This window comes from Nocardioides lentus (assembly GCF_039529515.1).
Taxonomy (GTDB): domain Bacteria; phylum Actinomycetota; class Actinomycetes; order Propionibacteriales; family Nocardioidaceae; genus Nocardioides; species Nocardioides lentus.
In genome coordinates, this window is the sequence record NZ_BAAAMY010000009.1 from 1 (window position 1) to 57,671 (window position 57,671).

46 protein-coding genes (1 of these 46 running past the window's edge) are annotated in these 57,671 nt (G+C 74.8%); 30 read left to right on the plus strand and 16 right to left on the minus strand.

Features of this window, described 5'->3' with window-relative positions:
- A partial coding sequence (locus ABD158_RS16070; RefSeq protein ID WP_344008609.1) for a M17 family peptidase N-terminal domain-containing protein occupies positions 1–357 on the minus strand: 357 nt, incomplete at its 3' end.
- 55 nt (positions 358–412) lie between these two features.
- On the opposite strand from ABD158_RS16070, the gene gcvT reads away from it, so the two are divergent.
- The 7 genes from gcvT to ABD158_RS16105 all read left to right on the plus strand — a co-directional run bounded on the left by gcvT (position 413) and on the right by ABD158_RS16105 (position 6,816).
- Positions 413–1,540, plus strand: coding sequence for a glycine cleavage system aminomethyltransferase GcvT (gene gcvT, locus ABD158_RS16075; protein WP_344008610.1), 1,128 nt, complete (start codon positions 413–415; stop codon positions 1,538–1,540).
- A gap of 46 nt (positions 1,541–1,586) precedes the next feature.
- On the plus strand, positions 1,587–1,844 hold the full coding sequence (locus ABD158_RS16080; protein ID WP_344008611.1) for a hypothetical protein: 258 nt from the start codon (positions 1,587–1,589) through the stop codon (positions 1,842–1,844).
- 41 nt (positions 1,845–1,885) lie between these two features.
- A complete protein-coding gene (locus ABD158_RS16085; RefSeq protein ID WP_344008612.1) occupies positions 1,886–2,680 on the plus strand; it encodes a thymidylate synthase in 795 nt (264 codons plus the stop codon).
- Between the two features lie 16 nt (positions 2,681–2,696).
- A complete protein-coding gene (locus tag ABD158_RS16090) occupies positions 2,697–3,200 on the plus strand; it encodes a dihydrofolate reductase (RefSeq protein WP_344008613.1) in 504 nt (167 codons plus the stop codon).
- Positions 3,197–4,132: an LLM class F420-dependent oxidoreductase gene (locus tag ABD158_RS16095; protein WP_344008614.1), complete on the plus strand. Its 936-nt coding sequence runs from the start codon at positions 3,197–3,199 to the stop codon at positions 4,130–4,132. The genes ABD158_RS16090 and ABD158_RS16095 overlap by 4 nt, the downstream gene beginning before the upstream one ends.
- A 23-nt stretch (positions 4,133–4,155) precedes the next feature.
- Positions 4,156–5,064, plus strand: a complete 909-nt coding sequence (gene dapA, locus ABD158_RS16100; protein ID WP_344008615.1) for a 4-hydroxy-tetrahydrodipicolinate synthase — start codon at positions 4,156–4,158, stop codon at positions 5,062–5,064.
- Between the two features lie 66 nt (positions 5,065–5,130).
- On the plus strand, positions 5,131–6,816 hold the full coding sequence (locus ABD158_RS16105; RefSeq protein WP_344008616.1) for a ribonuclease J: 1,686 nt from the start codon (positions 5,131–5,133) through the stop codon (positions 6,814–6,816).
- Positions 6,817–6,974: 158 nt separating this feature from the next.
- Here the strand turns inward: ABD158_RS16105 and ABD158_RS16110 are convergent, their stop codons facing one another.
- From ABD158_RS16110 to ABD158_RS16125, 4 genes are all read right to left on the minus strand, one after another.
- Positions 6,975–7,949, minus strand: a complete 975-nt coding sequence (locus tag ABD158_RS16110; protein WP_344008617.1) for an NAD-dependent epimerase/dehydratase family protein — start codon at positions 7,947–7,949, stop codon at positions 6,975–6,977.
- A gap of 10 nt (positions 7,950–7,959) precedes the next feature.
- Positions 7,960–10,599, minus strand: coding sequence for an alpha/beta fold hydrolase (locus ABD158_RS16115; RefSeq protein ID WP_344008618.1), 2,640 nt, complete (start codon positions 10,597–10,599; stop codon positions 7,960–7,962).
- Positions 10,596–11,627 (minus strand): 3-oxoacyl-ACP synthase III, encoded by a 1,032-nt coding sequence (locus ABD158_RS16120; RefSeq protein ID WP_344008619.1) that lies wholly within the window; start codon positions 11,625–11,627, stop codon positions 10,596–10,598. Before ABD158_RS16120 ends, ABD158_RS16115 begins: the two co-directional genes overlap by 4 nt.
- A 349-nt stretch (positions 11,628–11,976) precedes the next feature.
- On the minus strand, positions 11,977–15,435 hold the full coding sequence (locus ABD158_RS16125; RefSeq protein ID WP_344008620.1) for a M4 family metallopeptidase: 3,459 nt from the start codon (positions 15,433–15,435) through the stop codon (positions 11,977–11,979).
- A gap of 198 nt (positions 15,436–15,633) precedes the next feature.
- On the opposite strand from ABD158_RS16125, the gene ABD158_RS16130 reads away from it, so the two are divergent.
- From ABD158_RS16130 to ABD158_RS16155, 6 genes are all read left to right on the plus strand, one after another.
- Positions 15,634–18,354 carry a DNA translocase FtsK gene (locus ABD158_RS16130; protein ID WP_344008621.1) on the plus strand — a complete coding sequence of 907 codons (2,721 nt, stop codon included), beginning with the start codon at positions 15,634–15,636 and terminating at the stop codon, positions 18,352–18,354.
- Positions 18,354–20,387, plus strand: coding sequence for a RodZ domain-containing protein (locus tag ABD158_RS16135; RefSeq protein ID WP_344008622.1), 2,034 nt, complete (start codon positions 18,354–18,356; stop codon positions 20,385–20,387). The genes ABD158_RS16130 and ABD158_RS16135 overlap by 1 nt, the downstream gene beginning before the upstream one ends.
- 115 nt (positions 20,388–20,502) lie before the next feature.
- Complete coding sequence (locus ABD158_RS16140; RefSeq protein ID WP_344008623.1) at positions 20,503–22,020, plus strand: MiaB/RimO family radical SAM methylthiotransferase; 1,518 nt, start codon at positions 20,503–20,505, stop codon at positions 22,018–22,020.
- Positions 22,017–22,634, plus strand: coding sequence for a CDP-diacylglycerol--glycerol-3-phosphate 3-phosphatidyltransferase (pgsA, locus tag ABD158_RS16145; protein ID WP_344008624.1), 618 nt, complete (start codon positions 22,017–22,019; stop codon positions 22,632–22,634). Before ABD158_RS16140 ends, pgsA begins: the two co-directional genes overlap by 4 nt.
- Before the next feature lie 157 nt (positions 22,635–22,791).
- A complete protein-coding gene (locus ABD158_RS16150; RefSeq protein ID WP_344008625.1) occupies positions 22,792–27,648 on the plus strand; it encodes an ExeM/NucH family extracellular endonuclease in 4,857 nt (1,618 codons plus the stop codon).
- A gap of 163 nt (positions 27,649–27,811) precedes the next feature.
- Entirely contained in the window at positions 27,812–28,123 is a 312-nt protein-coding gene (locus tag ABD158_RS16155) for a helix-turn-helix domain-containing protein (RefSeq protein ID WP_344008626.1), read from the plus strand.
- A 317-nt stretch (positions 28,124–28,440) separates the two neighbouring features.
- On the opposite strand, the gene ABD158_RS16160 is transcribed toward ABD158_RS16155, so the two are convergent.
- Positions 28,441–33,249 (minus strand): Lhr family helicase, encoded by a 4,809-nt coding sequence (locus ABD158_RS16160; RefSeq protein ID WP_425573219.1) that lies wholly within the window; start codon positions 33,247–33,249, stop codon positions 28,441–28,443.
- 90 nt (positions 33,250–33,339) lie between these two features.
- Positions 33,340–33,849, minus strand: a complete 510-nt coding sequence (locus tag ABD158_RS16165; RefSeq protein WP_344008628.1) for a GNAT family N-acetyltransferase — start codon at positions 33,847–33,849, stop codon at positions 33,340–33,342.
- Positions 33,850–33,918: 69 nt separating this feature from the next.
- On the opposite strand from ABD158_RS16165, the gene ABD158_RS16170 reads away from it, so the two are divergent.
- Genes ABD158_RS16170 through ABD158_RS16180 form a run of 3 tightly spaced genes read left to right on the plus strand, consistent with a single transcriptional unit; the run spans position 33,919 to position 36,032 of the window.
- Positions 33,919–34,113 (plus strand): DUF3046 domain-containing protein, encoded by a 195-nt coding sequence (locus ABD158_RS16170; RefSeq protein WP_344008629.1) that lies wholly within the window; start codon positions 33,919–33,921, stop codon positions 34,111–34,113.
- 60 nt (positions 34,114–34,173) lie between these two features.
- A complete protein-coding gene (locus ABD158_RS16175) occupies positions 34,174–34,983 on the plus strand; it encodes an S-methyl-5'-thioadenosine phosphorylase (RefSeq protein ID WP_344008630.1) in 810 nt (269 codons plus the stop codon).
- Positions 34,983–36,032, plus strand: a complete 1,050-nt coding sequence (locus ABD158_RS16180; RefSeq protein ID WP_344008631.1) for an NAD-dependent epimerase/dehydratase family protein — start codon at positions 34,983–34,985, stop codon at positions 36,030–36,032. The genes ABD158_RS16175 and ABD158_RS16180 overlap by 1 nt, the downstream gene beginning before the upstream one ends.
- A gap of 129 nt (positions 36,033–36,161) precedes the next feature.
- On the opposite strand, the gene ABD158_RS16185 is transcribed toward ABD158_RS16180, so the two are convergent.
- Positions 36,162–37,571, minus strand: a complete 1,410-nt coding sequence (locus tag ABD158_RS16185) for a hypothetical protein (protein WP_344008632.1) — start codon at positions 37,569–37,571, stop codon at positions 36,162–36,164.
- Positions 37,572–37,621: 50 nt separating this feature from the next.
- Between ABD158_RS16185 and ABD158_RS16190 the strand changes: the two genes are divergently transcribed.
- The 10 genes from ABD158_RS16190 to ABD158_RS16235 all read left to right on the plus strand — a co-directional run bounded on the left by ABD158_RS16190 (position 37,622) and on the right by ABD158_RS16235 (position 45,291).
- Positions 37,622–38,293, plus strand: a complete 672-nt coding sequence (locus tag ABD158_RS16190) for a glycosyltransferase family 2 protein (protein WP_344008633.1) — start codon at positions 37,622–37,624, stop codon at positions 38,291–38,293.
- Positions 38,290–39,054 carry a TIGR04282 family arsenosugar biosynthesis glycosyltransferase gene (locus ABD158_RS16195; RefSeq protein ID WP_344008634.1) on the plus strand — a complete coding sequence of 255 codons (765 nt, stop codon included), beginning with the start codon at positions 38,290–38,292 and terminating at the stop codon, positions 39,052–39,054. Before ABD158_RS16190 ends, ABD158_RS16195 begins: the two co-directional genes overlap by 4 nt.
- Positions 39,051–39,731 carry a methyltransferase domain-containing protein gene (locus ABD158_RS16200; RefSeq protein WP_344008635.1) on the plus strand — a complete coding sequence of 227 codons (681 nt, stop codon included), beginning with the start codon at positions 39,051–39,053 and terminating at the stop codon, positions 39,729–39,731. Before ABD158_RS16195 ends, ABD158_RS16200 begins: the two co-directional genes overlap by 4 nt.
- A 19-nt stretch (positions 39,732–39,750) precedes the next feature.
- Positions 39,751–40,920, plus strand: coding sequence for a molybdopterin-dependent oxidoreductase (locus ABD158_RS16205; RefSeq protein WP_344008636.1), 1,170 nt, complete (start codon positions 39,751–39,753; stop codon positions 40,918–40,920).
- The gene (locus ABD158_RS16210; protein WP_344008637.1) at positions 40,917–41,330 is read left to right on the plus strand and encodes a hypothetical protein; all 414 of its coding nucleotides are present in this window, start codon (positions 40,917–40,919) and stop codon (positions 41,328–41,330) included. The genes ABD158_RS16205 and ABD158_RS16210 overlap by 4 nt, the downstream gene beginning before the upstream one ends.
- 188 nt (positions 41,331–41,518) lie before the next feature.
- Positions 41,519–42,571, plus strand: a complete 1,053-nt coding sequence (gene recA, locus ABD158_RS16215; protein WP_425573220.1) for a recombinase RecA — start codon at positions 41,519–41,521, stop codon at positions 42,569–42,571.
- Positions 42,501–43,229: a regulatory protein RecX gene (locus ABD158_RS16220; RefSeq protein WP_344008639.1), complete on the plus strand. Its 729-nt coding sequence runs from the start codon at positions 42,501–42,503 to the stop codon at positions 43,227–43,229. Before recA ends, ABD158_RS16220 begins: the two co-directional genes overlap by 71 nt.
- 9 nt (positions 43,230–43,238) lie before the next feature.
- On the plus strand, positions 43,239–44,078 hold the full coding sequence (locus tag ABD158_RS16225; protein ID WP_344008640.1) for a PPK2 family polyphosphate kinase: 840 nt from the start codon (positions 43,239–43,241) through the stop codon (positions 44,076–44,078).
- Positions 44,075–44,845 (plus strand): HipA family kinase, encoded by a 771-nt coding sequence (locus tag ABD158_RS16230; RefSeq protein ID WP_344008641.1) that lies wholly within the window; start codon positions 44,075–44,077, stop codon positions 44,843–44,845. The genes ABD158_RS16225 and ABD158_RS16230 overlap by 4 nt, the downstream gene beginning before the upstream one ends.
- Entirely contained in the window at positions 44,842–45,291 is a 450-nt protein-coding gene (locus ABD158_RS16235) for a DUF3037 domain-containing protein (RefSeq protein ID WP_344008643.1), read from the plus strand. Before ABD158_RS16230 ends, ABD158_RS16235 begins: the two co-directional genes overlap by 4 nt.
- On the opposite strand, the gene ABD158_RS16240 is transcribed toward ABD158_RS16235, so the two are convergent.
- From ABD158_RS16240 to ABD158_RS16260, 5 genes are all read right to left on the minus strand, one after another.
- Positions 45,255–45,998, minus strand: a complete 744-nt coding sequence (locus ABD158_RS16240; RefSeq protein WP_344008644.1) for a sirohydrochlorin chelatase — start codon at positions 45,996–45,998, stop codon at positions 45,255–45,257. The genes ABD158_RS16235 and ABD158_RS16240 overlap by 37 nt on opposite strands.
- A gap of 46 nt (positions 45,999–46,044) precedes the next feature.
- Positions 46,045–46,791: a phosphoadenylyl-sulfate reductase gene (locus tag ABD158_RS16245; RefSeq protein WP_344008645.1), complete on the minus strand. Its 747-nt coding sequence runs from the start codon at positions 46,789–46,791 to the stop codon at positions 46,045–46,047.
- Positions 46,788–46,949, minus strand: a complete 162-nt coding sequence (locus tag ABD158_RS16250; protein ID WP_344008646.1) for a hypothetical protein — start codon at positions 46,947–46,949, stop codon at positions 46,788–46,790. The genes ABD158_RS16245 and ABD158_RS16250 overlap by 4 nt, the downstream gene beginning before the upstream one ends.
- Positions 46,946–48,661 carry a nitrite/sulfite reductase gene (locus ABD158_RS16255; protein WP_344008648.1) on the minus strand — a complete coding sequence of 572 codons (1,716 nt, stop codon included), beginning with the start codon at positions 48,659–48,661 and terminating at the stop codon, positions 46,946–46,948. Before ABD158_RS16255 ends, ABD158_RS16250 begins: the two co-directional genes overlap by 4 nt.
- Before the next feature lie 248 nt (positions 48,662–48,909).
- Entirely contained in the window at positions 48,910–49,377 is a 468-nt protein-coding gene (locus ABD158_RS16260; protein WP_344008649.1) for a hypothetical protein, read from the minus strand.
- A 70-nt stretch (positions 49,378–49,447) separates the two neighbouring features.
- Between ABD158_RS16260 and ABD158_RS16265 the strand changes: the two genes are divergently transcribed.
- Together ABD158_RS16265 and ABD158_RS16270 are read left to right on the plus strand one after the other, a co-directional pair.
- On the plus strand, positions 49,448–50,890 hold the full coding sequence (locus ABD158_RS16265) for a glycine hydroxymethyltransferase (RefSeq protein WP_344008650.1): 1,443 nt from the start codon (positions 49,448–49,450) through the stop codon (positions 50,888–50,890).
- Between the two features lies 1 nt (position 50,891).
- Positions 50,892–51,518, plus strand: coding sequence for a DUF3558 family protein (locus ABD158_RS16270; protein WP_344008652.1), 627 nt, complete (start codon positions 50,892–50,894; stop codon positions 51,516–51,518).
- 14 nt (positions 51,519–51,532) lie between these two features.
- On the opposite strand, the gene ABD158_RS16275 is transcribed toward ABD158_RS16270, so the two are convergent.
- Together ABD158_RS16275 and ABD158_RS16280 are read right to left on the minus strand one after the other, a co-directional pair.
- The gene (locus tag ABD158_RS16275; protein ID WP_344008653.1) at positions 51,533–52,222 is read right to left on the minus strand and encodes a response regulator; all 690 of its coding nucleotides are present in this window, start codon (positions 52,220–52,222) and stop codon (positions 51,533–51,535) included.
- Positions 52,219–53,832 carry a sensor histidine kinase gene (locus ABD158_RS16280; RefSeq protein WP_344008655.1) on the minus strand — a complete coding sequence of 538 codons (1,614 nt, stop codon included), beginning with the start codon at positions 53,830–53,832 and terminating at the stop codon, positions 52,219–52,221. Before ABD158_RS16280 ends, ABD158_RS16275 begins: the two co-directional genes overlap by 4 nt.
- Positions 53,833–53,968: 136 nt before the next feature.
- Between ABD158_RS16280 and ABD158_RS16285 the strand changes: the two genes are divergently transcribed.
- On the plus strand, positions 53,969–55,390 hold the full coding sequence (locus tag ABD158_RS16285; protein ID WP_344008656.1) for a cation:dicarboxylate symporter family transporter: 1,422 nt from the start codon (positions 53,969–53,971) through the stop codon (positions 55,388–55,390).
- A gap of 51 nt (positions 55,391–55,441) precedes the next feature.
- On the opposite strand, the gene ABD158_RS16290 is transcribed toward ABD158_RS16285, so the two are convergent.
- Positions 55,442–57,109: an acyl-CoA dehydrogenase family protein gene (locus tag ABD158_RS16290; RefSeq protein WP_344008657.1), complete on the minus strand. Its 1,668-nt coding sequence runs from the start codon at positions 57,107–57,109 to the stop codon at positions 55,442–55,444.
- 18 nt (positions 57,110–57,127) lie between these two features.
- Between ABD158_RS16290 and ABD158_RS16295 the strand changes: the two genes are divergently transcribed.
- Positions 57,128–57,671, plus strand: the 5' end (the start) of a protein-coding gene (locus ABD158_RS16295; protein WP_344008658.1) for a YihY/virulence factor BrkB family protein. Its footprint extends 545 nt past the window's final position; the window shows 544 of its 1,089 coding nt (coding positions 1–544); its start codon is at positions 57,128–57,130; its stop codon lies off the right edge, out of view.

The window sequence follows — 57,671 nt, forward strand, 5'->3', positions numbered from 1 at the left end:
TTCGCGCGCTGGGTCGAGGCGCTCGAGCTGACCCTCGCCGTGGGCGCCGACGGTGGTGGACGCGGCGCGGCCGGCGCGGCGCCGGGCCCCGGGCGCGGGCACGGCGTCGCCGAGGCCGACGAGCACCAGCAGCGGGGACGTGATCGTGCCGGCGGTGGGCACGTGGTGCACCTCGCCGGGCTCCCCGGTCACGCCGAGGGTGGCGAGCAGCGGCTGCCAGCGGCGGCCCCAGGCCTCCGCCACCTCCTCGCCGGCGGGGTGCAGGAGCGGACCCGACGCCGTGCGGAGCACACCGACGACGACGGCGTCGGCGCGGGTCTTGGCGGGGTTGGCCTTGCGGAGGGCGTAGCTGCTCATCCGGACGAGCCTAGTCACCCGCCGGGGCGGGGCCGATCTTCGATACCGTCCGGCCATGTCCACCCCCGACCCGACCGACGGCCTGCAGCTCTCCCCGCTCCACGAGCGGCACCTCGCGCTGGGGGCCAGGCTCGGCGAGTTCGGGGGGTGGTCGATGCCGCTGGAGTACGCCACCGGCGTGGTCGCCGAGCACACCGCGGTGCGCGAGAAGGTCGGCCTCTTCGACGTCTCCCACCTCGGCACGGTGCTGGTCACCGGCGCCGGCGCGGCCGACCTCGTCGACGCCACGCTGAGCAACGACCTGGGCCGCATCCAGCACGGCCAGGCGCAGTACACCCTGTGCTGCGACGACTCCGGCGGGGTCGTCGACGACCTCATCGTCTACTTCTTCGACGAGGACAAGCTGCTGCTCGTCCCCAACGCCGCCAACGCCGCCGAGGTCGTACGACGCCTCGCCGAGGCCGCGCCCGCGGACGTCCGCGTCTCCGACGAGCACGCCGACCACGCCGTGCTCGCCGTCCAGGGCCCGGCCGCGGAGGCGGTTCTGCGCGACGTCGGGCTGCCCACCGGGCACGACTACATGAGCTTCCGCGAGGCCGAGGGCTTCGCCGCGCTCGGCGCCCCCGTCGTGGTCTGCCGCACCGGCTACACCGGCGAGCGCGGCTACGAGCTGATCACCCCCGCCGTCGCCGCCGGCGACCTGTGGGACGCCCTCGTGGAGGCCGGTGGGCCCCACGGCCTCACCCCGGCCGGTCTCGGCGCCCGCGACACGCTGCGCACCGAGATGGGCTATCCCCTCCACGGCCAGGACCTCTCCACCGACACCACCCCGGTGCAGGCGCGGATGCGGTGGGCCGTGGGCTGGGACAAGCCGACGTTCTGGGGTGCCGAGGCCCTGCGCGCCGAGCGCGAGGCGGGCCCGTCCCGCACCCTGCGCGGCCTGCGGGCCGTCGGCCGCGGGATCCCGCGCCCGGGCATGACGGTCTCGCACGACGGCGTCGCCATCGGCACCCTGACCTCGGGCACCTTCTCCCCGACGCTGCGCACCGGGATCGGCCTGGCCTACCTCGCCACCGACCCCGCGCTGCCCGACGGCACCGAGGTCAGCGTCGACGTGCGCGGCCGGGCGCACGCGTTCACGCTGGTGCGGCCGCCGTTCGTCGACACCTCCGTGCGGTCCTGATCCGACCCGCCCGCGGGCGTCGGCGCCCGCGTCTAGCCTTGCGGCCATGAACCTCCCCGACCAGCCGTCGACCTTCCGCCCGCCCACCCCGGCGGAGCGCCCGTGGTGGTGGCGGCTGGAGGACGCGCAGGGTGGCGAGGTCGCCGTCGACGAGGAGCACACCGGCCAGCGCTTCCCCTCCCAGGGCGACGCCGAGTCGTGGGTGGGGGAGACCTGGCGCGAGCTCGCCGGGCAGGGCGTCGACGCGGTCGTGCTGTTCGAGCTCGAGCGACGGGTCTACGGACCCATGTCGCTGCACGCCTGAGACGGCGCGGACCCGGGCCGGGCGGGCACTAGCCTGGACCCGTGCGGACCTACCTCGACCTGCTGCAGCGCGTGCTCGACGAGGGCGTGGAGAAGTCCGACCGCACCGGGGTCGGCACGCGCAGCGTGTTCGGCCACCAGATGCGCTTCGACCTGAGCGCCGGGTTCCCGCTGGTCACGACGAAGAAGGTGCACACCCGGTCGGTGTTCGGGGAGCTGCTGTGGTTCCTGCGCGGCGACACCAACGTGCGCTGGCTGCAGGAGCGCGGCATCTCGATCTGGGACGAGTGGGCCGACGAGAACGGCGACCTCGGTCCCGTCTACGGCGCGCAGTGGCGCTCCTGGCCGACCCCCGACGGGCGCCACGTCGACCAGCTCGCCGCGGTGGTGCAGCAGATCCGCGACGACCCCGACTCGCGCCGCCACGTCGTCTCGGCGTGGAACGTCGCCGACCTCGGGGCGATGGCGCTCGCCCCCTGCCACACGATGTTCCAGTTCTACGTCGCCGAGGGCCGGCTGAGCTGCCAGCTGTACCAGCGCAGCGCCGACGTCTTCCTCGGCGTCCCGTTCAACATCGCGTCGTACGCGCTGCTGACCCACATGGTCGCCCAGGTCACCGGGCTCGAGGTGGGCGACTTCGTGCACACGATGGGCGACGCGCACCTCTACGCCAACCACCTCGACCAGGCCCGCCTTCAGCTGGGCCGGGAGCCCCGGCCGCTGCCGACGCTGAAGCTCGCCGCCGGCGTCACCGAGCTCGACGCCTTCGAGCTCGAGGACATCGCCGTCGAGGGCTACGACCCCCACCCGGGCATCAAGGCCCCGATCGCCGTCTGAGCGCCCCGCCGATCCCGTGACCACCCCCACCGGCGCCCGCGTCGTCCTGGTCGCCGCCGTCGCCCGCAACGGCGTCATCGGCGCCGACGGCGGCATCCCGTGGCACCTGCCCGCCGACTTCGCCCACTTCAAGGCCACCACCACCGGCCACACCCTGCTGATGGGCCGGGCCACCTACGAGTCCATCGGGCGGCCGCTGCCGCGCCGGACGACCGTCGTGCTGACCCGCGACCCCGCCTGGAGCGCCGGGGAGCACGCGGCCTCGGTGCGGGTCGCCCACACGCTCGACGAGGCCCTCGCGCTCGTGGAGCCCGGCACCGACCTCTACGTCGCGGGCGGGGCCGGGGTCTACGCCGCAGTCCTCGCGCAGCCCCACCTCGCCGACGAGCAGCTGATCAGCGAGGTCCCGCTCAGCCCGGACGGCGACGTCCGCTACCCGGCCTACGACGAGGACGCGTGGCGGGAGGCGTCACGCGAGGAGCGCGACGGCTTCACCCTGGTCCGCAGGGTGCGAGCATGAGCGCCATGGAGCTGCGCATCTTCACCGAGCCCCAGCAGGGCGCGACGTACGACGACCTGCTCGCGGTCGCCCGCACCGCCGAGACCGAGGGGTACGGCGCGTTCTTCCGCTCCGACCACTACCTCGCGATGGGCGACGGCAGCGGCCTGCCCGGACCCACCGACGCCTGGACCACCCTCGCCGGCCTCGCCCGGGACACCACGACGATCCGGCTCGGCACCCTCGTGACCAGCGCGACCTTCCGCCACCCCGGCCCGCTCGCGGTCACCGTCGCCGGGGTCGACCAGATGAGCGGCGGCCGGGTCGAGCTCGGGCTGGGCGCCGGCTGGTTCGAGGCCGAGCACCGTGCCTACGGCATCCCGTTCCCCGCCACCGGCGAGCGCTTCGACCGGCTGACCGACCAGCTCGCGATCCTGACCGGGATGTGGGCCACGCCCGTCGGGGAGACGTTCTCCTACGCCGGTCGGGCCCACGAGGTCGTCGACTCCCCGGCGCTGCCGAAGCCCGTCCAGCAGCCGCTGCCGGTGATCGTCGGCGGGCGCGGCAAGAAGCGGACGCCCGCCCTGGCCGCGGCGTACGCGACCGAGTTCAACCTCCCGTTCGGCGATGTCGGGGCGACCGCGGAGCAGTTCGCGCGGGTGCGCGCCGCCTGCGAGGACGCCGGGCGCGACCCGGCCACGATGTCGTGGTCGGCCGCCCAGGTGCTGTGCGTCGGCGCGGACGACGCCGAGGTCGGGCGCCGCGCCGCCGCCATCGGCCGCGAGCCCGCCGAGCTGCGCGAGAACGGCGTCGCCGGCACCCCCGCCGAGGCCCTCGAGCGGCTGGCCCGCTTCGCCGAGGCCGGCTGCGACCGGGTCTACCTCCAGGTGCTCGACCCGGCCGACCTCGACCACCTGCGGCTCGTCGCCGCCGAGGTGATGCCGCACCTGTGACGAGCGGCGATAGCCTGGGGCCCATGAGTGCCTCCGGGAGAAGCCAGGACGTCCCGTTCGGCCGCGTGCTCACCGCGATGGCCACGGCGTTCGCCCCGGACGGCTCGGTCGACCTCGACGGCACCGCCGCCATCGCGGCGCACCTCGTCGCCACCGGTCACGACGGCGTGGTCGTCTCCGGCACGACGGGGGAGTCGCCGACCACCAGCGTGAGCGAGGACGGCGACATCCTCGCCGCCGTGCGCGAGGCCGTCGGCGCCGACGCGGTCGTCGTCGCGGGTGTCGGCACGAACTCGACGGCCCACAGCGTCGAGCTCGCCGAGCAGGCCGCCAAGCTCGGCGCCGACGGGCTGCTGCTCGTCGCGCCGTACTACTCCAAGCCCGGCCAGGCCGGCGTGCTGCAGCACTTCCGCGCCGTCGTCGGCGCCACCGACGTCCCGGTGATGCTGTACGACGTGCCGGGCCGCACCGCCACCCAGATCGCGCTCGAGACCTACGAGGCCGCGATCGAGCTCGAGCCCGTCGTCGCCGTCAAGGACGCGGTCGGCGACCTCGCCCGCGGCGTCCGGCTCACGCAGATGGGCTACGCCGTCTATTCCGGCGACGACGAGGCCAACCTCGGCTGGCTCGCCCACGGCGCCGTCGGGATGGTCAGCGTCGTCGGCCACGTCGCCGGCCCCCGCCTGCGGACCATGGTCGACGCGTGGCTGGCCGGCGACACCGCGGCCGCGCTGGCGGCCTACACCGCGACGATGCCGGCCGTCGACGCCGTCATGGGCGCCGCCAACTACGGCGCCACCACCGCCAAGGCCGGGCTGCAGCTGCTCGGCGTGCTCGACAACCGCCGCGTCCGCGGCCCCCTGGTCGAGCTGGACGACGACGAGGTCGCCGCGCTCCGCGCGGGCCTGGTCGCGGCCGGCCTCCTCGACTGACGCCCCTCCCGGCGCCGCGCCTCCCGCCACCGAGGGAGCCGCGCCCGGGCTACTCGGAAGGACCCGATGACCCACACCCACCCCGAGCTGTCCGCCCCCGGACCGCTCGCCACCGGCGCCCTGCGCGTCATCCCGCTCGGCGGCCTCGGCGACGTCGGGCGCAACATGACCGCGTTCGAGTACGGCGGCCGGATCCTGCTCGTCGACTGCGGCGTGCTGTTCCCCGAGGACCACCACCCCGGCGTCGACCTGATCCTCCCGGACTTCGAGCCCATCCGGGACCGCCTGGACGCCGTCGAGGCGCTCGTGCTGACCCACGGCCACGAGGACCACATCGGCGCCACGCCGTACCTGCTGCGCGAGCGGGGCGACATCCCGCTGGTCGGCTCCCACCTGACGCTGTCGCTGGTGCGGCCCAAGTTGCGCGAGCACCGGCTCAAGGAGACCGTCCACCACGTGGTGCGGGAGGGCGACGCCATCACCTTCGGGCCCTTCGAGCTCGAGTTCGTGGCCGTGAACCACTCGATCCCCGACGCGCTCGCGGTCGCGATCCACACCCCCGCCGGCACCGTCCTCCACACGGGCGACTTCAAGATGGACCAGCTGCCGCTGGACCGCCGGATCACCGACCTGAACACCTTCGCCCGCCTCGGCGACGACGGCGTCGACCTGTTCATGACCGACTCCACCAACGCGGAGGTGCCGGGCTTCACCACCTCCGAGCAGGAGATCACCCCGGTCCTGGACCGTGTCTTCTCGCGCAGCAAGCAGCGGATCATCGTGGCCTGCTTCGCCTCCCACATCCACCGCGTGCAGCAGATCCTCGACACCGCGGTCGCCCACGGCCGCAAGGTCGCCTACGTCGGCCGGTCGATGGTGCGCAACATGGGCATCGCGCAGGACCTGGGCTACCTCACGGTGCCGCCCGGCGTCATGGTCGACGCCAAGGAGCTCGCCAAGCTGCCGCCGGAGAAGCAGGTGCTCATCTCCACCGGCTCCCAGGGCGAGCCGCTCTCGGCGCTGTCGCGGATCGCGCAGCGCAACCACCACTTCGTGCACATCGAGGAGGGCGACACCGTCGTCCTCGCGAGCTCGCTGATCCCCGGCAACGAGAACGCGGTCTACCGCGTCATCAACGGCCTGTCCCGCTGGGGCGCCGACGTCGTCCACAAGGGCAACGCCCTCGTCCACGTCTCCGGCCACGCCAGCGCCGGCGAGCTGCTGTACTGCTACAACATCGTCAAGCCGAAGAACGTCATGCCCATCCACGGCGAGATCCGGCACATGCGCGCCAACGCCGACCTGGCCCGCCGCACGGGCGTGGAGAACGTGGTCGTCGCCGAGGACGGGGTCGTCGTCGACCTCGTCGACGGCGTCGCGAAGATCGTCGGCAAGGTGGACTGCGGCTACGTCTTCGTCGACGGCTCGTCGGTCGGCGACCTCACGGAGTCGCTGCTCAAGGACCGCCGGGTGCTCGGCGAGGAGGGCTTCGTCTCGGTGATCGTCGTCGTCGACTCCGTCACCGGCAAGGTCGCCTCCGGCCCGACGATCCAGGCCCGCGGCCTGGCCGAGGACGACGCCCGCTTCAACGACATCCGCCAGCCGATCATCGACGCGATCGACGCGGCCGTGGCCGAGGGCGTCCGCGACTCCTACCAGCTGCAGCAGATCGTGCGCCGCGTCGTCGGTCGCTGGGTCAACAAGGCCCTGCAGCGCCGCCCCATGATCATCCCGGTCGTCATCGAGAGCTGAGCCGACCCGGCCCGGCGCCCCTCGGCGCCGGGCCGGCCACCCGGCCCTCGGTCCCGCCGTGGGGGGTCGAACCGGCGCGGGCTCCCGTCGTTCGGGCGGCCGCCGCGCACGCACCTGCCGACTCGGTGCTGCCGGGGTGCACGCGAGCGCCGAGCCGGCTACGGGGCGGCGTACCAGGCGGTGAGGCGGGCGAAGCCCTCGTCGAGGCCGACGGCGGGCGACCAGCGCAGCAGCTCGCGGGTGCGGCGCTGGTCGAACCAGTGCGCGGTGGTGAGCTGCTCGACGAGGAAGCGGGTCAACGGCGGCGTGTCCGTACGACGGGTGGCCGCCCAGAGCGCGTCGACCGCCGTCCCCGCGGCGCGGGCGAGGGGCACGGGCAGGCGCAGGCGCGGCGGCGGGGCCCCGGCGGCGGCGCAGACCCGCTCGAGGATCTCGGCGACGGTCCGCGGCTCGCCGCCGCTGACGACGAGCGCCTCGCCGTGCGCGCCGTCGGGCGCGCAGGCGTCCGCGGCGGCGACGATCGCGTCGGCGGCGTCGTCGACGTAGGTGGTGTCGATCAGCGCCGAGCCCGACCCGATGACGGGCAGCCGACCGGCGCGGGCGCGGGCGACGAGCCGCCCGACGAGCTGGGTGTCGCCGGGCCCCCACACCAGGTGGGGCCGCACGGCCAGGACGGCCAGGTCCGTGCAGTCCGCGGCGAGCGCGAGGAGCTCGGAGGCCGCCTTGGTGCGGGCGTAGTGCCCGCGGGCCCGGCCGGGGTCGGCCGGCCCCGCGCCGACGCCGACCAGGGCGTGCCCGGCGTGGGCCACCGACGGCGACGACACCTGCACCAGCCGGGGCACGCCGAGCGCCCGGCAGGCCTCGACGACGCTGCGGGTGCCGAGGACGTTGGCGCGCTCGAAGTCCGCCGCCGGTCCCACGACGTCGACCTTCGCGGCCAGGTGCACCACGGCGTCCTGGCCCTCCGCGGCCCGCAGCGCCGCGGCCGGGTCGGCGACGTCGCCGCGGACCTCGCGCAGCCCCAGGCCCGAGGCCCGGCGCTGCATCACGGTGACCTCGTCGCCGCGGGCGGCCAGCGTCCGTGCGACGGTCGCGCCCAGCAGCCCCGAGGCGCCGGTGACCAGGACCCTCACGCGCCGCCCCTCACCGGGAGCCGGCGAGCAGGCGGTCGGCCTGGCGGGCGACCTCGGCCCGGTCGACCTTCGAGGCGTGCCGGATGTCCAGCGGCAGCCGGTCGGCGCGCAGCACCGCGGCCACCGGCACCCCGGCCGCGTCCCGGACGGCGGCCGTCAGGTCCCCGTCGGCGCGTCGCAGGCCGAGGGGCCCGCGCGGTCCGGTGCGGCGCGAGCTCGCGCCCCGCGGCACCACCACGACCACGAGCTGCTGGGTGCCGGCGGGACCGACCCCGACCGCCGCGGCGGCGTCGACGAGCCCCAGGCCCTCGACGCGCTGCTCCACCCCGACCGGGGTGACGACCCCGTCGGCGGTGCGCACGACGTGGGCCAGGCGGCCCTCGACCCACAGCCGACCGGCGTCGTCGAGGTGTCCGACGTCGCCGGTGCGGTGCCAGCCGGGGTGCCGCGCGGAGCGGTGCTGGGTCAGCCACAGGTCGTCGTAGCGGTCCTTGACGTGCGCCGAGCGCACGCAGATCTCACCGGTCGACCCGGCGGTCTCGTCGGGGTCGGTGCCGGCGAGCGCCTCCTCGGCGCCGAACGGGACGACCCCGATCCGCACGCCCTCCAGCGGCCGACCGACGCAGACGCCCTCGCCCGGGCCGGCGGCGAGGATCTCCTCCAGCGACACGTCGGTGGCGGGCAGCGCCTCGGTCATCCCGTACGGCGTGTGCAGCGCCGCGCGGGGCACGACCCCGGCGACCGCCTGCAGCACCGCGACCGGCACGGGCGCGCCGGCCGACATCAGCAGCCGCACCCCGGCGAGGGCGGCGCGGTGGTCGTCGGTGAGCTCCTCGCGGGTCGCCACGACCCGGCGCAGCGCGGCGGGGGAGGCGAAGACCACGGTCGCGTCCACGGCCGCCACGGCCTCGGCGAGCAGCGGCGCGGTCAGGGTGTGCGGGGCGGTCACGTCGATCGCGGGCACCGACGAGCCCAGCCCGAGCGCGGGCCCGAGCAGGGAGAACGGCGCGAAGGCCGCGACGTAGGAGTCCTCGGGCGTGAGGCCGTAGGTGGCGCGCACCAGGTCGACCTCGGCGCGCGCCTGCCGGTGGGTGTAGGCGACGCCCTTGGCGGGGCCGGTCGCGCCGGAGGTGAACATGACGACGCAGTCGGCGTCGAGGTCCGCCGCCGGCGGCAGCGCGGCGCCGTCGCGGGCGCGGGCCTCCGCGCCGCGCCGCTCGAGGCCGGGCAGGTCGTGGTCGGCGCCGACGAGCCGGCGGGCCGCGCCGTCGACGGGCTCGACCGAGATCCGCGAGCCGGGCAGGCCCATGGCCCGGGCGGCGAGCAGGCCCTGGCGGCGGCCGACGACGTGGTCCAGGGTGGCCCCGCGCAGGGCGCGCCGCATGCCGGTGAAGCCCAGGCCCTTGTCGGCCACGACGATGACCGCGCCGGCGCGCCACGCGGCGTACACGACGGCGGTGAGGTCCACCGACGGCTCGACCAGCAGCCCGACCCGGTCTCCCGGGCGGACGCCGGCGGCGTGGAGGCCGGCCGCGAGGTCGGCGACGCGACGGGCCAGGTCGGCCCAGGAGGTCGTGACGCCGCCCGCGGCGACGACGGGGGAGGGGTCGTCGGCGCGGCGCTCGAGCGCCGACCACAGCCGCTCGGCGTCGGCGTCGTCGCCGGCGGTGGCCGTCGGGGTGCCGGGCCGCGCGACCTCGGCCGTGGGGGTGTCGAGGTCGCGCAGAAAGGTCGCGACCGCGTCGACGTGCTCGGGGGCGTCCTCGGTGACGAGGTGGGAGGCGCCCTCGAAGCGGTGGACCTGCGCCTGCGGCAGCCGCTCGCGCAGGTCGCGCAGGTAGCGCTCCCCGAAGACCGGGTCGCGGGGCCCCCAGAGGAGCAGCGCCGGCACGTCGAGGGTCCGGACCCCCTCGGCGATCGCCGCCACCGTCGGGTACGACGGGTGGCCGGGCGAGAACGGGATGTCGGCCACGAAGTCGCCGACGGCGCGGCGGCGCGCGGGCGTGTCGTAGGGCAGGGCCAGCGCGTCGCGGACGTCCTTCGGCAGCGCGGGCGAGGACAGCGCCGAGGTCGCGCGCACGAACGTCGGGGTGGCGACGCAGCCGAACGGACGGACGCCCGGCAGGTGCGCGAGGCGGATCAGCGGCGGACCGAAGTCGCCGGGCGGCTGGGCGACGGCGGTGTTGCCGACGACGACGCCCCGGACCCGGTCGCGGTGGGCGACGGCCCAGCCGAGCGAGATCGCACCGCCCCAGTCGTGGCCGAGGGTGACGACGGGGCCGTCGACGCCGAGGGCGTCGGTGAGCCGGCCCAGGTCGTCGACCCGCTCGGCGAGGGTCCACGGCGCCTCGTCGGCGCCGGCCCGCTCGGAGAAGCCCATGCCCAGCTGGTCGGGCGCGACGACGCGCCAGCCGTCGGGCGCCCCCGCGAGCACGTGACGCCACAGGTACGACCACGTGGGGTTGCCGTGCACGCACAGGACGGTGCCGTGGACCGGCTCGGCGCCGTTGTCGAGGACGTGCCAGGTGCGCTCCTTGCCGCGGCCGTCGGTGACGACCACCGTGCGCGACCAGGCGGGGTCGAGCCCGGGCAGGGCGTGGGGGACCGGGCCGGTGCCGAGGGTCCGCAGCGGGGTGCGCACGCCGCTCACCACGCCAGCTCGAGGCAGCAGGCGTTCAGGCCCGAGCCGATGCCCATGAGCAGGACGCGGTCGCCCGCGGACAGCGAGTCACGCTCGCCGGCGAGCGTGAACGGCACCGAGGCGGGCCCGATGTTGCCGTAGGTCGGGAACGTCCGCGGCACCCGTTCCTTGTCGATCCCGAGCCGGTCGCACAGGGCGTCGGTGTGGACCTGCGAGACCTGGTGGATGACGTAGCGGTCCATCCCGCCGTCCCACCCGTGGGCCGCGGCCGCCTCGTCCCACAGCGCGGAGGACAGGTCCAGGCCCGCCTCGAGCAGGCCCTTCAGGTCGGTGACCATCGACTCGTTGTCGCCGACGCACAGCTCGTGGTGCTCGGTGCCGGCGCGGCTGACCGCGGCGACGACCCGGTGGCCCTCGGGGTGGTCCTCGGCGGGGCCGAGCACCATCGCGACGGCGCCGGAGCCGAGCGTGAGCGCCGCGAACTCGGCCATCACGTCCCGAGAGGTCGCCACGTCGTCGGCCAGCCGGGTCATCGTCGACTCCGAGACCGGGCGCGAGTCCTCCGCGTCGACGACGAGCGCGTAGTCGATCAGGCCGGACTCGATCATCGACGAGGCGATCTCGATGCCGTTCATGAAGCCCAGGCAGGCGTTGGTGGTGTCGAAGTTCTGGCACGAGCGCGGCAGGCCGATCCGGTCGTGGATGACCACGGCCGTGGCCGGCTCGAGCCAGTGGCGGCTCAGCGAGGTGTTGACCATCAGCCCGATGCGGGCGGGGTCGACGCCGCTGGCCTCCAGCGCGGCGACGCCGGCGGCCGCGGCCCCGGCGACGAACCCGTCGTCGTCGCCCTCGGCCCACCAGCGGCGCTCCTTGATGCCAACCAGGCCCTCGAGGAGCCCGCCCCGCATCCGGGTGCGCCGGTAGACGTCGGCGAGCCGGGCGTCGATCTCGTCGGAGGTGACCACGACGGGCGCCTCGACGCGCTCGACGGCGAGCACGCTGGCCCGGGTGTAGTGGTGGGTCGAGTTCTGGGACACGGGTGGGTCCTGACGTCGTACGGCGCGGGCCGGGGTGTCGGCCCCCGGGGCGTGGCGGGTGCTCGCTCGAACGTACGCCGCGCTCCGCGAGCCGCCGGGCCGCGGGGCCGTACCCCCCGGTAGCCGACACCCGTGCACCCAGCGCCGTCCCCCGAGCGCGCCGACCCGGCGCGAGCTCCCGTCGTACGGGCGGGCGGAGGGGGAGCTGGCGCCGACTCGGCGGTGTCGGGGCGGGAGCTGGCGCCGGCTCGGCGGTGTGGGGGCGGGAGCTGGTGCCGGCTCGACGACGAACGGCCGGCGAGGAGCCCGGGTGGGGCTCCTCGCCGGCCGTGTCACCGGTGGGACGGGATCAGCGCGTCACGCGCACCGTGGTCGTCCCGCGGCTGAAGCGGAAGCCGTCGTTGCCGGCGTACGCCGCGACGATCTCCTGGCGCCCGACCGGCAGGCGCCGGTCCAGACGGACGGTGGCCTCGCCGTTCCGGACGAAGCCCTGACCGACCTTGGTGCCGTTCCACCGCAGCGTCACCCGGCCCGAGGGCGCGAGGAACTCCGAGGTGACGTCGACCGACATCGCGAGCCGGCGGGTGGCCGGGGTCGTGGCCGGCGGGGTCACCGTGGTGGCCGTGTCGGCCTTGGTGACCGTGAGGGTCACGGTGCCGGTGGCCTCGTCGTAGGCCTCGTCGCCGGAGTAGACGACGTCGAGGTCGTAGGTGCCGACCGCGAGGCGCTTCGGCAGGGCGAAGCTCGCCGTGCCGTCCTCGGCGACGGGCTCGGTGCCCAGCGTGCGGTCGCCGTCGACGAGGGAGACCTGGCCGGTGGGGGCGCCCGCGTTGCCCTCGACGCTCACGTCGACCTGCGCGCCCTCGCCGAACTGCACGGACTGCGGCGTCGCGGTCGCGGTGACCGCGGCGCCGACCTCGCACAGCGCGACGGTGACGTCGTCGACGTACCAGCCGTCGACGCCGCCGCAGCCGTCGCGGCCGATCGCGAAGCGCAGCTGGACCTCGTCGCCCGCGGCGATCCCGGCCGCGGCCAGGTCCACCACGGAGGTGCCCCAGCTGCCGGTGACCTCGCCGCCGTCGGTGCCGGTGAAGCCCGGCTGCCCGGCGAGCGGGTTGGTGTTGCCCTCGTCGGCCGTGGCGATGACGGAGGGCTCGTTGTAGACGAACGCCTCCGCCGGCACCGGCGCGAAGTCGCCGCCGTTGACGGCCACCTGCACGTTGCCGCCGTCGAAGCCGAGCTCGGTGGCGACGAAGTGACGGAAGCTCATCCGCGGCGCCACGTCGCCCGCCTCGCCCAGCGTGAACGCCGGGGAGGTCATCGTGTTGACCGACGAGAAGTCGTTCGTCGTCCCGTCGCACTGCCCGAGGTCGCCCGCCGCGCCGTACGCCGCGACGCCGTTGGCACCCTGCGGGGCGCTGGTGTCGGCGACCCAGTCGCGCTCGGGACCGCCGTAGACGTTCTCACCGTCGAGCGTCCAGTCGCCCAGGCCCGACTCGAAGTCCTCGCTGAAGACCTCGTCGGTGGTGGACCCCGCACCGCACAGGGCGGGGGCGTCCTTGCCGAGCAGCGGCTGGAAGTCGCACTGCACCGGCTCCTCGCGCATCTCCGTGGCCTCGGCCATGGGGGCGATCTGCGCGCAGTCCGCGGCGGTGACCTTGCCCTCCTCGCCCAGGGCGCGTCGGTCGTCGGTGGCGACGCTGAGCTCGTAGATCCGCTTGCCGGTCAGGTCCGCGCAGGAGGCCTCGAGGGCGTCCACGTGGTCCGGGAACTTCGAGCTGGGCGTCTGGTAGGCGTCCATGGCGCGGAAGTAGATCGCCGCGGCCTTGTCCATCCCGATGCCCTCGACGGTGACCCCGTTGGAGGTGCCGCCGTCGACCAGCAGGGCGTAGCCGTGGTTCGGCACGCCGGAGTTGGAGTGCACGCCCCCGGCGTCGTCGGTCGAGCACTTGTACTCGACGTCGGAGACCTTGCCGGGGTCGCCGTAGCAGGTGGGGCTCCACATGTCGCGGATCGCGCCGCCGAAGGCGGTCGACTGCTCGCCGACGAGCCAGCGGTCGGAGTCCGAGCGCGCACCTGCGGCGTCCTTGATGGTGACCTCGACGGTGTCGCCACGGCTGATCGCCGAGCGCATCGTCTGGCGGTCGGTGAGGCCGACGGACACGGTGGTGACGTAGTCGGGCTCGTCACCCGACATCGAGATGGGCGCGTCGTCGTTGTTGCCGATCACGAGGGCGGCGGCGCCGGCCTCGGTCGCGACGGCGGCCTTCTGGGTGAAGGGGCACAGGCCGCGGTCGACGAGGACGATCCGATCGGTCACGTCCTGCTCGTAGGCCGAGCAGCCGTCGGTGGCGGTGCCGCCGGTGTCGATCGCGTCGGTGGGCGCGACGACCTGGCCGCTGATCCCCTCGGCGGTGACCTGCTGGCCGAACGACGCCCCGCCGGTGGCGCAGTCCTTCGCGATCGCCGCCGGGGCGGTGATGCTCAGCTGCGGCACGGACGGCGAGGAGGTCGAGCAGAGACCGTCGGCGCGGGGGCCGTTCTTCTCGCCCTCGTCCTGGCGGTTGTTGATCAGGTCGACCGTCTCGCCCCAGATGTCGGAGTACGCCTCGTTCAGCGCGCCCGGCTGCCACTGGTAGATCAGGCCGTGGGTGTACTCGGTGTAGGCGTGGCCCCACTCGTGGGCGACGACGTCGTCGGAGGTGACGCCGTTGCAGTAGTTGGTGGTGACGCCGTTCCAGTTGGCGTTGGGGCACGAGATGCGCGGGTCGTTGTTGACCGTCTCCATCGCGGCGCCGGCGCCGTCGTAGGAGTCGCGACCGAAGGCGTTGGCGAAGAACCAGTAGGACTCGCCGCTGGCCTCGACGATGCTGCGCTGGTCGGCGTTCAGCCCGTCGAGGGAGTCGCCCTCCTCCCACACCGGCTCGGTGTCGGGGGAGGACTCGTAGAGGCGACGCTCGAGCGCGTCGTGGACCATCGAGTAGCGGTTGACGAGCTTGCCCGTGGTCGCGGAGAAGAACACCATGTCGCGCACGTCGGCGGCGTTGGTGACCTCGGTGACGTAGACCAGGTCGGTCGCGCCGGCCTCGCCCTTGACCAGGCCCTCGCGGTAGACGTTGAGGACGGTCTCGGCGGCGCGCAGGCCCTCGGGCGCCTCGGGCTCGGCCTCGGTGCCGTCGGTCGAGTGCGCCTCCGGCGGGTCGGAGCGGACGAGCTCGACGGCGCGGGCCGCGGCCTCCTCGGCGGTCAGGCGGGTCTCGGTGGACAGGCCCTCGACGGGCACGGCCTGGCCGTTGACCGAGGTCAGGTCGCCGTCGGTGTCGAGGTGCGCACGCACGAGCGCGCCGAACACCGGGATGCCCTCGTGCTCCTGGGCGTAGGTGACGACGGTGCCGAGCCGGTCGGTGGTGACGTCGGTGCGCACGAGCTCGTCGCCCGCGGCGCCGAAGGCCCCGGCGTAGTCGGCCAGGTAGTCGCCGGCCTTGGCCACGGCCGCGCTCGGCGAGGCGGCCGGGGTGCCCGGCAGCAGGTCGCCGTCGGTGCCGGCGCGGACCATGGAGGCGAGCCCGGTGGCCCGCTCCGTGCTGACCCTCACGGAGCCCTGCGCGGTGCCGCGCATCCGCTCGAGCAGGTCGCGTGCCTCGCGCTGGGCCTGCGAGGAGGGCGAGGCGGCGTCGGGACGCGCGTCCGGCCCGTCGCCGGGCGCGGCGGCGGCGCTGCCGACGAGCAGGGGGGTGCCGGCGAGACCGGCACCGAGGACGGCCAGGGCCAGGCCCTGACCGAGGGATCTGCGCAGGGGTGGGCGCATCGATGTTCCTCCCGAGATGGAGTGGCGCCGCGGCCGTCCCCGGGATCGGTGGACGTGACCCACGGCCTCTCGCACCTTAAGGAGGCACCCGGGTGAGGTCCATCACCCGCCGGGTAACGATCTGGTCACCGTCGGGTCCGCGACACGCACCAGTGTGAAGCGTGTGACTGGAGTGACGAAGCCCTAGGCTCGCTGACCATGGCGACCCGTACGTCTTCCCCGCCGGGGTCGCGGAGCACGAGCACCCGTCCGTCCACGACGACGACCACCCGGTCGACGGCGCGGCCGAAGGGGGGTTCGACCTCCCGACCACGGAGCTCCACCGGCCGGAAGTCCACCACCCCGTCCACCCGCTCCTCCAGCACCGCGAAGCGTCCGGCGCCGCGCGCCGTCCGCAACGGCCCCGGTCCCGTCGCCCGCCTCTTCGGGCTGCTGCTGAAGGCCCTCGTCGCCGTCTGGACGGGTGTCGCCGGCGTGGTCGCGGGCGCCGTACGGCGGGTCGGTCGCGGCGCGGCCGAGCTCGAGCCGGAGCACAAGCGCGACGGCGCCGGCCTGGCCTTGGTCGCCCTCGCGCTGGTCGTCGCCACGGCGGTCTGGTTCCAGCTGCCCGGCGGGGTGATGGAGCTCGTGCGCACCGCCGTCACCGGCACCGTCGGCACCGTCGGCTGGCTCGTCCCGCTGATGCTGCTCGCCGTCGGCTGGCGCACCATGCGCGACCCGGAGCGCAACGGCCCGGTCGGGCGCCAGGTCATCGGCTGGGCCGCCCTGTCCTTCGGCGTCCTCGGCATCGTGCACGTCGCCGCCGGCGACCCGCAGCCGGTCCTCGGCGACGCCACCCCGCTGCGCGACGGGGGCGGCGCGGTCGGCTTCGTCGTCGCCAGCCTGCTGCTCGACCTGCTCCGCACGCCGTACGTCGTGGTGCCGGTGCTCGCCCTGCTCGCCTTCTTCGGGGTGCTGGTCATCACCGCCACCCCGGTCCACCGCGTGCCCACCCGCCTGCGCGAGGGCTACGAGCGGCTGATGGGCATGACGCCCGGCGCCGAGGCCCCCCGCGGTGGTGCCGCCCGGGGCCACGACGGCGGCCACGACGTCGACGAGCTCGACCCGTGGGAGGGCGACCCGGCCTACGACTCCCCGGTCCTCGAGGAGCGCGAGGTCACCCGCCGCTCGCGCCGCACCCGTGAGCGCGACGCGCTCGACGTGGCCCAGGAGCTCGACGCCGTGCCCGCGCCCGACGGCTCGGCCGCCGCGGCGCCGGCCGACGCGCCCGGCCCCGCGCCGTGGGACGTCGAGGCCGAGACGCCCGCGCCCGCCGTCGGCGCCGCGGTCGCGACGCCCGGGAGCCGCCGTCCGTCCCGCCCGGCCCCGGACCCCGACGAGGAGGTCGTGCTCGAGCCGCCGCCCCACGCCGACCTCCCGCAGCGCGTGGAGCAGCTCGCGCTGTCCGGCGACGTCACCTACTCCCTGCCGACCAGCGAGGTCCTCAAGCCCGGCTCGCCCCACAAGGCGCGCTCCAAGGCCAGCGACGAGGTCGTCGAGCGTCTGATGCAGGTGATGCGCGAGTTCACCATCGACGCCACCGTCACCGGCTACACCCGCGGCCCGACCGTCACCCGCTACGAGGTCGAGCTGGGCCCCGCGGTCAAGGTCGAGAAGGTCACGGCACTGAGCAAGAACATCGCCTACGCCGTGGCCTCGGCCGACGTGCGGATCCTCTCGCCGATCCCCGGCAAGTCCGCGATCGGCATCGAGATCCCCAACCTCGACAAGGAGATCGTCTCCCTCGGCGACGTGCTCCGCTCCGGGGTCGCCCGGGGCGACCACCACCCGATGGTCGCCGGGCTCGGCAAGGACGTCGAGGGCGGCTTCGTCGTCGCCAACCTCGCGAAGATGCCCCACCTGCTCGTCGCCGGCGCCACGGGCTCCGGCAAGTCGAGCTTCATCAACTCGATGATCACCTCGCTGCTGATGCGCTCGACGCCCGACGAGGTGCGGATGATCATGATCGACCCCAAGCGGGTCGAGCTGAACGCCTACGAGGGCATCCCGCACCTGATCACGCCGATCATCACCAACCCCAAGAAGGCCGCCGAGGCCCTCGCGTGGGTGGTGCGCGAGATGGACCTGCGCTACGACGACCTCGCCAACTTCGGCTTCCGTCACGTCGACGACTTCAACCGGGCGGTCCGCGCCGGCAAGGTCGAGCTGCCTCCGGGCAGCGAGCGCGAGCTCGCGCCGTACCCCTACCTGTGCGTGGTGGTCGACGAGCTGGCCGACCTGATGATGGTCGCGCCGCGCGACGTCGAGGACGCGGTCGTGCGGATCACCCAGCTGGCCCGTGCGGCCGGCATCCACCTGATCCTGGCCACGCAGCGGCCCTCGGTCGACGTGGTCACCGGGCTGATCAAGGCCAACGTGCCGTCGCGGCTCGCGTTCGCGACGTCGTCGCTCGCCGACAGCCGGGTCATCCTCGACCAGCCGGGCGCGGAGAAGCTGGTGGGCCAGGGTGACGGGCTGTTCCTGCCGATGGGGGCCTCCAAGCCGGTCCGAGTGCAGGGGTCCTGGGTCACCGAGGCGGAGATCGCCCAGGTGGTCGCCCACTGCAAGGAGCAGCTCGCGCCGACGTACCGCGAGGACGTCACGGCGCCCGCGGCCAGCAAGCGGGAGCTCGACGACGACATCGGTGACGACCTGGAGCTCGTCGTCCAGGCCATCGAGCTGGTGGTCTCGACGCAGTTCGGCTCGACCTCGATGCTGCAGCGCAAGCTGCGCGTCGGGTTCGCGAAGGCCGGACGGCTGATGGACATCATGGAGAGCCGCGGCGTGGTGGGCCCCAGCGAGGGCTCCAAGGCGCGAGACGTGCTCGTGAAGCCCGACGAGATCGACGGCGTCATCGCCACGGTGCAGGGGGAGCAGTGATGGGTGAGGCAGCGCGGATCCACGACGAGCAGACCACGACGGGCCGCGGGCCCGCCATGACCGCGGTGCCCGGCGGCGCCGACGGCGACCGGACCCCCGGCGAGCGGCCCGAGCCCCGCGTCCTCGAGGTGCGGCGCAATGCCGCCCTCGCCGGGGTCGTCGGCGTCGTGGCCGCCGCGGTCGCGATCGCCTACCTCGGCCGCGCGACCGCCACCGGCGCTCCCCTCGACTGGGCGCTGACGGCCGTCACCGCGCTGATCGCGGGCACCTGGCTGTGGAACCTGGTCGACGCCCGCACGCCGCTGCTGGTCGCCGACGTCCACGGCGTCCGCGTGCGGCTGGGACGCACCTGGGAGGGCCTGCCCTGGCGTGGGCTCGACCGCATCGAGCACCACCCCCGGCGTGGCCTGGGCCGCGACGGCCGGCTGGTGCTCGTCCCGGAGGCCACCACCCCGCTCCTGGAGGGCCTCGACCGCACCGGTCGTCGCCACGCCGCCCTGGCCCGGCGCCTGCACGGCGCGCCCTTCGCGGTGCCGCTGTCGCTGTCCACCCGGCTGTCCGGGGTCCGCCCCGACGAGGTCGCCGAGGTGCTGCGCGCCCTCGCCGGCGACGACGCCCGGGTCGTCGAGCCCGAGCCCGCCCCGACGAGCGGGGCTCCCGAGGACGCGGCCGACGAGGGGCCGGCCGCGCCCGAGGACGCCCGCCCGAGGGCGACGGCCACCACCACCCGCCCCCGCGTCGACGTCGCCGAGGAGGCCGGGGCCGAGCGGCTCGACGCCCGGGACACCCCGGACGCCGGCGACCTCGCCGACCCGGAGGACGAGCAGGCGCGCCGTCGCCCGGGCGACCCGCGCCCCGCGCTGGCCACCCTCATCGGCTCCCTCGCCGCCCGCGTGGGACGCCGGGACGCCGGGACCTCCGACGACGACCGCGACGACCGCGACGACCGCGACGACCACGTGCGCGCCGAGGCCGACGAGCCGACCGACCACGAGGACCACGACGACCACGAGCGGACCGAGGAGCTCGTCGGGTGGTCGCCCGCCGATGCGGCGGCCGCGGCCCCCGACCCCGAGCCCGTCAGCGACACCCCCGAGCCCGCGCGCGAGCGCCGGGCGGTCTCCCGCGCCGAGGTGCAGCGCCGGGTCGAGCGCGTCGCGCCGACGGCGGAGGTGCTGCCGGAGGCCCGCGAGCTGCGGCGCCCCGGCAGCGTCGACCTGGTCGCCGACGACGAGGTCTGGGGTGCCCGCGTGCGACCCATCGCGCGTCCCGGCGACACCGTCGACCCGATCGTCCTCGACGACTTCTCGACCGAGCCCGCCACCGACCCCGTCGTCGGTCCCGAGCTGGCGGCGGCGCGGACCCGGCTCAACCTCAGCGTCGACCAGCTCGCCGAGCGCACCCGCATCCGGCCCCACGTGATCGAGTCGATCGAGGTCGACGACTTCGCGCCCTGCGGCGGCGACTTCTACGCCCGCGGCCACCTGCGCACCCTGGCGCGCGTCCTCGGCGTCGACGCGGGCCCGCTGCTCGCGACGTACGACGAGCGCTACGCCGACGCCCCGATCGACCCGCGACGCGTCTTCGCCGCCGAGCTGGCCACCGGCGCGCACGGCTCCATCCGCGGCACGCGCGGCGGACCGAGCTGGACCATGCTGCTCGCCGCCGTGATGCTCGTCGTGCTCGTCTGGTCGGTCGCCCGGCTGGTGATGGACGACCCGGTCGAGCTGCAGCCCGTCCCGCAGCTCAACGGCTCCAGCGGACCCGCCGACGCCGCGCCGGTGGCCCCGCCCGTGCCGATGACGGTCACCGCCGTCGACGGCGGCGCGACCGTCACGATCACCGACGCCGCGGGGGAGATCCTGTTCTCCGGCGACCTCGCGGTCGGCGAGAGCACCCAGGTCGACGCCTCGCCCCCCGTGCAGGTCGAGTCCTCGGACGGTGGCGCCACCGCGGTGAGCATCGACGGCGACGACCGCGGCCGCCTCGGCGAGGCCGGCCAGCCCGCCAGCAGCCGCTTCGTGCCCAACTGAGCCCGCACCCAGCGGGGCCGGTCGACCTGCCGGGACGGGCGACGGTGCGGCCGCCGGGAGGGGCGTCGACACGATTCGTCGGGCCCGTCCGGCCCGCGCCATACTGGCTGCACCTATGACTGCTTCCCCACACGCCCTCGACGTCGCCGTGCTCACCCTCGGGTGCGCCCGCAACGAGGTCGACTCCGAGGAGCTCGCGGGCCGCCTCGAGGCCGACGGGTTCCGGCTCGTGACCGACCCGGCCCACGCGGGCACCGTGGTCGTCAACACCTGCGGCTTCGTCGAGTCGGCCAAGAAGGACAGCGTGGACGCGCTCCTCGCCGCCGCCGACCTCAAGGAGGACGGCGTCACCCGCGCCGTCGTCGCCGTGGGCTGCCTCGCCGAGCGGTACGGCGCCGACCTCGCCGCGTCGCTGCCCGAGGCCGACGCGGTCCTGGGCTTCGACGACTACCCCGACATCGCGGGGCGACTGCGGTCGATCCTCGCCGGGGAGCAGCACGTCGCCCACACCCCGACCGACCGCCGGCGGCTGCTCCCGATCTCGCCGGTCGACCGCGACGCCTCGACGGTGAGCGTCCCCGGGCACGGCGCCGCGTCCGCCCCGGGCGCTGCGCCGGTGCTGGTCGTGGACGCCCCCGACCTGCCGGAGGGCGTCGCGCCTGCCAGCGGCCCGCGGACCGTGCGACGCCGCCTCGACTCCTCGCCGACCGCCGCGCTCAAGCTGGCCAGCGGCTGCGACCGCCGCTGCAGCTTCTGCGCGATCCCGAGCTTCCGCGGCTCCTTCGTGTCCCGCCGGCCCTCCGACGTGCTCACCGAGGCGCGGTGGCTGGCCGACCAGGGGGCCCGCGAGCTGTTCCTCGTCAGCGAGAACTCCACGTCGTACGGCAAGGACCTGGGCGACCTGCGGCTCTTCGAGACGCTGCTGCCCGAGCTCGCCGCCGTCGACGGCGTCGCGCGGGTGCGGGTCTCCTACCTGCAGCCGGCCGAGACCCGGCCCGGCCTGGTCCAGGCCATCGCGGCCACCCCCGGCGTCGCCCCGTACTTCGACCTGTCCTTCCAGCACGCCTCCGGCCCGGTGCTGCGCCGGATGCGCCGCTTCGGCGAGGCCACCTCGTTCCTGGCGCTGCTCGACCAGGTCCGCGCCGCGGCCCCCCGCGCGGGCGTGCGGTCCAACGTGATCGTCGGCTTCCCCGGCGAGACCGACGACGACCTCCAGGTGCTCTGCGACTTCCTCGTCGCGGCCCGCCTCGACGTCACCGGCGTCTTCGGCTACTCCGACGAGGACGGCACCGAGGCCGCCGGTCTCGACGGCAAGCTCGACGCCGACGAGGTCGCCGCCCGCGTCGACCACGTCACCGCGCTGGTCGAGGAGCTCACCTCCCAGCGCGCGGAGGAGCGGGTCGGCGAGGAGGTGGAGGTCCTCGTCGAGACCGCCGCCGCGGTCGACCCCGACACCGACGAGGCGATCGGCGCCGAGGGTCGCGCCGCCCACCAGGGCCCCGAGGTCGACGGCACCGTCACGCTGCTCGACGCCGAGGGCCTCGCGGCGGGCGACCTGGTCACCGCGCAGGTCGTCGCGGCCGAGGGGGCCGACCTCGTGGCCCGCGTCAGCGCCGAGGGGTGGCAGCGGTGAGCGAGCAGCAGACCGTCAGCAACCTGAACCTGCCCAACGCGCTGACGACGCTGCGCATCGTCATGGTGCCGTTCTTCGCCGTCGCCCTGCTCGTCGACGGCGGCGAGTCGGTCCTGTGGCGCACCGTCGCGTGGGTGATCTTCGCGGCCGCGATGGCCACCGACAAGATCGACGGTGACATCGCCCGGGCCCGCGGCCAGGTGACCACCTTCGGCAAGATCGCCGACCCGATCGCCGACAAGGCGCTGACCGGGATGGCCTTCATCGGCCTGTCCCTGGTGGGCGACATCTGGTGGTGGGTGACGATCGTGGTGCTGCTGCGCGAGTGGAGCGTGACCCTGCTCCGGCTCTCGCTGCTGCGCACCGTGGTGCTGCCCGCCGCGCAGAGCGGCAAGATCAAGACCACCCTGCAGGCCCTGGCGCTGGGGCTGCTGGTGCTGCCGCTGCGCCAGGTCGACGGCGCGCTCGACCTCGCCGGAGAGATCGTCTTCTACGTCGCCCAGGTCGGCCTGGCCGCCGCCGTCGCGATGACGATGTGGAGCGGCTACGAGTTCTACCGCGACGTCTGGCGCGCCCGCGACCAGCGTCGTACGGCGGGTCGCCGGACGGCCTGACCGGCCGCCGACGGGCCGGTGACGGGCGATGTCGGCCGGCCCGGCGATCGTCACCTGATCGTCACCTGGGGTCCGTCCCCGTGGTCGGTCCGTGAGGTTACTGTGCGCGAGGCTTCCCCGCTGTCGTGCTCACAACCGCACCGCCGAAAGGTCATCCGTGTCCTCTGCACCCCCTCCGCCCCGGGCCCCCCGCCCGGGACGACGCATCGTCGCGTCGCTCGCCGGGCTGGCCGTCGCCGCCTCCGGGCTCGCGCTGACACCCGCCCCCGCCTCGGCCGAGCCCGGTCGCACCGGGCTCGTCATCAACGAGGTCTACGGCGGTGGCGGCAACGCCGGCGCCCCGCTCAACGCCGACTTCGTCGAGCTCTACAACCCCACCGACGAGCCGATCCTGCTCGACGGGCTGAGCCTGCAGTACCGCTTCGGGACCTACACGACGGGCGCGAGCCCGGCGCCGTCCGTGCTGCCGCTCGACGCCGCGCAGCAGGTGCCCGCCGGCGACCACTTCCTCGTGAAGGTCAGCGGGACGGGGACCAACGGGGCCGCGATCGCCGGCCCCGACCAGGACGGCGAGGCCCTGGCGATGAGCGCCACCGGTGGCCAGGTCCTGCTCGCCGACACCCTCAGCCCGATCACCGTGACCGGCGACCTGAAGGACAACGCCGACGTCGTGGACATGGTCGGCTACGGCGCCACGGCGACCTCCTTCGAGACCGCCCGCACGGGCACGGCGCTGTCCAACACGACCTCGACGCAGCGCGTCACGGGCGGCACCCCCGCCGCCCCGGGCGAGGACAGCGACGTCAACAGCGCCGACTTCGCCGCGCCCGCCGCCCCGTCGCCGACCGCCGCCGTCGGTGACACCGCGGCCCCCGAGCAGCCCCCGGTCGAGCCCGAGGACCTCACGATCGCCCAGATCCAGGGCACCGGCGACACCACCCCGGTCGCGGGTGACGTGGTCACCACGCAGGGTGTCGTCACGGCGACGTACCCGACCGGTGGCTTCAACGGCTTCGTGATCCAGACCGGTGGCACCGGCGGCGCCCTCGGCGCCCGCACGGCCTCCGACGGCATCTTCGTGTGGGGCGGCAGCGAGGGCTTCGCCAGCTACCCGGAGATCGGCGACTCCGTCGAGGTCACCGCCACCGCGGTCGAGGGCGGTGGCCCCGCCGCCGGCCTCACCCAGCTGGTGCCCGGCGAGGACGGCTCGGTCACCGAGCTGGCCACCGCGCTCCCCGCGGTCACGCCCACGACCTTCTCCACCTGGCCGACGAGCGCCGCCGCGAAGGAGACGCTCGAGAGCATGCTCGTGCGCCCCGGCGCGACGTTCACCGTCACCAACGTGTTCAACGCCAACTCGTTCGCCGAGATCGGCCTGGCCTCGGGCACCACGCCGCTGATCCAGCCGACCGAGACCATCGACGCGCAGGACACCACCGCGATCGCCGCCGCCAACGCGAGCAACGCGGCCCGCGCCGTGGCGCTCGACGACGGCGCCAGCGTCAACTACCTGAACGGCGCCGCCCGCAACCAGGCGCTGCCGTACCTGTCGCCGAGCAACCCCGTGCGGGTCGGCTCGCGGCCCACGTTCACCCAGCCGGTGATCATGGAGTTCCGCAACAGCACCTGGAAGTTCCAGCCGCGCACCCGGCTGACCGCCGCCGACACCCCGCCGGCGACGTTCACCAACACCCGCACCGCGAACGCCGCCCCCCGCAACGTGGGCGGTGACCTGCAGGTCGCGACGTTCAACGTCCTGAACTACTTCCCGACCACCGGGACCGAGTGGATCGACGAGGCGGGCGCCAGCTGCACCCCCTTCACCGACCGCCAGAGCAACCCGATCACGGTCAACTCGTGCGACCCCGAGGGCCCGCGCGGTGCCTGGAACGCGACCAACCTGGAGCGCCAGGAGATCAAGATCGTCAAGGGGATCATCGGCACCGGCGCCGAGGTCGTCGCCCTCGAGGAGATCGAGAACTCGGCCCGCTTCGGCAAGGACCGTGACTTCGCGGTCGGCGAGCTCGTCGACGCGCTCAACGAGGTCGCCGGTGCCGGCACCTGGGACTTCGTGCCCAGCCCGCCTGCCTCGGACCTGCCGCCCACCGCGGACCAGGACGTCATCACCAACGCGATGATCTACAAGCCCGCCGCGGTCGAGACCGTCGGCGAGGCCGCCTCCAACGGCGACGACCCCCGCTTCGACAACGCCCGTCAGCCGATCGCCCAGGTCTTCCGGCCGGCCGGCAACGCCACGGACGTCGCGGACTTCACCGTCATCGTCAACCACTTCAAGTCCAAGGGCTCCGGCGTCGACGACGGCACCGGGCAGGGCAACGCCAACCCCGACCGCGTCGCGCAGGCCCAGGGCCTCAGCGAGTTCGCGGACGACTTCGCCGCCGAGCGCGGCGTCGAGGCCACCTTCCTCACCGGTGACTTCAACTCCTACACCCAGGAGGACCCGATGCAGGTCCTCTACGGCGCCGGCTACCGCAAGGTGAACCCCGACACGGCGGGGGAGTACTCCTACTCCTTCTCCGGCCTGTCCGGCTCGCTCGACCACGTGCTCGTCAACGCCGCCGCCCGCGGCCTCGTGACCGGCGCGGACTACTGGTCGATCAACTCCGGCGAGTCCATCGCCTTCGAGTACAGCCGCTACAACTACAACCGGACCCAGTTCTACGACGAGTCCGTGTTCCGGGCCAGCGACCACGACCCGATGGTCGTGGGCGTCACCGCCGCGCAGGACGAGCCCGTCGTGCCGATCACCCTGGTCAGCACGAACGACTTCCACGGCCGTATCAATAACTCGACGGCCTCGGACGGCACGCCCACCGGCACCGCCCAGTACGCCGGCACCATCGAGCAGATGCGCGCCAACGCCGCCGGCGGTCGCGACAACACGCTGTTCCTCGGCAACGGCGACCTGTACGGCGCCTCGGAGTTCAACTCCGCGATCAACGACGACGTGCCGACGCTCGAGGTCTTCAACGCCCTCGGCCTCGGCGGGTCCTCGGTGGGCAACCACGAGTTCGACGCCGGCTTCGCGGACCTGCGGGACCGCGTCATCGGCGCCGACGGCGACGGCCTCGCGGACTTCCCCTACCTCGGCGCCAACGTCTACGAGGAGGGCACGACCGACCCGGTCCTGCCGGAGTACGCCACCTACGAGGTCGACGGCGTGACCGTCGGCGCGATCGGTGTCGTCACCGAGGAGACCCCGTCGCTGGTCAGCCCGGCCGGCATCGAGGGCCTGGACTTCGGCAACGCCGCCGAGGCCGCCGAGCGGGTCGCCGGTGAGCTCTCCGACGGTGACGAGAGCAACGGCGAGGCCGACGTGGTCGTCGTGCTGGCCCACGCGGGCGGCAGCGGCTTCCCGGCGGGCGCGACGTACGACGAGGCGATCGCGGCGACCGACGCGGACAGCGAGTTCCAGCAGCTGGCCGGTCTGTCGGACGACGTGGACGCCATCTTCAACGGTCACACCCACCAGCTCTACGCGCTGCGTCAGGGCGAGGGTGGCCGCGCGATCGTCCAGGCCGGCCAGTACGGCGAGGCCCTCGGTCGGATCACGCTGAGCTTCGACCGCGACACCGGCGAGGTCACCACGCGTGGCGCGGCCGTCCGCACCCGGATCACGGCCTCGACCGCCGAGCTCCGTGACCGCTACCCCCGCGTCGACGCCGTGCAGCGGATCGTCGACCAGGCGATCGCCGACGCGGCGGTCGTGGGCAACGTGCCGGTCGGCGAGATCAGCGCCGACATCACCCGCGCCCGCACCTCCTCCGGCGGCGAGGACCGCGGCGACGAGTCGACCCTGGGCGACCTGGTCGGCAACGCGCTGCGCGACGGCCTGCCGGACTCCGCCGGCGAGGCCGACCTCGGCATCGTCAACCCGGGCGGCCTGCGCGCCGACCTGACGTTCGCGGGCAGCACCGCGAGCAACCCGCGCAACACCGACGGGGTGGTGACGTACGCCGAGGCGAACTCGGTGCTGCCGTTCACCAACAACATCTCGCTGGTGGAGCTCACGGGCGCCGACCTCCTCGCGGTCATGGAGCAGCAGTTCCAGCCCGCCGGCTCCGACCGGGCGTACCTCGCCCTGGGGCTGTCGGACAACGTCCAGGTCACCACCGACCGCACCGCGCCGGCGGGCGAGCGGATCACCTCCGTGCGCATCGACGGCGAGGCCGTGGACCCGGCCGCGACGTACACCGTCTCGACCTTCTCGTTCCTCGCGGCCGGCGGCGACAACTTCACCGCCTTCCGCGACGGCGAGGCCCGCGACACCGGCCTGGTCGACCGTGACCTGTGGATCGGCTACCTCCGCGACACCTCCCTCGGTGACGCCGGCGAGCCGATCGCGCCCGACTTCGCCCGCCAGCAGGTGGACGAGGTCGGCAAGCCCGACACGCTGACCGCCGGCGAGACGTCGACGTTCACGCTGAGCCGTCTCGACCTGACCTCCGCGGGGGCGCCGGACAACACCTCGGTGACCGCGCGGGTCGTCTCCGGCGAGCAGACCACCGACCTCGGCACGGTCGGCACGGTGGCCCCCGCCGGGTCGGGGACCGCCCAGGTCACCGTGGCCGTGCCCGCCGACCTGCCCGCGGGCTCGGTCGTCGAGCTGGTCGCCGAGCCGAGCGGCACGACGGTGTCGATCGACGTCGCCGACGACGGTGGCGAGCCCCCGGTCGACCCCGACCCGGAGCCCGTCACCCCGACGGTGCGCACCTTCGCCAACCCGCAGCCGGCCGACGCCGGTCGTCCGGTCCGCCTCAACGCCCGCGTGCTCGCCGCGCGGGACGGCGAGGACCTCCCGGTGACGGGTCGCGTGATCGTGCGACGGGCCAACGGCTCGTGGCTCGGTGCGGCCGAGGTCGACGAGGACGGGCGGATGCAGCTGATCCGCCGGTTCCCGCAGGCCGGCCCGAAGCGGCTGGTGTTCACCTTCCGCAGCAGCAGCGAGGACGTCGCGGACGGTCAGGGCGCCCTGACCGTCGACGTCCGCTGAGCTTGACCGCTCGGCACCGCTGGTCCTGAGCAGCACCACGACCGGGAGTCGCCCACCAGGGCGGCTCCCGGTCGTGCGTCCGCGGGAAGAAACCGGGCCTGGAGTAGCGTTGGGACCCACGAGCGACAGACGCAGCCCCGGACCCGCAGGAAGGAGGCCCACCATGGTGGTCTTCCGGCACGAGCTCGGCCAGGTCCTGCGCCGGCTGCGCACCGAGCGCGGCATGACGCTGCGACAGGTCTCCGCGGCGGCCCGCGTGAGCCTCGGCTACATCTCCGAGGTCGAGCGCGGCCGCAAGGAGGCTTCCTCCGAGCTGCTCGCCTCCCTCTGCGCCGCCCTCGACGTGGCCCTGTCCGACGTGCTCCGCGAGGTCAGCGAGTCGGTCGCCCTCGAGGAGGCCGCCGCCCGCCTGACCGCCCCGCGCCCGATCATCATCCCGCAGCCCTCCGGCCGCCCGGTGGCCTCCGCCGCCTGAGGGGCCCTGCGGCGGCGTCGCCGCGCCGCGTCGCTCGGCGCGGCTGCTCCACCCCCGAGGCGCTGGTCGTGGTGCCCCGGGCCGTGATGAGGGGCGTCGCGGCCCGGTGACTGTCCGTGGTGCGGGGCTCTCGTGGCTCGGTTGCTGCGCAACGCTCGCGCCTCGACCTCCGGTGGGGGGCGTCGCGGCCCGGTGACTGTCCGTGGTGCGGGGGACTCGTGGCTCGGTTGCTGCGCAACGCTCGCGCCTCGACCTCCGGTGGGGGGTCGTGGCTCGGGTGCTGCGCGACGCCCGTTGCCCGACCCGTGCGGGACCGGTCAGCCCCGCAGGCGAAGTCCCCGTGGTGTGGAGACGAAGCCGGCGGCGTCGAGGGCCTCGCGCAGCGGGGTGGAGCCGGCACCCAGGAGCTGTGCGCCGTCGGCCCTCTCGACGGTCAGCCGGCCCAGCGAGCCGGCCGACACGGCGTCCGCGAGGGCCGCGGCGGCCGGGGTGAGGACCCGCGGCTCCTCGGTCCAGGTGAGCAGGGTGCGCCCGCCGCGCTCGACGTACAGCGCGAGCGCACCGTCGACGAGGACGACCAGCGCGCCGGCCTTGCGGCCCGGGCGGTGTCCCGTGGTGCCCTCGTCGCCGTCACCCGTGCGGTCGGGCCAGGGCAGGGCGGCGCCGTAGGGGTTGGCCGGGTCCGTCGCGGCCAGCGCCACGGCGACCGGGTCGGCGTCGCCGGGCAGCTCGGAGAAGGTGCGGAGACGGTCGATCGAGCCCGCGGTGCCGAACTGCGCCGCCCCGAGGCCCTCGACGAAGTAGCCGCGGCGGCAGCGGCCCGACTCCTCGAAGGCCGAGAGCACCTTGTAGACGCCCGCGAAGCCACCGGGCAGCCGCTCGTTGACGACGGCCCCGCGCACGACCACGCCGTGGCGCTCGAGGAGGTTCTCGGCGGCGGCGTGCGCACGGCGCGTGGGATCGGGGTCGCGCTCGGGCAGCAGCGACCAGCGGCCCACGGTCTCCGGCGGGCCGGAGCGGGGCACCACCCCGGGCCCGCCGCGGCCGGGCCGCCCGGGACGACGGGCGCGCGCCCGGGCGGGTGCGCGCCGGCTGCGGTGCGCGGTGCGACCACCGCCGACGAGCGCGCGCAGCGGCGCGAGGGTGTCGTTGCTGACCCGCCCCGACCAGACCAGGTCCCACAGCGTCGCGGCGAGCGCCTTGTCGTCGGTGCTGCCGACCGCGTCGGCGAGCTGGCGGAAGAACCACGCCCCACCCGGCTCCAGCGCCGACAGCACCTGCTCGGCGAGCTCCCCGCCCTCGGGGGCACCCGCGACGTCGTGGTCGGGCAGCGTCAGGTGGGCGATGTCGGTGGGGTGGAGCGACACCCAGCCGTCGGAGCCGGCGAGCGAGCCGTGCCCGGACCAGATCACCTCGCCGGAGGCCGTCAGCTCGTCGAGGTACGCCGGGGAGTAGTCCGAGACCCGCGCGGCCAGCACCAGTGGCTCGAGCGCCGAGGCCGGCACGGGAGTGCCCGCGAGCTGCTCGACCGCGCTCAGCACGCCGTCGACGCCGCGCAACCCGGCCCGCCCCGGCTTGCGGCTGCGGGTGCCCGGCACGACGACGTGCTGCCAGACGGTGGTGAAGCGGGCCAGCGCCTCGGGGTCGACGGGCTCGACCTCCTCGCGCAGCCGCGCGAGCGAGCGGCGTCGCAGGCGCCGCAGCACCTCGGCGTCGCACCACTCGGTGCCGGAGCCGGCGGGTCGGAACTCGCCGTCGACGACCCGCCCCGACGCGCCCAGCCGCTGGAGGGCCTGGCGGACGACGGCCGTGCCGAGCCCGAGGCGCGCGGCGACCTCGTCGGCGGTGAAGGGCCCGTGGCTGCGGGCGTAGCGGGACACCAGGTCGCCGATCGGGTCCTCGACGGGGTCGGTGAACGCCGAGGGCGTGCCCGGGGGCACCGGCACCCCCAGGCCGTCGCGCAGCCGGGCGACGTCCTCGACCACGCACCAGCGCGGCTCCCCGGCGATCCGCACCTCGGCGACGCGGCGCGCGTCGGCGAGGTGGGCGAGCCAGCCGTCGACGACCGCCGCGTCGGCCTCGTCGACCGTGCGGGCGACGACCTCGTCGCGCGACTGCGGTCCCAGCAGCCGCAGCAGGTCCGCGAGACCCTCGGCGTCGCGGGCCCGACGGTCGGGCGCGAGCTGCTGCAGCTCGGCCTCGACCTCGGCCACCACGTCGGGGTCGAGCAGCTCGCGCAGCTCGGCGCGGCCCAGGAGCTCGGCTAGGAGGCTCGGGTCGAGCGACAGCGCCGCAGCCCGTCGTTCGGCCAGCGGCGAGTCGCCCTCGTAGACGAACTGGGCGACGTAGCCGAACAGCAGCGTGCGCGCGAACGGCGAGGGGCTCGAGGTCTGCACGTCCGAGACCTGGACCTCCCGGCGCTCGACCCGGCGCATCAGCCCCACCAGGCCGGGCAGGTCGTAGACGTCCTGCAGGCACTCGCGCACCGCCTCCAGCACGATCGGGAAGGAGGGGTAGCGCACGGCGACCTCGAGCAGGGCCGCCGCCCGCTGGCGCTGCTGCCACAGCGGCGAGCGTCGGCCGGGGTCGCGACGCGGCAGCAGCAGGGCGCGCGCCGCGCACTCACGGAAGCGGGAGGCGAACAGCGACGACGACCCGACCTCGGTCGTCACGATGTCCTCGATCTCGTCGGGCTCGAAGACCACGACGTCGCCGCCCGGCGGCTCCGCATCGGTATCGGGGATCCGGATCACGATGCCGTCGTCGGAGGCCACGGCCTGGCCGTCGACGCCGTAGCGCTCGCGCAGGCGGGCGTTGATCGCGAGCGCCCACGGCGCGTGGACCGGCGTGCCGTACGGCGAGTGGAGCACCAGGCGCCAGTCGCCCAGCTCGTCGCGGAACCGCTCGACCACCAGCGAGCGGTCGCTCGGCAGCGTCGGGATCGCCTCGCGCTGCTCGCCGAGGTAGTCGACCAGGTTGTCGGCCGCCCACTCGTCGAGGTCGTGGTGGCGGGCCCGGGCGACCGCCTGGTCGCGCGGCAGCGCGGCGAGCTCGCGGGTGTAGGCGCCGATCGCCTCGCCCAGCTCCGCGGGTCGTCCGAGGGAGTCGCCGCGCCAGAACGGGAGCTTGCCGGGGATGCCCGGCGCCGGGGTGACGAGCACCCGGTCGTGACTGATGTCCTCGATGCGCCAGGAGGTGGCGCCGAGCGCGAACACGTCGCCGACGCGCGACTCGTAGACCATCTCCTCGTCGAGCTCGCCCACGCGCCGGCCCGGGCCCTCGCCGCCGGCCAGGAACACGCCGAACATGCCGCGGTCGGGGATCGTGCCGCCCGAGGTGACCGCGAGCCGCTGCCCGCCCGGTCGACCGGTGAGCGTGCCGGCGACGCGGTCCCACACGATCCGCGGCCGCAGCTCGGCGAACTCCTCGGACGGGTAGCGACCGCTGAGCAGGTCGAGCGTGGCCTCGAACGAGCCGCGCGGCAGACCGGCGTACGGCGCGCTGCGACGCACCAGCGCGTAGAGCGCCTCGACGTCCCAGGCCTCCAGCGCCGTCATCGCGACGACCTGCTGCGCGAGGACGTCCAGCGGGTTCGTGGGCACGCGCAGCGACTCGATCGCGCCCTCGCGCATCCGCTGCACGGCGACGGCGGTCTGCGCGAGGTCGCCGCGGTGCTTGGGGTACAGCACGCCCCGCGAGACCTCGCCGACCTGGTGGCCGGCGCGGCCGACGCGCTGCAGCGCGCTCGCGACCGACGGCGGCGACTCGACCTGCACGACGAGGTCGACCGCGCCCATGTCGATGCCCAGCTCCAGGCTGGAGGTGGCGACGACGCACGGCAGCAGGCCCCGCTTGAGCTCGTCCTCGATGACCGCGCGCTGCTCCTTCGACACCGAGCCGTGGTGGGCCTTCGCGACGAGCGGCGCCGCGCCGCTGGTCGACCCGCTCTGGGCCGCCACCTGGGCCGGGCGCCGCGCCGGCTGGTCCTGGTCGGCGGCCTCGGACGCGTCGAGGCCGGCGTCCTCGGCGGCGATCTCGTTGAGCTTGGCGGTCAGCCGCTCGGCCAGACGGCGGGAGTTGGCGAACACGATCGTCGAGCGGTGGGCCCGCACCAGGTCGTGCACGCTGCGCTCGACGTGGGGCCACAGGGACCCGGCGCGCTCGGGGTCGGTGGGCGGCTCGACCGGACGCGTCCCGGGGCCCGGACCGTCGCCCGCGGCGCCGGGGTCGCCGAAGAGGTCGGCGAACGGGTCCGGCTCGCCGGCCGCGGTCGCGCCCGTGCCGGCGGGCACGGCGACGGGCACGGCGGCGGACACGGCGGCGGGGGAGGGCGGTGCCGCGAGCCGGGCGTCGTCGTACGCCCCGGGCTGCGACATGTCGGGCACCGGCACGACGACCCGCAGGTCCCACTCCTTGGCCGAGGGGGGCGCCACGACGTCGACCGGGGCGCTGCCGCCGAGGAAGCGGGCGACCTCGTCGGTCGGTCGCACGGTCGCGGACAGGCCGATGCGCTGGGCCGGCCGCTCGAGCAGCGCGTCGAGGCGCTCGAGGGTGAGCGCGAGGTGGGCGCCGCGCTTGGTGCCGGCGACGGCGTGGACCTCGTCGAGCACGACGGTCTCGACGCCCCGCAGGGCCTCGCGCGCCTGGGAGGTGAGCATGAGGAACAGCGACTCGGGGGTGGTGATCAGGATGTCGGGCGGACGCGTCGCCATCGTGCGCCGGTCGGCGGCCGGGGTGTCGCCCGAGCGCAGCCCGACGGTCACCTCCCGCAGGGCGTCACCGCCGTCGGCCGCGAGGCGCTGCGCGGTGTGGCGGATGCCCGCCAGCGGGGCCCGCAGGTTGCGCTCGACGTCGACGGCGAGCGCCTTGAGCGGCGAGACGTAGAGCACGCGGCAGCGGTGCTGGGGCTCGGCGGGAGGGTCGGTGGTCAGCAGCCGGTCCAGCGACCACAGGAAGGCCGAGAGGGTCTTGCCGGAGCCGGTCGGGGCCACCACGAGCGCGTGGCGGCCGCTCCGGATCGCCGCCCAGGCGCCGGCCTGCGCGGGCGTGGGGGAGGCGAAGGCGGCCTCGAACCACGTCCGGGTCGCCGGGCTGAAGCCCTCGAGCGCGTCCTGGGTGCTCACCACGTCATCCTCCCCGAGACCGCCGACACCGTGCCGGCAGCACCGTCCCCGCCGGTACCCAGCGGACCGGGGAGGACGGGGGAGGGCCGCCGCTCAGGGCAGGTTGACGAGCATCCGCTGGTACCAGGCCATGTCGATCCACTGGCCGAACTTCCAGCCGACCCCGGCGAACTGGCCGACCTTCTCGAAGCCGCACGCGACGTGCAGGCGCTCGCTGGAGGGGTTGGGCAGCGCGACGGCCGCGATCGCGGTGTGCACCCCGGAGATCGCCATCGTCTGCAGCAGCGCGGGGTAGAGCATCCGTCCGATGCCCTGGCCGCGCACGGAGTTGTCGAGGTAGATCGAGGTCTCCCGCGTGTAGTCGTACGCCGGGCGCGGACGGAACGACCAGGAGTAGGCGTAGCCGACCACGTCGTCCTCCTCGGTCACCGCCACCAGGAGGTGGTCGCCGGGGTGCTGACCGTCGAGGCGCGCGGTCCAGTAGGCGAGGTCCGGCGGCTCCAGGTCGAAGGTCGCGTGGGAGTGCTCCACGGCGTGGCTGTAGATCGAGGCGATGGCGGACAGGTCGCGCTCGGTCGCGGAGCGGGTGGCGTAGCCGGGCATCGGCCCATCCTGGCACCGTCGGGCGCCGGGGTGGGGGACCGACTGGCCCGTCCCTGCCACGATGGAGGCGTGAGGCACACCGAGCTCGAGACCCGGCTGAGCGAGGCGCTCGGCGACGACTACGCCGCCTTCTGGGCCTCCCAGACGGTCATCGCGGCCCTCGACGGGCGCACGCCGCGCCAGGCCCTCGACGACGGGGTCCCGCCCAAGCAGGTGTGGGCCGCGGTCTGGGAGACCCTGGGCCTGCCGGCCTCCCAGCGCTGAGCGGCCGGGGCCGGACGAGGCGGAGGAGGCGCCGTCGGCGGTCCCTGGCAGAGTGCCGCCATGACCACAGCACCCGGCGCAGCCCCCTCCGCGGAGGTCGCCGTCATCGGCGGGACCGGTTTCTACTCCTTCCTCGACGACCCCGTCACCCACGCCGTCACCACGCCGTACGGCGAGCCGACGGCGCCGATCGCGATCGGCACGGTCGCGGGCCGCTCGGTGGCCTTCCTGCCGCGCCACGGGCAGGGTCACGCCTTCCCGCCGCACCGGATCAACTACCGGGCCAACCTGTGGGCGCTGCGCTCGCTGGGGGTGCGCCAGGTGCTGGCGCCCTGCGCGGTCGGTGGCCTGCGCGACGAGGTCGCCCCGGGCGACATCGTCGTGCCCGACCAGCTGGTCGACCGGACCTCCGGCCGCACGCAGACCTTCGTGGAGACCGGCGCGGTCCACCTACCGTTCGCGGACCCCTACTGCGCGCGGCTGTCGGCCGCGGTGCAGGGCGACGACGTCGCCCACGGCGGCGCGATGGTCGTCATCGAGGGCCCCCGGTTCTCGACGCGCGCGGAGTCGCGCCACTACGCCGACCAGGGATGGACCCTGGTCAACATGACCGGCCACCCGGAGGCGGTCCTCGCCCGCGAGATGACGATGTGCTACTCCGCGATCGCGCTGGTCACCGACATGGACGCCGGTGTCGAGGAGGGCAGCGGCGTCTCCCAGGAGGAGGTCTTCGCGCTCTTCGGCAGTCGCATCGAGCGGCTCAAGGAGCTGCTGACCGCGACCATCGGCGACCTGCCGGACCCCGACGGCTGCTCCTGCGCGTCGTGGACCGAGGGCGTCGACGTCACCTACGAGATCCCGGGCCGCTGATGCGCGTCCTGCTCACCGGCGCGGCCGGGTTCATCGGCGCCACGATCGCCGACCAGCTGCGCGAGGCCGGCGACGAGGTCGTCGGCGTCGACCTGATGATCCCCGCCGCCCACGGCGCCGCCGAGCCGCCCGAGGGCGTGCACCGTCTCGACGTGCGGGAGGCCACCACCGACGCGTGGCGCGGCCTGCTCGAGGGCGTCGACGTCGTCTGCCACCAGGCGGCGATGGTCGGCGCGGGGGTCACCGTGTCCGACATGCCCGAGTACGCCGGCCACAACGACCTCGGCACCGCGGTGCTGATGGCCGCCATGCACGAGGCCGGGGTCTCGCGGATGGTGCAGGCCTCCTCGATGGTCGTCTACGGCGAGGGCCGCTACGTGTGCGCCGAGCACGGGCACCAGGCCCCGGGCGTCCGCACGACCGCCGCGCTGGACGGCGGCGAGTTCGAGAACCCCTGCGGGGTCTGCGGACGCGCACTCGGCTGGGAGACCGTCGACGAGGACGCCCGCCTCGACCCCCGCAGCAGCTACGCGGCCTCGAAGGTCGCCCAGGAGCACTACGCCGTGGCCTGGGTGCGCCAGGCGGGAGCGGCGGCGGTCTCGCTGCGCTACCACAACGTCTACGGCCCCGGGATGCCCCGGGACACGCCGTACTCGGGGGTGGCGGCGATGTTCCGCTCCGCGCTCGAGCGTGGTGAGGCGCCGCGGGTCTACGAGGACGGCGGCCAGATGCGCGACTTCGTGCACGTCGACGACGTGGCCCGCGCCAACGTGCTCTCGATGCGCGCCGTGCTCGGGGCCGACGAGGGCTCGCACACGGCCTACAACGTCTGCTCCGGCCGTCCGGTCGCCATCCTCGACGTGGCCCGTCGGGTCGCCGCCGGCACCGGCAGCGGGATCGAGCCGGCCGTCACCGGGCAGTACCGCCTCGGCGACGTCCGCCACATCGTCGCCTCGCCCGCGCGCGCAGCGGCCGAGCTCGGCTTCACGGCCGCCGTCGACCCCGAGGACGGCCTCGCGGCCTTCGCGACGGCCCCGCTCCGCGCCTGACGCGACGGCCCCGCTCCGCGCCTGACGCGACGGCCCCGCTCCGCGCCTGACGCGGAGGCCGGCGCGGAGCCTGACGCGGAGCCGGCGCGGGGCGCGGGGACCGGTCGGCGGACGAGCCGGGTCAGCCCGCTACCAGGACGTGTAGAAGAGGTGCTGCACGACGAGCGCCACGACGAGGTTCAGCGCGAGCACCGGCGTGCGCCACCGGGCGGGCAGCAGGGCGGTCGCGAGCAGGAGCCACGGCACGAACGGCAGCCAGATCCGCTCGACCTCGGCCTTGCTCATGCGCGAGGCGTCGGCCAGGACGACGACGGCGACCGCGGCGGTCGACATCGCGACGAGCGCCCGCACGGCCCGGGGGTCCGACCCGGTCTCGGTGGCGACCTCCTCGACGCGGCGGCCCGGGCGCAGCGTCGCGAGCCGGCCCAGGCCGGCGCCGACGGCCGGTCCGGCGGCGTAGGCCAGCGCGGCGAGGTTGCCCCACAGCCAGTACGCCGCGGGGCGGTCGGCCGCGAGCCCGTCCCAGTAGCGCTCCCGCAGCACCGGGAAGGCCTCCCACCAGAAGAAGCCGTACGCTGCGAACGCCAGCACGACCCCCAGCGCGGACAGCGCGACGACCGGGAACAGCCACCACGAGCGCGTGAGCCACAGCACCGTCAGGGCCAGCACGCCCATGATGGGCAGGCCCCACGAGGTCATCACGGTCCACCCCAGCAGCAGGCCCGCGGCGACGCCCCAGGCGGCCATCGCCGGACGTGACGTGCGGGTGCCGGCGATGGCCATCAGGGCCAGGCCCCAGGCCGCGGTGGCGGCGAACAGCGCGTCGGCGGACACCGCCATGAACAGCGCGGCCGGACCGAGCACGAGGAACGGCAGCGCGCGCCGGACGAGGGCCTCGGCGCCGAGGCACCGCATCGCGACCATCACCGCGACGCTGGTGGTCGCGGCCAGCACGGTGACGACCATCCCGGCCGTGAAGTCGCCGCCGAGGCCGAGGCGGTCGAGCACGACGAAGAAGAGCAGCGCGCCCGGCGGGTGGCCCGCGATGTGGACCACCCAGTTGTCCGGGTGGGCGTAGGGGATCCGCTCCGTGAAGCCGTCGATCATGGCCGGGACGTCGGTGACCTCCCGGGCGGTGATCAGGTACTCGTAGGGGTTGCCCAGGACCCGCGAGATGCCCTCGGGGCCGTCGACGAAGGCCAGCGAGAGCATCCACGCCAGCCCCACGGCGTACGCGACCGCCAGCAGGGGGCCCCACGAGAGGCGCTCGGCGACGCGTCGTGCGCCCAGCAGCGCGGCGACGGCGATCAGGACGGCGGGCACGGTGCCGGGTCCCACCTTGGGGTCCCAGCGCGAGTGCAGCGGCGGGAACTCGTCGCCCTCGATCGTGGAGTGGGTGAAGATCTCCCACCCCGTCAGCAGGGGCACCGCGGTGGCGGCGGCCATCAGGACGAGCGTGAGGCCCAGACCGAGCGCGGCGCCGCGGGCCGACTCCCGGGCGATGGCGGTCGTGTCCTCGGCGCGCCGGGTGGTCGACATGCCGGGAGCCTAGGAGATGGCTCAACCACCGAGCGCATACGGTGTCCCCTGTGTCAACCACCGGGTCGAGCGTCTGCGACCTCGTCCTGCCCTGCAAGGACGAGGCGCCTGCCCTGCGCGGGCTGCTGCCGACGATCCCCGCGGAGTTCTCCGTCATCGTGGTCGACAACAACTCGGTCGACGACACCGCCGAGGTGGCGCGCAGCCTCGGGGCGCGCGTGGTCCGCGAGACCTCGCCCGGGTACGGCGCGGCCGTGCACGCCGGCGTCGAGGCGGCGACCAGCGACTACCTGGCGGTGATGGACGGCGACGGGTCCTTCGACCCCGCCGAGCTGCTCGTGCTGCTGGACGACGTGCGCAGCGGCCGCGCCGACATGGCCGTCGGCCGCCGACGCCCGGTCTCGCGCGGCGTGTGGCCCTGGCACGCCCGCGCCGGCAACCAGCTGATCGTCGCGTGGCTGCGCCGGCGGATCCGGATGGACGCCCACGACATCGCCCCGATGCGGGTCTGCCGGCGCCAGGCCCTCCTCGACCTGGGGGTCGCCGACCGGCGCTTCGGCTATCCTGTCGAGCTGCTGCAGAAGGTGACGCTGCAGGGCTGGCGCATCAGTGAGCACGACGTCGGCTACCACCCTCGTGCCGCCGGGACCCGCTCCAAGGTCTCCGGCTCGGTGAAGGGGACGGTGCGCACGGCTCGGGACTTCTGGAAGGTGCTCTCATGACGGACGGTGCGACCCCGGGTCGGTCCGCCGACGCCGCGGACGACGGCGCGCGCTCGCCGGAGCACGCGACCACCGCGCTGGTGCTCGCGAAGGCGCCGGTCGCCGGGCGCGTCAAGACCCGCCTCGGCGCCGACATCGGCATGGACGAGGCCGCGGCCGTGGCCGCCGCCGCCCTGCTCGACACGCTGCGGGCCTGCGCCGACGCCGTCGGCGCGGAGCGCTGCCACCTCGCGCTGGAGGGCGACCTGGCGCACGCCGTGCGCGGTGAGGAGCTGACGGCGGCGCTCGCCGGTTGGACGATCACGCCCCAGCGCGGCGAGGATCTGGGGGAGCGGATCGCCGCAGCCCACGACGACGTCGTGGCCGCCCACGGGCAGGAGAAGAGGAACATCACGGTGCAGATCGGCATGGACACGCCGCAGGTGACGGCCCGGGGGCTGCGCGACGCGGCCGCCGCGGTCGCCTCCGGCGAGCACGACGCGGCTCTCGGGCCCGCCGAGGACGGCGGCTGGTGGGTGCTCGCGCTGCGCGAGGGGTCCGCGGCGGCCGCCCTGGTGGGAGTCCCGATGTCGACCCCGACCACCCACGACGACACCCGTGCGGCCCTCGAGGCCGCGGGGCGCCGGGTGGCGACGCTGCCGCAGCTGCGCGACGTCGACACCGTCGCCGACGCGGACGCCGTGGCCGGCCTCCTGGCGGAGGACTCCGAGTTCGCCCGCGCCTGGGCGGGTCTCGCGGTGACCGCCGGGGCCACCCGATGAGCCTGGAGCCCGCGGACGGGCTGCTCTCCGAGGCCGGGGTGACCTCCGACGCGTCGTTCACCTCCGTCTTCGAGGCCGCGCTGCGCGGCGAGGCCTGCTCGGTCGTCGGGATCGGCGAGGTCCCCGAGGCCCTGCCCGTCTCGGAGTGGAAGCGGGAGGCGGACGCCGGGGACCGTGCCCTGCTGTCGCTGTGCGAGGGCCCCACCCTCGACGTCGGCTGCGGGCCGGGGCGCATGGCCGAGCACCTCTCCGACGCCGGTCACACCGTGCTCGGGATCGACGTCGTCCACGAGGCCGTGCTGCAGACCCGCAACCGGGGCGTGTCGGCGATCGTGCGCAACGTCTTCGACACGCTGCCCGGCGAGGGCCGCTGGCAGAGCGCGCTGCTCGCCGACGGCAACATCGGCATCGGCGGCGACCCGGCCGCCCTGCTCGGGCGGATCCGCGAGCTGCTCGACCCGGACGGCCGCGTCGTGGTCGAGCTGTCCCCGCCCGGCACCGGGCTGCAGTCCATGTGGGCCTGCCTCGAGGCCGGGGGACGGCGCAGCCGCCCGTTCCGCTGGTCCGTGGTCGGCACCGACGCCATCGCCGAGGTCGCCGACGAGGTCGGCTTCACCGTCCACGCCCTCCACCACCACGGAGAGCGCTGGTTCTCCGTGCTGCTCCCCGTCGGCTGAGGACGTCGTGGCGACGGGGGTGCCGATCCGGCCGCCCACCAGCGCGGACTTCGGGTCCCGGCTGCACAGCCCCGCCGTCGCCGCCCGGGTGGGGACCTGGCTCGGCATCACCTTCGGCCTCGCGTTCGTCACCGGACTGATCAGTCACTGGGCGCAGGTGCCGGACCCCCTGGTGCCGTTCCCCACCCGACCGGTGTGGGGCTACCGCGTCACCCAGGGCCTCCACGTGATCTCCGGGACGGCCGCCATCCCGCTGCTGCTGGTCAAGCTCTGGACCGTCTACCCGCGGCTCTTCGCGCGGGTGGTGGCGTGGCCGCCCCGCGCCGCCGTGGTGCACGCGCTGGAGCGGCTGTCCATCCTCGTGCTCGTCGGGGCCGGCATCTTCCAGCTCTCCACGGGGCTGATGAACTCGACCCAGTGGTACCCCTGGGACTTCTCGTTCCGCAGCACGCACTACGCCGTCGCGTGGGTCGCCATCGGGGCGCTCGTGCTGCACATCGGGCTCAAGCTGCCCGTCATCCGCGGCGCCTACGCCCGCGACGTCGAGGACGACGACCCCGCGCACCCACCGTCCGGCACCCAGGCCCGGGAGGGGTCGCTGAGCCGTCGCGGCCTGCTGCGCTCGACGTGGGTCGCCTCCGCCGTCGCGGTGCTCGCCACCGCCGGCGCGACCGTGCCGTGGCTGCGCCAGGTCTCCGTCCTCGGGGTCCGGACCGGCGACGGCCCGCAGGGCGTGCCGATCAACCGCACCGCCCGCGCGGCCGGCGTGGCCGCCGACGCCACGGGCCCGTCGTACCGGCTGCTGCTGGTCAACGGCGGCACCGAGCGCGAGCTCACCCGTGACGACCTGCTCGCGATGACCCAGCGCACCGAGGCGCTCCCCATCGCCTGCGTCGAGGGCTGGAGCGCCACCGGCACCTGGACGGGCGTGCGGATGCGCGACCTCCTCGACCTCGTCGACGCGCCCGCGGGGGCCGACGTCGGCGTCTACTCCCTGCAGACGCAGGGGGCGTTCGCCACCACCCGCCTGCCCGGCAACTTCGCGGACGACCCGCTCACCCTCCTGGCGCTCGGGCTCGACGGAGAGGCCCTCGCGCTCGACCACGGCTTCCCCTGCCGTGTCATCGCCCCCAACCGCCCCGGGGTCCTGCAGACCAAGTGGGTCACCCGGCTCGAGGTGCTCGCGTGACCGCCACCCGCGGAGGTCTGGTCGTCGTCGGTGTCCTCGTGACGCTGTACGGCGCCTACCTGGCGCTGTGGGACCGCCTCGACCAGCTCGTGGGCACGCTCGTGTGGGTGGCCGGGGGAGTCGTGCTCCACGACTTCGTGCTGGTGCCCCTGGTGCTGCTCGCGGTGGCCCTGGTCGGCCGGCTGCTCCCGCCGCGCTGGCGCGCGCCCGCGGCCGCCGGGCTGGTCGTGCTGGGGACGGTCTCGGTCGTGGCGGTGCCGTTCGTCGGCCGGTTCGGCGCGCTGCCGGACAACCCGACGCTGCTCGACCGCGACTACACCACCGGCTACCTCGTGCTGGCCGGCCTGGTGGTGCTCGCGGTGGTCGCCGGGGGACTGCGCCGACGGGGCCGCGACACGCCGCACGACTGACGCGCGCGTCGAACACGTGTTCGTTACTGTGGTGTCCACAGGCGGGCGGGGGATCGAGTCCTCCACAGCCCCGGGGCACGCTCCGGGTCGTTGTCGGTGGTCGCCCCTAACGTCCTCAGCAGGTCGGACAGCCCGGCCGACCCAGACCCCCGACGGGCCCGACGGCCCGCCACAGGACGGAGCAGATCATGGCCGGTGGAGATCGCGACAAGGCGCTGGACACGGCGCTCGCCAACATCGAGAAGCAGTTCGGCAAGGGCTCGGTCATGCGGCTGGGCGACGAGACCCGGGCGCCGCTCGAGGTGATCCCCACCGGGTCGATCGCGCTCGACGTGGCGCTGGGCCTCGGCGGCCTGCCGCGCGGCCGTGTGGTGGAGATCTACGGTCCGGAGTCCTCCGGCAAGACGACCGTCGCCCTGCACGCGGTGGCCAGCGCGCAGCGCGGCGGCGGCGTGGTCGCCTTCATCGACGCCGAGCACGCGCTCGACCCCGACTACGCGAAGGCCCTGGGCGTCGACACCGACGCACTGCTGGTCTCGCAGCCCGACTCCGGTGAGCAGGCCCTGGAGATCGCGGACATGCTGATCCGCTCCGGTGCGCTCGACCTCATCGTCATCGACTCGGTCGCGGCGCTGGTGCCCCGTGCGGAGATCGAGGGCGAGATGGGTGACAGCCACGTGGGCCTCCAGGCCCGGCTGATGAGCCAGGCGCTCCGCAAGATGACCGGTGCGCTCAACGGGGCCGGCACCACCGCGATCTTCATCAACCAGCTGCGCGAGAAGATCGGCGTGATGTTCGGCTCGCCCGAGACCACGACCGGTGGTCGTGCGCTGAAGTTCTACTCCTCCGTGCGCCTCGACGTCCGACGGATCGAGACGCTCAAGGACGGCCAGGACATGGTCGGCAACCGCACCCGCGTGAAGGTCGTCAAGAACAAGGTCGCCCCGCCGTTCAAGCAGGCCGAGTTCGACATCATGTACGGCAAGGGCATCAGCCGCGAGGGTGGTCTCATCGACGTCGGCGTCGAGGCGGGTCTCGTCCGCAAGGCCGGCGCCTGGTACACCTACGAGGGCGACCAGCTCGGTCAGGGCAAGGAGAACGCGCGGACCTTCCTGCGCGACAACCCCGACCTGGCCAACGAGCTCGAGAAGAAGATCCTCGAGAAGCTCGGTGTCGGCCCGCAGGTCGACACCCCCGCCGACGCACTGTCGGACGAGCCCATCGGCGTCGACGATTTCTGAGTCGACCCGCACCACCGCCCGCCGCGACCGCTCCGGTCGCACCTCGCGAGCACCCAGGACCCGTCCGGGTCCGGGCAGGACGGCCTCGACCCCCGTCCCCTCCCCGGACCCGGACGACCCCGGCCACGACGGTCCCGGACGTGAGGGGGCCGAGGCGGACCCCGAGGCGCGGGCCCGCACGATCCTTCTCGACCAGCTGACCGCGCAGGCCCGCACCCGACGCCAGCTCGCCGACAAGCTCGCGACCAAGGGCATCCCCGACGACGTCGCGACGCGGCTGCTCGACCGGTTCACCGAGGTCGGGCTGGTCGACGACGAGGCCTTCGCCCGGGCCTGGGTGTCCAGTCGCTCCGTCGGCAAGGGTCTCGGGCGGCGGGCCCTGGCCGCGGAGCTGCGACGCAAGGGCGTCGACGACGAGGAGGCCCGGGCCGCCCTCGCGGAGCTCGACCCCGACGACGAGCGCGAGGCCGCACGCCGCCTCGTCGAGCGCCGCCTGCGCTCGACGGCGGGCGTCGACACTGCCACCGCGACCCGGCGGCTGGTGGGGATGCTCGCCCGCAAGGGACACTCCCCGGGCGTCGCGCACGCCGTGGTCCGGGAGGCGCTGGCCGCCGCGGGGGCGGAGGAGCCGGACGGGTTCGCCGAGGCCGACCTCTAGGCTCGACGCATGCGCGAGCTGCTGCGACTGACCCCCGGCGAGGTCGACCTCACGGCGTGGGACACCCGCGCCACCCCGGGCTTCGAGGGCGGCAAGGCCGAGGGCCGCGACGCACTCGCAGCGCTGGCGCCCGAGCTGGCCGACCTGCAGGAGCGCCTGTACGCCGAGGGGGTGGCGGGCTCGTCGCGCCGGGTCCTGCTGGTCCTGCAGGGCATGGACACCTCGGGCAAGGGTGGCGTGGTGCGCCACGTCGCGGGCCTGGTGGATCCCCAGGGCCTGCGCGTCGCAGGCTTCGGTGCGCCCACCGCCGAGGAGCTGCGTCACGACTTCCTCTGGCGCATCCGCCGGGCACTGCCGGCCCCGGGCCGGATCGGGGTCTTCGACCGCTCCCACTACGAGGACGTCCTCGCCGTGAAGGTGCGCGGCCTCGCCGACCCCACGGAGGTCGAGCGGCGCTACGGCGCGATCAACGACTTCGAGGCCGAGCTCGTCGCTGCCGGCACGCCGGTGCTGAAGTGCCTGCTCCTGATCTCGCCCGACGAGCAGCGCGAGCGGCTGCTGGCCCGGATGGACGACCCCACTAAGCAGTGGAAGGTCGCCGCCTCCGACCTCGAGGACCGCGCCCGCTGGTCGGCGTACCGGGAGGCCTACGAGGTGGCGCTGCGTCGCACCGACACCGAGGTGGCCCCCTGGTACGTCGTCCCGGCCGACCGGAAGTGGTACCGCAACCTCGCGGTCGCCACCCTGCTGCGCGAGACGCTCGCGCAGATGGCGCCCGCCTGGCCGCCCGCCGTCGTCGACGTCGCCGACCTGCGTCGCCGGCTCCTCGACGAGGACCCCGTCGCGTGACGGCGCTGACCCGCGTGCGCGGCACCCGCTACGTCGTCCCGCTGCGCGAGGGCGGCTCGCTGCCCGGCATCGTCGAGGCCGACGACCTCGGCACCTACGTCGTCAAGTTCCGCGGCGCGGGCCAGGGTCCCCGGGTGCTGGTCGCCGAGGTGGTCGTCGCCGGCCTCGCCGAGGCCGTCGGCCTGCCGACGCCGCGCCAGGTGGTGCTCGACGTCCCGACCGCGCTCACCCGCTACGAGGCCGACGAGGAGGTCCAGGACCTGCTCCGCGCCAGCGTCGGGCCCAACCTCGGCGTCGACTTCCTCCCGGGCGCGTTCGGGTTCGACGCCACCGCGACGCCGGAGGACGACGTGGCGGCCCGGGTGCTGTGGCTCGACGCGCTGTGCGCCAACGTCGACCGGTCCTGGCGCAACCCCAACCTGCTGTGGTGGCACGACCGGCTCTGGGTGATCGACCACGGCGCGTCGCTCTACTTCCACCACTCCTGGTCCTCCGGGGTCACCGACCCGGCCCGCTTCGGGGCGCAGCCGTGGAGCGATGCCGACCACCTGTTCCGCGAGCACGGCGCGCGCGCCCGCGAGCTGGACGCCGAGCTGCGGGCCCGGCTCGACCCGGACCTCCTCCACGCCGTGACCGCCCGGGTCCCGGACGCCTGGCTGGAGCCGGTGCCGGGAGCGGAGGACCCCGACGCGCTCCGTGCCGCCTACCGCACGTTCCTCACCGCGCGCCTGGCGACGGACGCCTGGCTGCCCGGGGGTGCGCGATGAGCGGGACCGACGCGGTCCCCTACGAGTACGTCGTGCTCCGCTGCGTGCCCCGTGCGGACCGGGAGGAGTTCGTCAACGTCGGCGTGGCCCTGCACTGCCGCGACAGCGACCTGCTGGGCGTGCGGTGGCACGTCGACGAGGCCCGTCTCGCGGCGCTGTGGCCCGCGCTGGACCCGGAGGAGGTGCGGACCTCGCTGCGGTTCGCCCAGGCGGTCGCGGAGGGCGACGCGGCGGGAGCCGGGGCGGCGGCCGCCGGTCCGATCAGCACCCGGTTCGGCTTCCTCAAGGCCCCCCGCAGCACGGTGGTGCGCCCGGGTCCCGTCCACGGAGGGGTCACCGAGGACCCGGTCGCCTGCCTGGACCGGCTGCTGGCGGTGCTGGTCGCCGCGGCCGCCGGACCCGCGCCGACTCAGACGGGGACGAGCTCGACCGCGCCGACGGCGTAGCGGGCCAGCACGAGACGCGCCAGCGACGGGTGGGCACCCAGCGGTGCGGACACCGCGACGGCACCCGCCTCGAGGGCGAGCTCGCTGGCCCGGTCGTGCAGCGGTCCGGGGGACCAGAACAGCGAGCCGACGGCGATGTGACGACGCCCCTCGCCGCGGAAGGCGCGGACGGCCTCGCCGGTCGCGGGCGGCGCGGAGACGGCGTACGCGGCGGAGACGGGGAGACGGTGGTGGGTGCCCCAGAGCCGCGCCAGCCGGGCGACCGCCTGGTTGGCGAGCGCGTCGGCGGTGCCCTGGGCGGCCAGCACGAGGGCGTCGAGCTCGCGGACCCGGGCCGCGGCGAGCGCGTCGCGCAGACGCAGGTCCAGGACCTCCAGCAGCGACGGCTCGGGACCGAGGACGGCCGAGGCGCGCAGACGGAGCCGGGGGTGGCGTCGACCGGCCCGGTCGAGCGCGCCGGCGAGGTCGGCGCCGGCCAGGTGGGGCTCGACGAGGAGCAGCGGCACCACCACGACCTCCTCGACGCCCTCGTCGGCCAGTCGCGCGAGGGTGTCGTCCAGCGACGGCGACCCGTGGGCGAGGACGGCGGCCTCGACCCGCAGGTCGGGGCGTGTACGGCGGACCTCGGCGACCAGCTCGGCCAGCGAGCGCCGGGACCGGGCGTCGGGGCTGCCGGGGGCGAGGGCGACGAGGACGGGTGCCGTCACGGCGTGCTCCCTTCGGGGGCGGTCGGGCGGTGCGGTCGCGTCGGGGTCACAGGTGGATCCCGCACTCGGTCTTGGTGGTGCCGGCCCAGCGTCCGCTGCGGGCGTCCTCGCCCGGCGCCACCCGGCGCGTGCACGGCTCGCAGCCGATGGAGGGGAACCCGTCGTACACCAGCGGGTTGACGAGCACGCCGTGCTCGGCGACGTAGGCGTCGACGTCCTCGTCGGTCCACCGGGCGAGCGGGGAGACCTTGACCTTCTGCTTGCGCGCGTCCCACCCGATGACGGGCGCGACGACGCGGTTGTGCGTCTCGGCGCGGCGCAGGCCGGTGGCCCAGGCGTCGTAGCCCGCCAGCATCCGGCTGAGCGGCGCGACCTTGCGCATCGCGCAGCAGGCGTCGGGGTCGCGGCGGAAGAGGTCCTTGCCGTACTGCGCGTCCTGCTCGGCGACACTCAGCTCGGGCTCGGCGGTGACGACGTTGACCGGCATGGTCGCGGCCACCGCGTCGCGGGTGCCGATGGTCTCGACGAAGTGGTAGCCGGTGTCGAGGAACACGACGTCCAGCCCCGGGGCGACCCGGGAGGCCACGTGGGCGAGCACGCCGTCGGCCATCGAGGAGGTCACGCAGAACCGCGCGCCGAAGGTCGCGACGGCCCACTCGATGATCTGCTCCGCGGGGGCCAGCTCGAGCTCGGCACCCATGATGCTGACGAGCTCCCTCAGCTCCTCGGAGCTGCGCCCCTCGGTGTGGGTGCCCTTGAAGTCACGCGCGGCCTGGGTGGTGGCGGTGGTCATCGCAGCTCACCCGCCGGCGTGATCTGGCCGAGGAACGTCACGGCGAAGGCCCGCAGGCAGGCGCGGCACTCCCAGCCGCCCGCCTCCTCGCGGGGCCACAGGTCGGTCTCCGCGCAGTAGGGGCAGTGGAAGGGCGACGCGGCGCGGGAGCTGCTCATGTGCGTTCCAGCGTCTTGTCCCCCCGCAGCAATTCCTCGTCGGCCCGAGCCACCCAGGCGGCGAAGGCCTCGCCCTCGGTGCGGTCGACGAGGAAGTTGCTCACGACGGCGGTGACGTAGTCGTCGAGACCGGCGCTCGTGACCTTGTGGGCGCGGAGCTTGCGGCCGAAGACCGCATCGAGACCCGCCGCGCCCCCGAGGTGCACCTGGAAGCCCTCGACCTGCTCGCCCTCGTGCATGACGAGCTGTCCCTTCAGGCCGATGTCGGCGACCTGCGTGCGGGCGCAGGCGTTGGGGCAGCCGTTGACGTTGACGGTGATCGGGGTGTCGAGGTCGGGGAAGCGACGCTCGAGCTCGGCGACGAGGTCGCGGGCGCGGTCCTTCGTGTCGACGATCGCCAGCTTGCAGAACTCGATGCCGGTGCAGGCCATCGTGTTGCGGCGCCACTGCGAGGGCCGAGCGGTCAGGCCGAGCTCGTCGAGGTCGTCGAGCAGCCCGTCCACGGCCCCCGGGGGCACCCCGATCAGCACGATCTTCTGGTACGGCGTGAGCCGGGCGCCGGTGACGCCGTGCTTCTCCATGAGGTCGGCCAGGCCGACGAGCAGCGTGCCCGAGACCCGCCCCGCGGTGGGGGCGAGGCCGACGTACTTGTCGCCGTCCTTCTGGTCGTGCACGCCGATGTGGTCGCGCACCGTGCCCGGGGAGGGCGGGGAGTCGCAGGAGACCAGCTCGCGGCCGAGGTACTCCTTCTCGAGGACCTCGCGGAACGTGTCGCGACCCCAGTCGGCGACCAGGAACTTGAGGCGGGCCTTGGAGCGCAGGCGGCGGTAGCCGTAGTCGCGGAAGATGCCGGCGACGCCGGCCCAGACGTCGGCGACCTCGTCGGTCGGGACCCAGACGCCGAGCGGGACCGCCAGCTTGGGGTTGGTCGACAGGCCGCCGCCCACCCACACGTCGAACCCGGGGCCGTGCTCGGGGTGCACGGTGCCGACGAAGGCGACGTCGTTGGTCTCGGGGGAGACGTCGTGGCTGGGGTGGCCGGTCAGGGCGGTCTTGAACTTCCGCGGGAAGTTGGAGAACGCCGGGTCGCCCAGGAAGCGGGCCCGGATCTCGTCGAGCGCGGAGGTGCCGTCGATGATCTCGTCGGCCGCGACGCCGGCGACCGGCGAGCCGAGGAAGGGGCGCGGCGAGTCGCCGCAGGCCTCGAGGCTCGACAGCCCGGCCTCGTCGAGGCGGCGCCAGATCTCGGGGACGTCCTCGACGCGGATCCAGTGGTACTGGATGTTCTCCCGGTCGGTGACGTCGGCGGTGTCGCGGGCGAAGTCGGTGCCGATCGTGCCGAGGGCGCGCACCGCGGCCGGCGCGAGCAGCTGGCCGTCGGAGCGGACCCGCATCATGAAGAAGCGGTCGTCCAGCTCCTCCTCGTCGAGCACGGCCGTCTTGCCGCCGTCGATGCCCGGCTTGCGCTGCGTGTAGAGGCCCATCCACCGGAACCGCCCGCGCAGGTCGGCCGGGTCGATCGAGTCGAAGCCCCGCTTGGAGTAGATGTTCAGGATGCGGTCCCGCACGTTGAGCGGGTCGTCGTCCTTCTTGGACTGCTCGTTCTTGTTCAGTGGCTCGGTGTACCCGAAGCCCCACTGACCCTCGGCGCGCTTGGGGCGCGGGATCTCGGTGTGCTTCGCGGGCTCGGGCTTGTACCGGAGGTCAGGCACGGGTGATCGGCTCCTGGCGGGGTCGCAGACGGACGGGATGCGGCGTACGACGTCGTACGCGGCGTGGGGGCAGCGGCTCAGGAGGAGCGACACAACATGCTGCGGGTGCGCCCGAGGTCCACGTGGCGTCGGACCACGAGGTGGACGTGCGTCACCGGGATCATGGGAGCAGTCTCACGCTGCGGACACCCTGCCCACAACCTGAGATCTCATGATGCGGACCCGCGGTCCACGATGTGAGAATCGCGTCATCCGCCGCTCACCACCTCGAAGCCCGCCGCGGCGAGGGACTCATAGTCGTCGACCCCGCTGCGCGGGGACCAGACGACCGTCCACCGCCCGGCGCCCTCGGCGACGGCCCAGGTGACGCTGGACCCGTCCGCGTCGGCGTAGGCCTGATGACGGTCCTCCATGTCCTCCGTGGGGTCCCGGTCGTACCGCGCGGCGTACACCGTCTCGTTGTCGTAGGGCCCGTCGTCGACCGCCGGGCACCCGGAGGTCGACCACTGCTCCTCGCGCCCCTCTCCCACGGTCTCCAGGTCGTAGCCCTCCTCCGCGGACGGGTCGTCCTCGCGCACCTCGGCGTCCTGTCCGCACAGCGTGCGGAGGGCGTCCAGCGGGCCCGGGGGTGGGTCGCCGACGAGGCCGCACCCGGTCGTCGCGGCGGCGAGGAGGCTCGGCAGGAGGGCGGCTCGGGGAGGAGGTGTCCTGGACATGGCGAGGAGCCTCCCCGTGACGACGGCCACGGAAACGCGCGCCGGGGCCCGGACGTCCTACGCTGGACCCATGGCCGACCTGAACGCCCAGACCAGCTCCGCCTACGCGCAGGCCCTCGAGGTGATCGCCTCGGTCGAGCCGCGCATCGCCGAGGCCACGCGCGCCGAGCTCGCCGACCAGCGGGGCTCGCTGAAGCTGATCGCCTCGGAGAACTACGCCTCGCCCGCCGTGCTGATGACGATGGGCACCTGGTTCTCCGACAAGTACGCCGAGGGCACCGTCGGCCACCGCTTCTACGCGGGCTGCCAGAACGTCGACACCGTCGAGACGATCGCCGCCGAGCACGCCCGCGAGCTGTTCGGCGCCGAGTACGCCTACGTGCAGCCGCACTCCGGCATCGACGCCAACCTGGTGGCGTTCTGGTCGATCCTGGCCCACCGCATCGAGCAGCCCACCCTCGCCGAGGCGGGGCTCAAGAACGTCAACGAGCTCTCCGAGGCCGACTGGGAGACGCTGCGCCGGAGGTTCGGTGAGCAGCGCCTGCTCGGCATGAGCCTCGACGCCGGGGGCCACCTCACCCACGGCTTCCGGCCCAACATCTCGGGGAAGATGTTCCACCAGCAGCAGTACGGCACCGACCCGGAGACCGGGCTGCTCGACTACGACGTGGTGGCCGCCAAGGCCCGCGAGTTCAAGCCGCTGGTGCTGGTCGCCGGATACTCCGCCTACCCGCGGCGGGTGGACTTCGCGAAGATGCGCGAGATCGCCGACGAGGTCGGCGCCACCCTCATGGTCGACATGGCCCACTTCGCGGGTCTGGTGGCCGGCAAGGTCTTCACCGGCGACGAGGACCCGGTGCCCCACGCCCACATCGTCACGACCACCACCCACAAGTCGCTGCGCGGCCCGCGCGGCGGCATGGTCCTGGCGACGGAGGAGTACGCCCCCAGCGTCGACCGCGGCTGCCCGATGGTCCTCGGCGGCCCGCTGTCGCACGTGATGGCCGCGAAGGCCGTCGCGTTCGCCGAGGCCCGCCAGGACTCCTTCCGCACCTACGCCCAGGACGTCGCCGACAACGCCCAGTCGTTGGCCGAGGGCTTCAACCGGCGCGGCGCCACGCTCGTCACCGGCGGCACGGACAACCACCTCGTCCTGCTCGACGTGTCGGGCTACGGCCTGACCGGCCGGCAGGCGGAGGCGGCGCTGCTGGAGGCCGGCGTGGTCACCAACCGCAACTCGGTGCCCGCCGACCCGAACGGCGCCTGGTACACCTCCGGCATCCGGTTCGGCTCCCCGGCGCTCACCACCCGTGGGTTCGGCAAGGACGAGTTCGACGCGGTGGCCGAGCTGGTGACCCAGGTGCTGAGCCAGACCACCCCGGGCACGACCAAGGCCGGTGGCGCGTCGAAGGCGTCGTACGTGCTGGCCGACGGCGTGGCCGAGAAGGTCCGCGCCGAGGCCGCCGAGCTCCTCGACGCCCACCCGCTGTACCCGGGCCTCGACCTCGCCTGACGTGCGCGTCCGCTCCGCCGCCCTCGCGTCGGCCTCGGCGCTCCTGCTGCTCGGGGCGTGCGGTGGCGGTGGCGCCGACCGGTCGGACGCCGGCTCCGACGTCGGGTCGTCCCCGCCGGCCTCGTCCCCCGCGCCGAGCGGCTCGGCCGGGTCGGAGCAGGAGGCGGACCCGGACACGGGGGAGGACGCCGACCGGCCGCTGCCCGACCCGTGCGCGCTGGTCACCGCGGCGGAGGCCGCCGAGGTGCTGGGCTCGCGCCGCTCCTCCGAGCGGATCGAGGGCGACGGCCCGACCGCCGGCACGGTGACCTGCCGCTTCGCCGGCGGGCCGGACGTGGACGACCCCGGCCTGGACGTGATCGTCTCCGACGCCGACGGCGCCGACATCGCGACGCTGACCCGGGCGTACGGCGCGGTCCCCGGCGTCGAGGAGGAGCCGCTCGAGGTCCCCGGCAGCGACGGGGCGGCACTGCTCGTCGAGGACGACGAGCTGCTCGCCGTGGCGACCGCGCTCGTGCTGCGCGACGACGTGGTCCACACCGTGCTCGGCTCCGCGCCGGAGGTCGACGAGGCCCGTCGCGTCGCGCGGCGCGGCGTGGACGCGGTCTTCTCCGGACCCCGCGCCTAGGGCGCCTCGGGCGCCTAGGGGCGCCAGGTGTACTCGAGCTCGGGCCGTCCGGCGCCGTAGCGGGGCCGGCGGTCCAGCAGGCCCTGCTCGGCCAGGTGCTCGAGGTAGCGCCGGGCGGTGACCCGCGAGGCCCCGACCGCGGTCGCGACCTCGGTGGCGGACGCGCCGCCGTCGGCCCCGCGCACGGCGGCGGTGACGCGCCGGAGGGTCTCGGCGCTCATGCCCTTCGGCAGGGTGTCGCCGGCGGGGGAGCGCAGCGTGCCGAAGGCCCGGTCGATCTCGTCCTGGACGACCTCGGCGCCGCCGGCCTCCAGGCTGCCGCGGTACTCGGCGTACCGCTGGAGCTTGGCGCGGAAGGTGGCGAACGTGAACGGCTTGAGCAGGTAGAGCGCGACCCCCTGGGCCACGGCGCGGCGCACGACGTCGGCGTCGCGGGCGGAGGTGACGGCGATGACGTCGCAGAAGTGACCGGTCGCGCGCAGACGCGTCAGCAGGGCCAGCCCGTGGCCGTCGGGCAGGTGGAGGTCGAGCAGCAGCAGGTCCACGGGGCGGCCCGCGGCCTGCTCCGACTCGAGCGCCCGCACGGCCTCCGTCAGCGAGGCCACGGAGCCGACGGGCTCGAAGCCCGGCACGCGGGACACGTAGGTCACGTGGGTCTCGGCGGCGATCGGCTCGTCCTCGACGACGAGGACCCGCACGCTCACGGGGCCGCCGCCAGGCTGCGCTGCAGCACGACCTCGATCCGGGCGCCGCCGAGCTCGGAGCGTCCGAGGGCGACGTCGCCGCCGTGACGGCGCGCGGCGGCGGCCACCAGCGCGAGCCCCAGGCCCCGTCCGGCCGCGTCACCGCCCGCCTTCGTGCTCCACCCCTGCTCCAGCGCGTGCGCGACGGCCTCGGAGTCGAAGCCCGGGCCGCTGTCACCGACCTCCACCCGCAGCTGCTCGGCGTCACCGTCGCGACGGCGGCCCAGCGCGACCCGGACCCGGCGCACGTCCGCCCCGGCCACGGCGTCGAACGCGTTGTCCACCAGGTTGCCGACCACGGTCACCAGGTCGCGTGACAGCTCGCGGGCCACGGCACCCCCGGCGCCGATCTCGCCCTCGACCTCCAGGGAGACCCCCCGCTCCGCCGCCTGGGCGAGCTTGCCGAGCAGCAGCGCCGCCACCACCGGGTCGCCGACGGACTCGATGACCTGGTCGGTCAGCAGCTGCGCGAGCTGCAGCTCCTCCGTGACCAGGTCGACCGCCTCGTCGAGGCGTCCCGTCTCGAGCAGCGACACGACGGTGTGCAGGAGGTTGGCCGACTCGTGGCTCTGGGCGCGCAGCGACTCGGTGAGGGCCCGGACCGCGTCGAGCTCGCCGGTGACGGCCCGCAGCTCGGTGTGGTCGCGCAGGGTGACGACCGAGCCGACCTCGCTGCCCTCCCAGGTCGCCGCGGACGTGCTCACCAGCAGCACGCGGTCCCCGACGAGGTACAGGTCGTCGGGCGAGGTGGACCCGCCCGTCGCCGCCCCCACCAGGGCGGGCGGCAGGCCCAGCGCCGCCAGCGACCGGCCCGCGACGTCGTCGGGCAGGGCCAGCAGGCGTCGGGCCTCCGCGTTGGCCTGCTGCACGTGGCCGTGCCGGTCCAGCAGCAGCAGGCCCTCGCGGACGGCCTGGAGCACCGCGGTGTAGTACTCGTACATCCGGGTGATCTCCTGCTCGCCCAGCCCGTGGGTCTGACGCCGGACCCGACGGTGCACGAGGCCCGCACCGGCGAGGCCGAGGCCCAGCACGACCAGCGCGGCGACGGCGACCAGGGCGAGGTCGTCGGCGAGGCTGCGGCGGATCGACTCGACCGTGATGCCGACCGAGGCCAGCGCCAGCGGCCCCTCGCCGGCCGCGCCCCGCACGGGCACCACGGCCCGCACCGACTCCCCGAGCGTGCCCGGGTACTCCTGCGTGAAGACGCCGCCCGAGGGCGCGTCGCCGAGGTCGCCCAGGAAGCGTCGGCCGATGTTGGCCGGGTCCGGGTGGGTGTAGCGGATCCCCTCGGTGTCCATCAGCACCACGAAGTCGACGCCGGTGTCGACGCGGACCTCCTCGGCGTACGGCTGCAGGAGCGACGACGGCTCCGAGGTCTCGAGCGCCTCGGTGACCGCGGGGGAGTCGGCCACGGCCCGCGCGACCGCCACCGCGCGCTCGGTCGCCGCCGCCCGGGCGTCGCGCTGCGCGTCGTACGCCGCGAGGCCGGCCGTGACCAGCACGGTCGCGACGACCAGCACCACCTGCAGCGCCAACACCTGACGCGCCACCGACCAGCCCTGCCCGCGCACGTGCCCATCATGCCGCCCCGGCGGTCCCCGCGCGGCGCCGTGAACTCAACGACCACAAGGGTGACCGGGCTCACAGGGGCCAGCAGAGTGCGTGACGACCGCCACGTCCGCGGCGGTCGGTCACCGAAGGAGAACCATGGCCACCACGCAGTCCCCGGGGCAGCCGAACGGGCAGCCGAACGGGCAGCCGAGCTCGCCGGCGAAGCAGCGCCACGCGGCGCGCGCCACCCACGTCCTCTACCTCGCGGTCATCGCGGCGGTGGTGCTGGGCATCGTCGTCGGTCTCGCCGCCCCCGGCTTCGCGGTGCGGCTCGAGCCCATCGGCGACGGGTTCATCAACCTGATCAAGATGATGATCCAGCCCGTCATCTTCTGCACGATCGTCCTCGGGGTCGGCTCGGTCGCCAGCGCCACCAAGGTCGGCCGCGTCGGCGGCCTCGCGCTGGGCTACTTCCTCGTGATGTCGACCGTCGCCCTCGCGATCGGGCTCGTCGTCGGCAACCTGCTCGACCCGGGGTCCGGGCTGAACCTCACCTCCGACCTCGCCGCCGAGGGCCAGGCCAAGGCCGCGGACGGGCACGCCAGCACCACGGAGTTCCTCCTCGGGATCATCCCGACCTCGCTGTTCTCGGCCCTGACCTCCGGCAGCGTCCTGCAGACCCTGTTCGTGGCCCTCCTCGTGGGCTTCGCCCTGCAGCGCATGGGCGCCGCCGGCGCCCCGGTCCTGACCGTGGTCGGCCACCTGCAGAAGCTCGTCTTCCGGGTGCTCGCGATGATCATGTGGGCCGCCCCCGTCGGTGCGTTCGGAGCGATCGCCGCCGTCACCGGCCAGGGCGGGGTCAGCGCGCTCGCCAGCCTCGGCGTCCTGATGATCGGCTTCTACATCACCTGCCTGCTGTTCGTGTTCGTCGTCCTCGGCGCCCTGCTGAAGGTCGCCACCGGCGTGAGCATCCTCGGGCTCCTGAAGTACCTCGGTCGCGAGTTCCTGCTGATCCTCGCCACCTCCTCCTCCGAGTCGGCGCTGCCGCGGGTGATCGCCAAGCTCGAGCACGCCGGCATCGACCGGACGACCGTCGGCGTGGTCATCCCGACCGGCTACTCGTTCAACCTCGACGGGACCGCGATCTACCTGACGATGGCCTCGCTGTTCATCGCCGACGCGCTCGGCGACCCGCTGAGCATCGGCGAGCAGATCGGCCTGCTGCTCTTCATGATGATCGCCGCGAAGGGCGCCGCTGGCGTCACGGGCTCCGGGATGGCCGTGCTGGCCGGCGGCCTGCAGTCGCACCGGCCCGATCTCGTCGACGGCGTCGGGTTCATCGTCGGCATCGACCGCTTCATGTCGGAGGCCCGCGCCCTGACCAACTTCGCCGGCAACGCCGTCGCGACGGTCCTGGTCGGGCACTGGACCGGCGGCATCGACCGCGACCGCCTCGACCGGGTCCTCGCCGGCGAGCTGCCCTTCGACGAGTCGACCATGGTCGACGACGGCCACCGGACGGTCACCACGCCGCCCTCCGAGGCTGCGAGCGCCGCCACCGGGCCCGCGCAGCACTGAGTGCCACGGCGCCGGGCGCGCCGCACCGAGGGACGCCGCCGACGCCCCGGGTCAGTCGACCCGGGGCGTCGCGCGGTCGACGACCGCGCGCAGGCCGCCGGTCGTCAGGGTGCCCAGCGTCCCGTCGTACGACGGGCCGAGGCGGGAGGCGCAGAACGCGTCGGCGACCTCGGCCGGGGCCCCGCGCACCAGGAGCGCGCCCTGGAGGCAGGCCGCCATCCGCCCGGCCAGCCGCCGCGCGAGCCGCTCCGCGCCGGCGGGGTCGGCCATCAGCTCGCCCAGCAGGGCCAGGGTGTCGTCGACGGCCCGGTCGAGGCGGGCGTCCGCACCGCGCGCCAGGCCCACCTCGTCCACCCAGGCCTCGAGGGCCGCAGGCTCGCGGGTCAGCGCCCGCAGCACGTCGAGGGCGTTGACGTTGCCGGACCCCTCCCACACCGAGTTCAGCGGCGACTCGCGGAACAGCAGCGGCATCCCGGACTCCTCGACGTAGCCGTTGCCGCCGAGGCACTCCAGCGCCTCCGCGGCGACGAGCGGGGTCCGCTTGCAGACCCAGAACTTCGCGAGCGGCAGGCCGATCCGGCGCAGCGCGGCCTCGCGGGGGTCGTCGCGGGCGTCCACCGACGCGGCCAGCCGCAGCGCCAGCGCGGTGGCCGCCTCGGACTCCACGGCCAGGTCGGCCACGACGTTCTGCATCAAGGGGGCGTCGACCAGGCGCCGTCCGAAGGCGGAGCGGTGCGCCACGTGCCACGACGCCTCCGCCACCGCCCGGCGCACCAGCGCGGCGGAGCCCAGCACGCAGTCGAGGCGCGTCGCCGCGACCATGTCGATGATGGTGCGGACGCCACGGCCCTCCTCGCCCACCATCCAGCCGCGGGTGCCGGCGAGCTCGAGCTCGGAGGAGGCGTTGGAGCGGTTGCCGAGCTTGTCCTTGAGGCGGACGACGTCGAGCGGGTTGCGGCCGCCGTCGGGCAGCACCCGCGGGACCAGGAAGCACGACAGCCCGCCCGGCGCCTGCGCGAGCACGAGGAACACGTCGCTCATCGGCGCCGAGGTGAACCACTTGTGCCCGGCGAGCAGGTGGGCGCCGGTCCCGTCGGGCTCGGCCGTGGTGGTCGTGGCCCGCACGTCGGAGCCGCCCTGCCGCTCGGTCATCCCCATCCCCGCGAGCGCGCTCGGCTTGCCGGGCGTCCCCAGGGCCGGGTCGTACGACGTGGCCGCGAGGCGGGGGACCCACGAGGCCGCCAGCGTCGGGTCGGGCGCCGAGCGCAGGGCCGGGACCGCGGCGTACGTCATCGACAGCGGGCACGCGTGGCCGGGCTCGACCTGGCTCCACGCGAGGAACCCGACCGCGCGCCGCAGGTGCGCCGCCGGTCCGGTCGCCGTCCACGGGGCGGCCGCGAGGCCGAAGCCCACCCCGTGGCCCAGGAGCCAGTGCCAGGAGGGGTGGAACTCGACCTCGTCGACGCGGTGGCCGTAGCGGTCGACCGTGCGCAGCACCGGCGGGTGCGCGTTGGCCAGCCGGCCGTGCTCGCGGGCCTCGCCGGTCCCGGCCAGCAGCCCGAGACCACCCAGGTCGTCGAGCAGGTCGGTGGCCGCGTCCGGCGCGAGGCGGTGCACGGCACCGGTCAGGGCGGCGTCGCCGCGCACGACGTCGTGGCCCTCCAGCGGGGGCGGCTGGTTCGCCGCGACGCGCAGCGGTGCACGGTCGGTGGGCAGCATGGGCGATACCGTAGGGCCATGAGCAGCGGGGGCCGGGCCGCACGCCTCCGGCACCTGGGCCACCGGCTCGTCACCATGACGGTGGCCGCGTGCCTGCGTCACCGCGTCACCGGCCTGGCCGCGGAGGCGGCCTTCTTCGCGGTCCTGTCGCTGCCGCCGCTGGTGTTCGCCCTCGCCGGCGCGATCGGTTTCGTCACCGAGCGGTTCCCGCCCGCGCAGGTCACCGACATCCGCCAGGCGGTCCTGGACCTGTCGTCGCAGGCGCTCACCGACACGGCGGTCACCCGGGTCATCGCGCCGACCATCGACGAGGTCCTCGGCGGAGGTCGCGCCGACGTCATCTCGATCGGCTTCGTGCTCGCGCTGTGGTCGGGCTCCCGGGCGCTCAACGTGTTCGTCGACGCGATCACGATCATGCACGGGCTCGGCGGGCAGCGCGGGATCGTCCACACGCGGATGCTGTCGTTCGGGCTCTACCTACTGGGCCTGATGACCGGCATGGTCGCGATCCCGCTGGTGGTCGCCGGCCCCCGCCTCGCGGCGGCGCTGCTGCCGGAGCAGC

Excerpts from the sequence above, each read along its gene's own strand:
- ABD158_RS16105 (WP_344008616.1), top strand. The coding sequence starts at position 5,131 with ATGACCCACACCCACCCCGAGCTGTCCGCCCCCGGACCGCTCGCCACC.
- ABD158_RS16260 (WP_344008649.1), bottom strand. The coding sequence starts at position 49,377 with ATGTCCAGGACACCTCCTCCCCGAGCCGCCCTCCTGCCGAGCCTCCTC.
- ABD158_RS16195 (WP_344008634.1), top strand. The coding sequence starts at position 38,290 with ATGACGGACGGTGCGACCCCGGGTCGGTCCGCCGACGCCGCGGACGAC.
- ABD158_RS16080 (WP_344008611.1), top strand. The coding sequence starts at position 1,587 with ATGAACCTCCCCGACCAGCCGTCGACCTTCCGCCCGCCCACCCCGGCG.
- ABD158_RS16225 (WP_344008640.1), top strand. The coding sequence starts at position 43,239 with ATGCGCGAGCTGCTGCGACTGACCCCCGGCGAGGTCGACCTCACGGCG.
- recA (WP_425573220.1), top strand. The coding sequence starts at position 41,519 with ATGGCCGGTGGAGATCGCGACAAGGCGCTGGACACGGCGCTCGCCAAC.
- ABD158_RS16130 (WP_344008621.1), top strand. The coding sequence starts at position 15,634 with ATGGCGACCCGTACGTCTTCCCCGCCGGGGTCGCGGAGCACGAGCACC.
- ABD158_RS16245 (WP_344008645.1), bottom strand. The coding sequence starts at position 46,791 with ATGACCACCGCCACCACCCAGGCCGCGCGTGACTTCAAGGGCACCCAC.
- dapA (WP_344008615.1), top strand. The coding sequence starts at position 4,156 with ATGAGTGCCTCCGGGAGAAGCCAGGACGTCCCGTTCGGCCGCGTGCTC.
- ABD158_RS16125 (WP_344008620.1), bottom strand. The coding sequence starts at position 15,435 with ATGCGCCCACCCCTGCGCAGATCCCTCGGTCAGGGCCTGGCCCTGGCC.
- ABD158_RS16185 (WP_344008632.1), bottom strand. The coding sequence starts at position 37,571 with ATGTCGACCACCCGGCGCGCCGAGGACACGACCGCCATCGCCCGGGAG.
- ABD158_RS16135 (WP_344008622.1), top strand. The coding sequence starts at position 18,354 with ATGGGTGAGGCAGCGCGGATCCACGACGAGCAGACCACGACGGGCCGC.
- ABD158_RS16095 (WP_344008614.1), top strand. The coding sequence starts at position 3,197 with ATGAGCGCCATGGAGCTGCGCATCTTCACCGAGCCCCAGCAGGGCGCG.
- ABD158_RS16165 (WP_344008628.1), bottom strand. The coding sequence starts at position 33,849 with ATGCCCGGCTACGCCACCCGCTCCGCGACCGAGCGCGACCTGTCCGCC.
- ABD158_RS16285 (WP_344008656.1), top strand. The coding sequence starts at position 53,969 with ATGGCCACCACGCAGTCCCCGGGGCAGCCGAACGGGCAGCCGAACGGG.
- ABD158_RS16250 (WP_344008646.1), bottom strand. The coding sequence starts at position 46,949 with ATGAGCAGCTCCCGCGCCGCGTCGCCCTTCCACTGCCCCTACTGCGCG.
- gcvT (WP_344008610.1), top strand. The coding sequence starts at position 413 with ATGTCCACCCCCGACCCGACCGACGGCCTGCAGCTCTCCCCGCTCCAC.
- ABD158_RS16200 (WP_344008635.1), top strand. The coding sequence starts at position 39,051 with ATGAGCCTGGAGCCCGCGGACGGGCTGCTCTCCGAGGCCGGGGTGACC.
- ABD158_RS16155 (WP_344008626.1), top strand. The coding sequence starts at position 27,812 with ATGGTGGTCTTCCGGCACGAGCTCGGCCAGGTCCTGCGCCGGCTGCGC.
- ABD158_RS16180 (WP_344008631.1), top strand. The coding sequence starts at position 34,983 with ATGCGCGTCCTGCTCACCGGCGCGGCCGGGTTCATCGGCGCCACGATC.
- ABD158_RS16265 (WP_344008650.1), top strand. The coding sequence starts at position 49,448 with ATGGCCGACCTGAACGCCCAGACCAGCTCCGCCTACGCGCAGGCCCTC.
- ABD158_RS16235 (WP_344008643.1), top strand. The coding sequence starts at position 44,842 with ATGAGCGGGACCGACGCGGTCCCCTACGAGTACGTCGTGCTCCGCTGC.
- ABD158_RS16290 (WP_344008657.1), bottom strand. The coding sequence starts at position 57,109 with ATGCTGCCCACCGACCGTGCACCGCTGCGCGTCGCGGCGAACCAGCCG.
- ABD158_RS16140 (WP_344008623.1), top strand. The coding sequence starts at position 20,503 with ATGACTGCTTCCCCACACGCCCTCGACGTCGCCGTGCTCACCCTCGGG.
- ABD158_RS16175 (WP_344008630.1), top strand. The coding sequence starts at position 34,174 with ATGACCACAGCACCCGGCGCAGCCCCCTCCGCGGAGGTCGCCGTCATC.